Source organism: Phenylobacterium sp. (assembly GCF_044358365.1).
GTDB lineage: Bacteria > Pseudomonadota > Alphaproteobacteria > Caulobacterales > Caulobacteraceae > Phenylobacterium.
Genome location: NZ_JBIKNZ010000025.1, coordinates 1 through 43025 on the forward strand (window position 1 = coordinate 1; position 43025 = coordinate 43025).

The window sequence follows — 43025 nt, forward strand, 5'->3', positions numbered from 1 at the left end:
TCCGACACGTCCAACCCGACATAAACTTCCATTGGGTCCATCCTCCTGTTTGAAGCAGCGCGATCCACTCGCTCCGACTTCGTATCTTCAGGTCTGGATGGGCCTACCTCAATTACGCGATGTCACCCGCTGGGTGGTGGAAAGCCAGGCGCTGGCGCTGGCGGGCGAGGCGCTGCTGATCGTGAACCTGGACGCCGAGGGCGTGGTCGCGGGTTACTCCCGCATTACCGTCTGGCCGGACCGTTCGGCGGCGGAACTGGCCGGCGCAATCCGCGCCGACCGCCAGAACAGCGGCCAGGGCGGGCGCGGCATGGCCCACAGCTTCGGCTGGATATTCGAGACCCTGGGCGTGCGGATGATGTGCCTGACCGCAGCCCTCGACAACATCCGCGTCCAGAAGGGCATCGACGCCGCCGGCTTCACCCGGATGGGTGAGCGAGATACTGTACGCCCGGACGGCACGACCCGCCGTTCGATCTACTGGGAGATGATGCGCGAGGATTGGCGCATGCGACACAGGCTCTGAGGGGCTCCGGCATCAGACCCGGAGGTCGACAAAGTTTCCAGTGGCGCGGATCGGGGCCGGGGGAGTGCGGCGGGCGGTTTCGATCATGATCGAGATTTCGGACTCGATGCGAGCCTGCGGATTGAGTTTCAGCAAGGTGATGCGGTCAACACCCAGCTCGGCCAGGATCCTGTCGCGGATCTGGTCGCGGCTCTCGACGAACGGGTTGGCGGGCTGCACCGCGCTCCGGGACTGAGCTCTCATGCGATCCGACGCCGTGAACGCCAGTTCGCGGGTCGCTGCGCCAGGTTGGGACATTCCGAGGTACATGGCCTGACCCCTCGCAATGTCGGCGCCAACCCGAGTTTACCTCCCCCGCTCTCCGGCGGGCGGTCCCCCTCCCGCCATCGCGATGCGATGGGGGAGGTAAGTGCCTTACGCTGGCGCCTTCTGGGCCGTCGCACCCGGCAGGACCGCGCGGTTCAGGTCGAAGAACTTCGGCGCCATGGCCGGCACGGCTTCGGACAGGATGGTAGCGACGGTCCAGCCCTCTTCCTTGGTCACCGTCTCGATCGGGCGGGGCTGGGAGTAGAGGATGATGTTCTCGCCGGAGGAGCCGAAGATCTGGCCCGAAACATGGGCGGCGGCGGGGGTCACCATGGCGACGGAGAAGCGGGCCGGCTGGTCGGCGCGGATCTTCTCGGCCATCACGGCGCGGCGGGCGGCGGCGGCCTCATCCTTGATCGGCACCGACTGGGTCATTCGCGTCCAGGCGACGGGCGCCAGGCAGTTGGAGCGGACGTTGTTGCGCGCGCCTTCCATGGCGATGATCCGCGACATGCCGGCGATGCCCATCTTGGCCGCGCCATAGTTGGCCTGGCCGATGTTGCCGAACAGGCCGGACGTCGAGGTGAAGAACATGTAGGCGCCGTCGTTCTGTTCGCGGAACAGCTCGATGGTGGCGCGGGCCACGTTGAACGAGCCCCGCATGTGGACGGCGATGACGGCGTCCCACTCGGCCTCGGTCATCTTGTGGAACATCACGTCGCGCAGGATGCCGGCCGGATTGATCACGGCATGCAGGCCGCCGAATTCCTTCTTGGCCTGCTCGACCATGCCGTAGACGGCGTCGAGATCGGTGACGCTGTCGGAGTTGGAAACGGCCTCGCCGCCGGCGGCGCGGATTTCCTGGGCGACGGCCTCGGCCGGGCCCGCGGAACCTTCGTCCTCACCCTTCAGGCTCCCGCCGAGATCGTTGACGACGACCTTCGCGCCTTCCTGCGCGGCGATCAGGGCGCAGTCGCGGCCAATGCCGTTGCCGCCGCCGGTGACCAGTACAACCTTGCCTTCAAGTGCGCCCATCGCTTCAGACTCCCGTTTGATTTGGGAAACACTTATTCGAGGCGGTTGGCTCGACGCAAGTCAGGGAAGAGCCAGGCCCAGATTCCGGTGACCATCACGGCTCCCACGCCGCCGAACACCGCCGCGCCGACAGGCCCCAGAATCCGCGCGACAATGCCGCTTTCAAACTCGCCCAGTTCATTGGATGCGCCGATGAACACCGAGGAGACGGCGGCCACCCGGCCGCGCATCTGATCGGGTGTGACCAGCTGCACCAGGGTTTGGCGCACGAAGACGCTCAGCATGTCCGCGCCGCCCAGCACCGCCAGCGCGGCCACCGATAGCCACAGGGATTTCGACAGCCCGAAGACGATGGTCGCCAGGCCGAACACTGCCACCCCGCCGAACATGAACAGCCCCGCCCTGGCGCGGATCGGGTTTGCCGCCAGCCACAGGGCCACCACCGTGGCGCCCATGGCGGGTCCTGCACGCAGCAGGCCGAAACCCTGCGGCCCCACATGCAGCACGTCACGGGCGAACACCGGCAACAGGGCCGTGGCCCCGCCCAGCAGCACCGCAAACAGGTCAAGCGAGATGGCGCCGAAGACAATCTTCTGGCGCCAGACATAGGTCAGGCCTTCCTTGATCAGCGTCCAGCGCGAGCCAGGATTCACCGTCGGCCTGGCGTTCTTGCGGATCAGCAGGATCAGGATGAAGGCCAGGCCGTAGAGTGCGAAGGTCGTGAAATAAGCGGTCTGGGCGGAGTGAGCGACGAGGAAGCCGGCTGCGGCAGGCCCCGCGATGGACGCACTTTGCCAGGCCAGTGAATTCCAGGCGATGGCGCGGGGCAGCAGCTTGCGTGGCACCAGCATGGGCCCGAGCGCGGTGTTCGCGGGAGCGAAGAAAGCCCGACTGGCGCCGAACAGTGCGGCTATCCCCAGCAATAGCCCGGGCGAGGCCCAGCCGTTCAGCGTGGCGATGGCAAGCGCCAGCACGCTCAGCATCTCGCCGGTCAGGCAGACCATCAGCAGTTTCTTGCGGTCGTAGCGGTCAGCGGCCTCACCGGCAGGCAGCGTCAGCAGAAACAATGGGAGGAAGGCCGCCAGTCCGATCATCCCCACCAGGAAGGCGCTCTCGGCCACGGATCGGGTCTCGCGGGCCAGGGCGTACATCTGCCAGCCCATGGCGACGCTCTGGATCTGGGTGCCGAAACTGCCCATCCACCGCGTTCCCCAGAACAGCAGGTAGTCACGCTCCTTGAGCAAAGCCCGGGCGGAGGGAACGCTATCGTCGTCGGGGGTTTGGGTGTCGGTCATCAGCCCGGGCAAACTGCCTTGCGCCGTCGGGTCGGGCAATGGCGTTGACGCGCGGCCCTCCACCCCTTATCTGCGCCGCTCCAGATAGCGCCCGGGAGGGCTTTTCGATGCGACGACGTCCGCTGGCCTGAGCGCCAACCGAACCCAGGGTCTGACCGGCCAGGTCAGCCGCAAAGTCGCCTTTCGCATCCGAGAAATCCCCATGCCCCCGCAGCCCTGCCGGCCCGAGCCGGCGCTGAGCTTTGTCAACGAAGTCCCCGAACAGGGCCCCGCCATCGAGGCTCTGCTGAACCGTGCGTTTGGCCCCGGTCGTTTCGCAAAGGTGTCGGAGCGGGTGCGCGAGTTCGCCGCCTTTGCGCCGGAGCTGTCCTTCTGCGCTCTTGAGGGCGAGCGTCTGGTCGGTGTTGTGCGTATTTGGCGCGTGATGGCGGGCGATCAGCCGATCGTGTTCCTGGGTCCCCTGGCGGTGGACGAGGATGCGCGCAAGCACGGCCTCGGTGCGGAACTCGTCGAGCGCGCCTGCGCCGCCGCCGAGGCCGCGGGCGAGGCGGCGGTGCTGCTGGTGGGCGACCTGCCGTTCTTTCAGCGGGTGGGGTTTGAGGTGGCGTCGGACGTGATCCTGCCCAGTCCGGTGGACCCACGGCGGGTGTTAGTGCGGACGGTCGACCCCGCTCGGAAACTCAACGGGCGCGTGATCGCGCGTTAACGGGCTACCGTGGAAGGCCCAGATGGACCTGGATCGCCTCTTCCAGCCCGGCCATCTCGGCCCGGGACAGGGTCCCTACCTGGTTTTTCAGGCAGCGCTTGTCGGCGGCCATGATCTGATCGCTCATGGCCTTGCTGGGTTGACCTGAGACGGTGACCGACGCCTCACCGGGATAGAGCTGCGCGACGTTGGAGGATAGCGGGACCACGACCACCCGCGACAGGTTGCGATTGGCGGCGTCGTTGCTGATGATCACCGCCGGTCGCGTCTTGCGGATTTCGCTGCCGATGGAGGGGTCGAACTCGACCCACCAGATCTCACCGCGCTTCATCGACGCCGTCGCCGGAAAGGGAGTCGATCCAGTCCGATGCCTCCGCCTCGCGCACCTGGTCTTCCGCCATCGCCTGGTAGCCGGCGTCCAATGCGTCCCCGAATACATGCGGCCGAACCAGATCTTCAATGAACTGGCTCATGCGCCGCTTGCCCACGGTCCTGTACAGTCCATCGTAGACCGCCTCATCGAGCGTGATGGTCATTCGTTTGTGCATAACGCATAGTGCATTACGTATCCGGTTCTGGCAACCCCGCCGCCGCGCTTGAGCTGACACTCCGGGACGCATAGGTTCATCCCATGGTGAGCACCACAGACAAGCCCGGCCTGGACGGCGTCGTCGCGGCGGCAAAGCAGGCGCCCGGGCGCGGCCTTCCGCCGGTGCACCTGTGGAACCCCGCGTACAGCGGTGAGATCGATATCGTCATAAAGCGTGATGGCCGCTGGCTCCACGAGGGCGCGATGATCGGGCGCGAGGCCATGGTGCGCCTCTTCTCGACCATCCTGCGCAAGGACCCTGACGGGTACTGGCTGGTGACACCGGTCGAGAAGCTGCGGATCTCCGTCGAGGACGCGCCCTTCATTGCGGTCCGCGTGGATCGCGACGGCGACAAGCTGCGGTTCCTCACCAACGTCGGCGACGAGGTAGTCGCCGATGCCGATCACCCGATCCGTGTCGAGGTCAGCGCCGATGGCGAACCCAGACCCTACCTGTGCGTCAGAGGCGGGCTTGAGGCGCTGATCTCCAGGGCGGTGTTCTACGAACTGGTGGAGATGGCCGAGGACCGCGACACGCCGGAGGGTCGGCGTCTGGGAATAGAGTCAGGCGGCGTCTGGTTTGCGCTGGGTCCGTCTGAGGCGGCCGACGCGTGACGCAGGCGGGTCTGCACGACTGGATCAGCGACCGGCTGGAGCCGCTGGACCGTTCGCCGGGTGCGGATGGACCTCGCGCCTCCGATTTCGACCTCGACCCCGAAAACTGGTCATCGCCGGGAAAGCCCCTGACGCCTGCGGCGGTTCTGGTCGGTCTGATCGAGCGCGACCACGGCCTGAACGTGCTGCTGACCCGTCGCTCCGACAACATGCGCAGCCACACCGGGCAGGTGGCCTTTCCCGGCGGCCGCCAGGATCCGGGCGAAGGGCCCATCCAGACGGCGCTGCGCGAGGCCCATGAGGAAGTCGGCCTCGAGCCACATTTCGTGAGGCCCGTCGGCTTTTCCACACCCTATCAGACCGGCACGGGCTTCCTGGTGACCCCCGTTGTCGGGTTCATCCGTGCGGGCTTCACACTCACACCCAACCCGGGCGAGGTGGCCGATATATTCGAGACCCCGTTCAGCTACCTTATGGACCTCACCAACTATGAGGAACATGAGCGCGAACTGCCGTCCGGCGTGAAGCGCCGCTTCTACGCGACCACCCATGAGGCGCAGTATATCTGGGGGGCCACGGCGGGCATGCTCCGGGCGCTGCATGGACGCCTCTACGGGGTGAACGCGTCATGAGCGAGGCCCTGGGTCTGCGGCCCTGGATGACGGCGCCGGAAACGGTGGCGGTGTTCGACGCCCTGGAGGCCGAGGGCGGCGCCGGCTGCGCGCGGTTTGTCGGCGGCTGCGTGCGTAATGCCCTTGTGGGCCGACCCATAGACGACATCGACATCGCCACGACCCTGGCCCCCGAGCGCGTGGTCAAGGCCCTGAAGGCCGCCGGGCTGGGCGCCGTCCCGACTGGTATTGCGCATGGCACCGTCACCGCCGTGTCGAGCCGCAAGCCGCACGAGATCACCACCCTGCGCCGCGATGTCACCACCGATGGGCGCCGGGCCACGGTCGCCTTTACCGACGATTGGGCTGAGGACGCGCAGCGTCGCGACTTCACCCTGAACGCGCTCTACGCGGACCGCGACGGGACGATCTTTGATCCCACAGGACGCGGCGTGGCCGACGGCAGGGCCGGGCGTGTCGCCTTCGTCGGCGCGCCGGAGCAGAGGCTTGGCGAGGATCACCTCAGGAGCCTGCGATTCTTCCGGTTCCTGGCCTGGTTCGGCCAGGGCGCGCCCGACCCCGCAGCCTTGGCCGCCTGCGCGGCGTTCAAGGATCAGGTGGAGAGCCTCTCTGCCGAGCGCGTCTCGAAGGAACTACTGAAACTCCTGGCCGCCGACGATCCTCGCGACGCCGTGCGGCTGATGTCCGAAGCCGGCGTTCTGGGGGTGATCCTCAAGGCGCCCGCCAATCTGGCGCGGTTCGCCGCCCTGGTGGAGATCGAGGCGGACCTGCTGTTCGAGACGGACCCGCTGCTGCGTCTCGCCGCCTTGCTGCCGGACGATCAGCTGGCTGCATCGCGGCTGGCCGAACGCCTTCGGTTGTCCAACGTCGATCGCGACCGGCTACAGGCGGCTTTGGCCCAGAGTCCTGTTCTGAAAAGCTGGATGAGCCCGCGAGAGATCCGGCGCGGCATCTACCGCGCCGGCCTGCCGACATTCCGCGACCGCGCCAAGCTGGCCTGGGCCGCCTCGCCGCGCAGCGCTACCACCATGCAGTGGCGCGGCCTGATCGCGCTGGCCGAAGGCTGGGTCGCGCCCGTCTTCCCGCTCACCGGCGAGGACGTCATGAAGGCCGGCGCTCCGAAAGGTCCGATGGTCGGCCAGGTGTTGGCCGAGGTGGAAGATTGGTGGATCGATCACGACTTCCTTGATGATCCGATGTCGGCCATCGAAAAGCTGAAAGCGGTGGTGCAGGGGCTGGCCTATTGAAAGTCGGCATCCTCAAGACCGGCCATCCGCCGAAACCCGCGATCGACGCGTTCGGGACCTATCCGGACATGTTTATGCGGCTGCTGGGTCCCGACGCCTACGACTGGCTCACATATGACGTGGACGGCGGCGACCTGCCTGCCGCGCCCGAGGATTGCGCGGCCTATATTGTCACCGGCTCGGCGGCGGGGGTCTATGAAACCGACCCCTGGATCGGCGCGTTGCTGGACTTCCTGCGCGCCGCCAGGGGGCGGACAAAGCTGGTGGGGGTCTGTTTCGGCCATCAGGCCATGGCCCAGGCCTTCGGCGGCAAGGTGATCAAGTCCCCCAAGGGCTGGGGCATCGGCGCCCACGACTATCAGGTGGTGGGCCAAGCGCCCTGGATGGTTCAGCCAGCGTCGGCGATCCGGCTGCCTGCCTCCCATCAGGATCAGGTGGTGGAATTGCCGCCCGGCGCCGAGGTGATCGTATCCAGCGCCTTCACCCCGATGGCGGGCCTGGCATGGCAAGACCATTCGGCGATCTCGATCCAGCCACACCCAGAGTTCGACCCGGCCTATGCGACCGCCCTGATCGAGGCGCGGCGGGGCAAGGTCTATGCGGATGACCAGGCGGACCGGGCTGTGGCCAGCTTAGCAAGCCCCGATGACCGGGAGCGGGTGGGGCGCTGGATCGGGGCGTTTCTGCGGGGCTAGGGATCGAGGAACGGATTGCGGATCGTCAGGCCGCCGATGACCTGGCCGTGCTGGAGGTCCTCGGTGAAAACGACATCGCAGCCTGCCTGCTCCGCTGCCGCGAGGATCGTAGCATCGTAGATGTTGATCTGGCGCCGCCGCGCGATGGCCGTGGCGCGAGCCTGGGTTTCCGACGTCATGGGCACGACGGTCAGGTCCGAACGAAACAGGTCGAGCCATGCTTCTACGGCATCCCAGTCGAGCGATTGCTTGCGACGTGTGACACTCACAAACTCGTTCAGCACCTGAACACTGACACAGCCACCGGCGGCCATGATCGCCGCCGACCGCTGCGCACGCGCCGATTCAGATGCGATCAGGTAAACTAGGACGTTTGTGTCGAAGAAGGGCCTACTCGTAGCCACGCCGCACCGCATCCTCGCGACTGAAACGATAGCCCTCCGGCAGTCGGCCCTTGTAGGTTTCGCGCAGATGCCTGATCCACTCGGCCGTGTCACGGCGTCTGCGCAGTTTCACCTCGCCATCAGGTGTATGTTCGAAGGCGATGTCGTCGCCCTCCGCGAAACCCAACGCTTCGGCGGTTTCTTTGGGAAGCCGGACAGCCAGGCTGTTGCCCCACTTGGCGACTTTCATGAGCGGCTCCATGATATACGTGGGTCAAATGTATATCATATGTGATGGCGTCGCACCAGCCGCCATGCGGTTAACTGATAGAAAGGTGGGATCGTCCACCGGTCAGTTTGGGCCGGGGTAGAGGATCGACTGCTCGGACATCAGATAGGGTCCGAAGCAATGCCACACGCTGTAGAAAGCCAATCGGAAGAGAATCGGCGCGGGCCAGCCATGTCTTCGAAACTCGCGCGCTTCAAAGAGGTTCGCCGCAAACCTCAGGATGAACAGGCCGGTCAGGGCCGCCGCCATGCCGGGACGGGCGAGAGCCAGCTGGCTTGCAGGTTCAATGAGAGACGTGAGCAGGGCGGCCCCAAAGAGGATCCCAGCGCCCCCTGAGGTGAACAGGATCCGACGCCACGCCTCGGCGTTACGAACTTCCGGAGCTGACGGAAGACCGGCGCGACTGGCAAGTGCGACCCCGATGATCCCGAGCAACAGGATCACGGTCACCGGCAGGGGGTGTAGCAGCTGCGCCTGAGACGGGATGGGCACGGGCCAAGGCTGAACCTTGAACGCAGCTACGGCAGCCACAGTGGCGAGCGCGGGTCCCACAGCGAAGTACAGGGCGTCGCGCCGTGCCAGAGAAGCTGCAGACGCCATGCGATACGACCCCAAGGAGCGGGGTTGGTCCGATCAACCTTCGCGATTGTCAAATCAATGAACTGCGGGCGAGCCGCTGTTAGCCAAGCCCACCTACCCCCTCAGGTCCAAGCCACCATCGGCGGCATCGAGCTCAGGATCGTCTCGATGTTCCCCCCCGCCTTCAGGCCGAACATCGTGCCCCGGTCGTACAGCAGATTGAACTCGACATACCGGCCCCGTCGCACCAGCTGTTCCATACGCTCGGCCTCGGTCCAGGGTTCGCCCATGTGGCCCCGCACGATCTTTTGATAGACGTCCAGAAACGCCTCACCCACCGCCCGCGTGAACGCGAAGTCTTTCTCGAAATCACCCGAGTTGTGGCGGTCGTAGAAGATGCCGCCGATGCCGCGCATTTCCTGGCGGTGGGGCAGGTAGAAGTACTCGTCGCACCAGGCCTTGTACTTGGCGTACCACTCGGGATCGAAGGGGTCGCAGGCGGCCTTCATGGCGGCGTGGAACAGGACGGTGTCCGGCGCCTCCTGCGTGCGCTGGGCCGCCAGCATGGGCGTCAGGTCCGCGCCGCCGCCGAACCAGCTCTCCGCCGTCGACAGGAAGCGGGTGTTCATGTGCACCGTCGGCACGCGCGGGCTCACCGGATGGATGATCAGGCTGATGCTGGCAGAGACGTAGGACGGGTCCTTGTCGGCGCCCGGCATGGTGGCGGCCATTTCAGGCGAGAATTTCGCCAGCGCCGCCGACGTGTGGATGCCGGCCTTTTCGATCAGCCGTCCGCGCAGATGGCCGCCGATGCCGCCGCCGACGCCGGTCTCCCGCGTCCAGGGCCGCAGCTCGAAACGGCCGGGGGCGCCAGGATAGAGGTCGTCTGAGGCCTCATCTTCCAGCTGCTCAAGCGCAGCGATGATGCGCTTTTGCAGGGTTTCGAACCACACCTTGCTGCGGTCGCGGTGGGCAAGGATTTCGGGCGGAAGGCTGGACATGCCGGATCTAGAACCTGCTGATGGCGGGAAACGCCTTGATCTGCCGCAACGCCTCGCCCAGCGCCAGCGTCGCTGCGGTGACGACGTTCAATGAACGGGCGCCAGCTGCCATGGGGATGCAAAGCTGCGCATCAGCTGCGGCATGAACTTCATCGGGCGCCCCGGCGCTCTCGCGACCAAACAACAGGACGTCGTCGGGCCTGAAGGCGAAATCGAGGAAGGATTGCGTGCTGCGCGTGGTGAACAGCACAAGGCGACCCGATCCCCTTGGATTTGCTTGAAAAACAGACCAACTGGGAAAGCGTTGAACCTCGGCGATGCCGCCGTAATCCATCGCTGCACGACGCACCGCAGCGTCGCTCAGAGGGAACCCGCAGGGCTCAATCACGTCCAGAGACACCCCCAGACAGGCCGTAAGACGGATCGCGGCGCCAAGGTTTTGCGGAATGTCCGGTTGAAAAAGGGCCAAACGCATTCTAAGGCCATCCGCCATCGGCTGTCGCTGGGGCGCGGGGATACGAATCGGGGCAAGGCGGACACGACGTTCGCATGGGTCCTGATATACAGTGTTCCTCAATCCGGCTCTTCCGGAACCGGTTCTCGTCTCGTTAACGGTCGAGAATCGATAAGTCTCAGGCCCTCCGGTTTCGTCCGCAGGGCCCCTATCGAAGGGTAGCTTCAAGGTGGCCAGCACCGTCGTGGGCGAATCTCCCGACCCGCACGCTCCGGGGGAAGACCCGAACCGTCGCGACTTCATTCACATCGCCGTCGTGGCGGCGGCAGCGGGCGCTGCCGTCGGCATCGGCTGGCCTCTGGTCAACCAGATGAACCCGGCCGGCGATACGCTGGCGCTCGCGTCCATCGAGTTCGACCTGAGCAAGGTCACGCCTGGGCAGCAGGTCGTGCTGAAATGGCGCGGCAAACCGCTCTTCGTGCGCAACCGCACTCCGGCCGAGATCGCCAAGGCGGTGGCGACGCCTTTGGGTGACCTTCCCGACCCGCAGACGGACGACGCGCGACACAAGCCCGGCAAGCCTGAGTGGCTGGTTCTGATCGGCACCTGCACGCACCTCGGCTGCGTGCCGACCTTTGGCGGCGGCGACTATGGCGGCTGGTTCTGCCCTTGCCACGGGTCGCACTACGACACGTCTGGCCGGATCCGTAAGGGTCCTGCGCCGAAAAACCTGGAAGTGCCGACCTACGCCTTCCTGAGCGACACCAAAGTGAAGATCGGCTGACAGAGATGAGCGGACACTCCACTTACGAACCCAAGAGCGGCTTCGAGCGTTGGCTCGATGTGCGCCTGCCCATCGTGCGTCTGATGAACGACACGATCGTCACTTTCCCGACGCCGAAGAACCTGAACTACTGGTTCACCTTCGGCGGCATCCTGGCCCTTGTGCTGGGCTTGCAGATCGTCACCGGCATCGTGCTGGCAATGCACTACGTTCCGAACGCCGACATGGCCTTCGCCTCGGTCGAACGCATCATGCGTGACGTCAACTACGGTTGGCTGATCCGCTACATGCACTCCAACGGCGCCTCGATGTTCTTCCTGGCGGTGTATCTCCACATGTTCCGCGGCCTCTACTACGGCTCCTACAAGGCGCCGCGCGAGGTGCTATGGATCCTGGGCTGCACGATCTATCTGGTGATGATCATCACAGCCTTCATGGGCTACGTCCTGCCCTGGGGCCAGATGAGCTTCCACGGTGCGGTCGTGATCACCAATCTGGTCGGCTCGCTGCCCATCGTTGGTGGGCCGATCACGACCTGGCTCTGGGGCGGGTTTGCGGTGGATAACGCCACGCTGAACCGCTTCTTCTCGTTGCACTACCTTCTGCCGTTCGTGATTGCGGGTCTCGTGATCCTGCACATCTGGGCGCTGCACGTGACGGGGAACAACAATCCGACCGGCGTCAATGTGAAGTCCGAGAACGACACCGTGCCCTTCCACCCGTACTACACGGTGAAGGACGGGTTCGCGATCGGGGTGTTCCTGCTGCTCTACATGAGCTTCGTGTTCTACAATCCGAATGCGCTTGGCGACCCCGTGAACTATGTTCCCGCCAACCCGCTGGTGACCCCGGCGCACATCGTGCCGGAGTGGTATCTGCTGCCGTTCTACGCGATCCTGCGCGCGGTGCCGGACAAGCTGGGTGGTGTGATCCTGATGTTCGGCGCCATCGCGGTGCTGTTCCTGCTGCCCTGGCTGGATACATCCAAGGTGCGCTCCATGCGCTACCGGCCCACGGCGCGGCTCTACTTCTTCATCTTCGTGTTCGTGTCGCTGGTGCTGGGCTATTGCGGCGGGCAACTGCCGGATGGCCAGGTGATCCCCGGCCTGTCTGGCCTGGTTCTTCTGGACGCGGACATCAACAGCTTCGTCTGGCTTAGCCGCGTCGCGACGCTCTACTATTTTGCCTACTTCCTGATCATCTTGCCGATGCTCGGCTTGACCGAGACACCACTGCCGGTGCCGGAATCGATTTCCGACCCCGTCCTGTCGCATCCCGCCTCGACGCCCGTTGGCGCCATGGCGGCGCCTGAAAAGAGGGGCTGAGCCTAAGATGCTGCGCAAAAGTATCGCGCTCGCGGCGCTGGGGCTGGCCCTGATTTCAGGGCCGGCGCTGGCCGCCGGTGAGCCCAAGGAACCCCGGAGCGTCGCCTGGTCCTTCGCAGGCCCGTTCGGCACGTTTGACGCCGCTCAGGTCCAGCGGGGCTATAAGGTCTATCGGGAGGTCTGTGCGGCCTGCCACTCGATGAACCTGATGTCCTTCCGGAATCTCGGCCAGAAGCACGGGCCGTTCTATGATCCGAAGTACCCGAACCCAAACGACAACCCCTATGTGAAGTCGCTGGCCAAGGACATCCAGGTCAACGACGTCGATAGTGAAACCGGCGACACCATCCAGCGCGCCGCTTTGCCGGCGGACAAGTTCCCTTTGCCGTTCCCGAACGAGGCCGCTGCGCGCGCCTCGAACGGCGGCGCGGCGCCGCCTGACCTTTCGGTGATCACCAAGTCCCGCGAAGGTGGACCGGACTACATCTACTCGCTGCTGACCGGCTATGTGAATGCGCCCGCCGGACTCACGGTGGGGCCGGGCCAGTACTACAACCCCTATATGCCGGGAGACCTGAAATCCTACTGGACCGGCAAGGGTGAGGCGCCGAAGGGTGGCTTTATCGCCATGGCTCCGCCTTTGGCGGTCGACAAGGTGACCTTCGACGACGGCGCCAAGTCGACCGTGGACCAGCAGGCTCGCGACGTCGTGGCCTTCCTGGCCTGGGCCTCGGAGCCCAAGCAGACCGAGCGCAAGCAGTTCGGCCTGGGCGCGATGATCTACCTCTTCATCTTCACCCTCCTGCTGTGGTTCAGCTACAAGCGGGTATGGCGAAACATCGCCCACTAAGGGTGATGGACTTCTGCGATGGATTCGAGGGCTCCGGAGCGATCCGGAGTCCTTGTCCGTTCTACCGTGCGGGCGCGACCGTCAGTCGCCCCGCCGGAAAATCAAATCGCAGCCTGAAGCGCGCCAGCACCGGGCCTCCCAGCACACCCACGACATCGCCCTCGGGCTTCATGAGCCCGGCGGCCACGTCACGCCCGATCCGGCCGGCAAACGTCACCTGCGGCAGTCGGGCGAGCCATACGCCCTGCGGATAGAGTTCCGGCGAACCGCCGTCGCTCGCCGTGGCCAGGTCGTCCGCCAGACGCACCGGCGCACTCGATCCTGTCGCGATCACAAACGGTCCGATCACCGCATGCGCATCGTCGGAGACCGAGGCCCGCGCTGTAGGCCGACCCAGGTCCCATTCCAGCGTCATCGGCCTTCCCCGGAACAGTGGAGCCTTGCCGGGCCGCGACAGCCGCACGCGACAGGGCGAGAAGCTCACATCGACCACAAACCCCTTCAGCACGTCAGCCCCGATCAGTCCGATCACGGCGCTGGGCAGGTTCCAGGTACGCACATCGAGGTCCGCCACCTTCAGCGCTTGATCCTCGATCTCGGCCCCGGCCAGCCGGACACGGCCCGCCAGCTCGGTGGCTTCGATCCCCTCGGTCTGCGCCTTGGTCTCATGCAGGGTGGTTTGCGCCGACCCGGTGTCGAGAATGTAGTCGCCCGCGATCCCGGCCACCTCGGCGGGCACGACGATCACGCCTTCGTCGAACCGGCAGACCACCTCGCCCGCCCATGCCGGGGCGGCGAGCCCGGCTGCGATCATCAGGACAGGGATGGAGGGACCAGGGTGCGCCACGGCAAATGATAACGCGCGATTCCCGGTTTCGACCCTACCTCTAACGTCAGAGGCCAACTAGATTGGGCCATGGCCCACATTCCCGCCTGGAAAACCTTCAGACGCACCCAGGATCTGACCGTTCTGATCGCGGGCCTTATCTATGCCGGAGCGGCCGTCCACGCCTTTGGCCGTCTGCCGGGAGAGGCTGCCCGGCTCATGCAACACACACTGCTGTGGCCGGCAGGGTTCATGGCCATGTCCCTGCTGATCCCGCTGGTCGTGGCACAGCTTCGTCGCCCTCTGGCCAGCTATGTCTGGTCGACCTATCAGGCCGGCTTCGGCCAGACCGTGGGCTCGATCCTCGGCGGCGTGGCCCTGCTGGGTGGAGCCGCAGCGTTCATGTACTGGCAGATCGCCGGCGCGGCCACCGGCGGCCGTCCGCTGGTGGGCGTGTTCTGCGGCTATGCCGCCGGTATCGGCATCCTGGCGGCTCAGGCGGCGCTGGTGCGGGTGCTGGAGCGGCATCCGGACGTGAAAAAGCAGATCGAGGTCTAGACTTCGCCGCGCCCGCTGCCGGTGCGGGCGAACAGCTGCAGGGTGCGCAGGCGCGACAAGTTGGCGCTGTCGCCGTGAAAGCCGTTGGGCGCGACGAAGGCGTGGCCGGCCTCATACATATGAACCGGCATGTCCGGATGAGCGGCGCGGATGGCCTCCACCGAGGCCGGTGGGATGAGCGCGTCGGTCTTTCCCAGATGCAGGATCGTCGGAACCCGCGGCGTCTCGTCCAGATAGTCCGGGATCTGGCCGCCATAGAACGACGAGACCGCCGAGACGCCCATGCAGCGCGCCGAGGCCAGCCAGGCCACTGTACCGCCGTAGCAGAAGCCCATCACGAACACCGGCGGCGCCAGGGCGTCGATGGCGGCCTGCACTGCGTCCAGCACATCAGCGCCCCACCGGGTAGCCTCGCCAAATCCCATCTGGCGACTTTGCAGGGCAGGATCGGTATCCCGTTCTGCGAACCCGCGCTGTAACCGGTCGAACAGGCTTGGCAAGAGGGTCTCGTATCCGGCCTCGGCATAGCCCTCGGCCAGCTCGCGCAGATGCGGCGTCACCCCCCAGATGGCGTGGCAGACCACCAACCCGCCACGCCGCGCGTCGGCGGTAGGCGCCCGCCAGGCGTCAAAGGCGAACCCATCCTTCGCGCTGGTGAGCTGGACGGTCTCGCCCACCCCGCTCAGGCCTTATCGAACAATTCCAGCGTGCGATGGCGCGCCAGATCTGCCGCCTCGGCGCTGTAGCGTTCCGGGCTCTCGTTGTTGAAGCCGTGGTCTGCGCCTTCATAGATATAGACCGGCACGCTCTCGCCGTGATGTTCGGCAATGGCGGCGGCCACGTCGTCTGCCGGAATGCCCGGGTCGGTGCGGCCCAGATTGACGATGCTCGGGCAGAGCGGTTTCAGCGCGGCGTTCGCCTGCACCATGGAGCCATAGTAGCTGGAGGCCGCTGCGATGCCGGTCAGTTTGCACGCCGCCAGCCAGGTCAGCGAGCCGCCGTAGCAATACCCCACCACATGCACCCTGCCGCCGTGCTTGTTCAGGAAGTCGCGGCAGGCGGCGATGTCGCCCAGCGCCTGCTCCAGCGGCGTGGCGCGCGCTTGGGCGATCCCGGCCTTGATGCCCTCGTCGTCGTGCTCGGCGTGGAATTCGCGCTCAAGGCGGTCAAACATGGCCGGCGCAATCGCCTCATAGCCCATCTTGGCCCAGCGCTCGACGTCGGCGCGGACATGGCGATCGATCCCGAAGATCTCCTGGATCACGATGACGCCGCCCTTGTGGGGGGTGAAGGCCTGCTCGTGCCAGGCATTGAACTCAAAGCCGTCAGCGCCGGCCAGTTTGATCATTTCGGCCATCTTGGTCCCTTTCGGTCCAGATCAGACGTTGAAGCGGAAGTTCAGCACGTCGCCGTCCTGGACGACATACTCCTTGCCCTCCTGGCGGAACTTTCCGGCCTCGCGGGCGCCGGCCTCGCCCTTCAGGCGGACGTAGTCATCGTAGGCGATGGTTTCGGCCCGGATGAAGCCCTTCTCGAAGTCGGTGTGGATCACGCCGGCCGCCTGGGGCGCGGTGTCGCCCTTGTGGATGGTCCAGGCGCGGGCCTCCTTGGGCCCCACCGTGAAATAGGTCTGCAGGCCCAGCAGGTGATAGGCCTCGCGGATCAGCTTGTTCAGCCCCGGCTCGGCCAGCCCCAGCGTTTCCAGGAACTCGGTGCGTTCCTCAGGATCCAGCATGGCGATCTCGCTCTCGATCTGGGCCGAGATGGCCACATGGTCGGCGCCGTCGCGGGCGGCCCGTTCGGCGACGGAGCGCGACATTTCGTTGCCCTCTGCGGCAGAGGCTTCGTCCACGTTGGAGACATAGAGCGCCGGCTTTGACGTCAGCAGCTGCAGCATCCGCCAGGCTTTCTCATCCTCAGCGTCGACCTTGACCGTGCGCGCCGGGCGGCCGGCGTTCAGCTCCACGAGCGCCGCCTGCACCAGGCGCAGCGTCTGGGCGCTGTCCTTGTCGCCGGTCTTGGCGCGCTTCTCCAGGTTGGTGACCCGCTTCTCCAGGCTCTCCAGATCGGCCAGCATCAGCTCGGTCTCGATGGTCTCCAGGTCGGCGAGAGGATCCACCTTCCCCTCAACGTGGGTGATGTCGTCGTCGATGAAACAGCGGGTGACGAACGCCACGGCGTCGCAGTCGCGAATGTTGGCCAGGAACTGGTTCCCCAGTCCCTCGCCCTTGGAGGCGCCGCGCACCAGGCCGGCGATGTCCACGAAGTTGATCCGCGACGGGATGATTTCCTTCGATGGGATGATCGCCGCCAGCGCGTCCAGGCGCGGTTCGGGCACCGCCACATCGCCGGTATTGGGCTCGATGGTGCAGAAGGGATAGTTCGCGGCCTGGGCTGCGGCAGTCTGCGTAAGCGCATTGAAGAGGGTCGATTTGCCGACGTTCGGCAGGCCAACGATCGCGACTTTGAGGGCCATGGAGAAATCAGTTCCTGAATTGAGGCGCGCCACCTAGCACGGTGCGGCGGCGGCGCGAAGCGGGAGAGGTATGCTGCCTCGCGCCTCAGTCGCCGCGCGCCTGCTTGCGCGGATCGACCTTCTCGGCCGGGGCCAGGCGCATCACTTCGGTCTGATACTTCTCGTCCTCGCCGGCGGCCAGCAGGGGCAGGGCGTCGGCACAGGCCTGAAGCAGTGGCTCCACCCACTTCATCTCGGCCTTGTGGAAGTCGGAGAGCACATAGCCGTGGACCAGCGCCTTGTCGCCCGGGTGGCCTGTCCCCAGGCGCGCCCGGCGGAAGTCCGGTCCCACGGAGGCTGTGACCGAGCGCACCCCGTTGTTGCCCGCCGCGCCGCCGCCAGTTTTCATGCGAAAGCGCCCGGGCGCCAGGTCGATCTCGTCGTAGAACAGCACGAGGCTGGCAGGGTCGAGCTTGAAGAACTTCAGCGCCTGGCCAACCGAGCGGCCGCTCTCGTTGTAGTAGCCCTTGGGTTTGATCAGCAGGGTGCGGACCGGGCCGACCGGCGTCGGGATCTCGCCCTCGCTGACCTGGGCGTCAAAACGCGAACGCGCTGCCGGAAAGTTCCAGCGGCGCGCGATCTCGTCCACGGCCATGAAGCCGATGTTATGCCGGTTCTTCGCGTAGGTGGGGCCAGGATTTCCCTGACCGGCGATGATGAGCATCCTACTCGCTCATCCCGGCGAATGCCGGGACCCAGATCTTATGGCGCGAGCGCTGGCTGGATGTTTGCCGAACTGCCGGGTTCATGGCCTGAGCCATCCCATCTGGGTCCCGGCATTCGCCGGGATGATCGGAGCGCTTAGGCCTCGCCGCCTTCAGCGGCCGCATCGCCCACGCCAGCGCGCGACATGGTGATCGAGGCCACGACGACGTCTGCGTCCATCGCAGCGTCCACCTTGGCCGGCAGCTTCAGGTCGGAAATGCGGACCGTGCCGCCGATTTCCAGGCCGGTCAGGTCGACCACGAGTTCTTCCGGGATCGAATCGGCGTGGCAGGCCACCAGCACCGTGTGCAGCATCACGCCCAGCGTGCCGCCACGCTTCAGGCCGGGGGAGGCTTCCTGGTTGATGAAGTGCACCGGCACCTCGATCTTGATCTGCTGGTCGGCGTCGACCCGGTAGAGGTCGAAGTGCCAGGGCTCATCCGTCACCGGATGCATGTCGACGGCCTTGGCGATCACCGGCTGGCTTTCGTCGCCGTACTTCAGGGTCACCATGTGGCCCAGCAGTTTGCCCGTGTAGAGCGCCTTGCGGAACTCGTTTGACTTCACCGCGATGGCCACGGGATCCTTGGAGCCGCCGTACAGAACGCCGGGGACTTTGCCCGCGCGGCGGGTGTCGCGTGCGCCGCCGGTGCCGGTACGATCACGCACTTCAACGTTCAGAATGATGTCGGCCATGGCCATGCCTCAAAACAAATCCGCCGCGCGGCTCGCGCGCGGCGACGGAAATCTGGAACCCGGTTGGGTCGAAAGGTGGGCGTAGATACACAATTGACCCGCCGGACGCAACGGCGCCGACGCGCTCTTCTCAGGTGGCTTTACGCGCCGGTCTTTTTCGGACCGGTGGCTTCTTGCCCATGCCCTTGTTTATGGAGCTGGCGTCGGGAACGAAACGGGCCTCGTAGGGCTCGGTCAGGCCGCTCGCGCGGATCATGCAGCGCCCGGTGTCCATCAGGGCGTGCTGGCCCAGACAGAACGCGTCCTCATAGTGCGGCCGCGCCACTGCCAGGCATTGATAGAGGTTGAGCTTGGCCGAGCCCATGCAGCCGCCGATGTTGGGTTCGCTCATCAGCCCGTTGATGGTGGCCATGTCGCTGTCGCGCGCCTCGCCGAGAACCGCCAGAGCCGCAATCGCCAGGCCGCGCATGACGGTGGGCGTGTAGGGTGGGCTGGCCGGGGGCGCCGACAACGACGCCGCGGGCAGGGCCATGGAATTCTGCTGCAAACGGGCGGTTTCGGCCATGTCGCCCGCCATGGCGGTGACCGACACGGATTTTGCCGCCGCCAGCCGCGCCTCGCGCCCGCTGATGTCCGCCTTTGACCAGGGCTGTTTCTGGAGATCGTAGGCCGATTGCTTCACAGCCTTGCCCGTGTCGTAGAGTCGCTGGGAGTCACTCCCCAGATTGGCGATCACCAGGCCCGCCGCGCTGGGTGAATCGGGCATGCCCGCCACATAGGCCGGATTCTTCAGGAGCTCGTTGATCACTTCGCGGCGCTGGGCGGGGTCGCGGGCATAGATCCGCACGTTATCTACAAAGGCCTTGTCCTGCAGCGCCACGACGGCGGCATAGGCGATGGCGCCGCGCACCATCTGCGTTGGCTCATAGGCCGCGCCCATCTGGACAGCGCGGGCGATGCCGTCACCGTCGGCGAAGTCCGGCGTGATCGCCGCGCTGCGTGTCATGTAATAGCGATAGGCGCTGGCGGCCTGCACCACCTGCGGCGAAAGGCTCACGGTGGGGACCGGCGGCGGCGGCGGCGGCGGTGGCGGCGCCTTTGGCGGCGCTGCGCAACTCGCCATCAGGACTGCCAGCAGGATGGCGGGAACGCTGTGGCGAATGAAGGGTCTGGTCGGCATCGAACGGCTTCCCCTCTTGCGAGTGGTCAAAACTGGCGCACGCCCCCGAGCACGCAAGCCTTAGCCGCGTCCCCGCGATTTGGGCAAGCGTCGCCGTTGCAATGGATCAATCAAAGAGCTTCGAGACGCTCTCTTCGTTGGCGATACGGCGGATCGCCTCGCCGATCAGCCGGTCGCAACTGACATAGCGGATCTTGCCGCCATCGCTGGCCCGGTCCGGCGGCGAGATACTGTCGGTCATCACCAGCTCTTTCAGGATCGAGCTGTTCACCCGCTCCACCGCCGCGCCGGACAGCACCCCGTGGGTGACATAGGCCGACACCTCCAGCGCCCCGTTGTCGATAAGGGCCTGGGCGGCATTCGTCAGCGTGCCGCCGCCGTCGATCATGTCGTCAAACAGGATGCAGCGCCGCCCGGAAACGTCGCCGATGATGTTGGCCACCTCGCTCTTGCCCGGCGCCGAGCGACGCTTGTCGACAATGGAAAGCTCGGCGTTCAGCCGCGTGGCCACGGCCAGCGCCCGCACCACGCCGCCTACGTCCGGCGACACGATCATCAGTTCCGAGGTCTTGGCATGGTTTTCCTTGATATCGGCGGCCAGCAGCGGCGCGGACAGCAGGTTGTCTGTGGGGATATCGAAGAAGCCCTGAATCTGGCCGGAGTGCAGGTCCATGGTCAGGACGCGGTCAGCGCCGGAGCGGGTGATCAGATTGGCCACCAGCTTGGCCGAGATCGGTGTGCGGCCGCCGGTCTTCCGGTCCTGCCGGGCATAGCCGAAATAGGGCATCACCGCCGTGATCCGCCGGGCCGAGGCGCGCTTCAGCGCGTCGATGCAGATCAGCAACTCCATCAGATTGTCGTTGGCGGGATAGCTGGTGGATTGGATCACGAACACGTCCTCGCCGCGGACGTTTTCGTCGATCGTGACGAAGATCTCGTTGTCGGCGAACCGCTTCACCTGGGCGCGGGTCAGAGGAAGGTCGAGGTGCGACGCGACGGCCTGGGCCAGCGTGCGATTCGAGTTGCCGGCCAGCAGCTTCATCGGACCCCCCAAGACTCGGTGCAGCGATGCGCGCGCTTGTATCAGCGGGTTGGCCTGAGTCCATAGCCGAGGGCTAGATCAGCACGATCCCTGACAACAATCGACCGTAGTCCGGCTCGCCCGTTTTGAACGCCCGGCGGTTGGAAAAGAACAGCTCAGGCTCGGCGCAGGTGTCCCGGCCCAGCGCCTCGCAGGCCCCGATCCCCGCCGCCTCAAGCCGCGCCAGCACGAAGGCGGGCAGGTCGAACTGGCGCTTGTCCGGGGCGACGCCTGCCGAAAAGAACCGCCCATAGGCCGCATCGACCTCGATGAACCGCTGCATGTACTCCAGCCCCACCTCATAGGACGCTGCGCCGATGCAGGGCCCCACCGCAGCCACGATCCGATCCCGCCGCGCCCCCAGCGTCTCCATCTGTATGATCGCCGCTTCCGTCACGCCGTTGAGCGCGCCCTGCCAGCCGGCGTGGGCGGCGGCCACGACCCGCGCCCGGGGATCGACCATCAGGATCGGCGCGCAATCGGCGGCCAGCGCCCCGCAGATCACCCCCGGGGTCGCGCTGACCACGGCGTCGGCCTCGGGGATCGCGCCTGGCCAGGGCCCCTCGGCCACGACCGCGCGGGCCGAGTGGACCTGAAACGCCGTCACCAGGTCTCCGCCAAGGTGCGCGGCGACGCGGCGTCGGTTCTCGGCCACCGCCTCGGGTGCGTCGCGGGAGCCCACACCCACATTCAGCCCCTCATAGATCCCCGTCGAGACTCCGCCCTGTCGCGTGAAGAAGGCATGTCGCACGCCGGCGACATCTAGCAGCCTCGACGTCAACACAGGCAGGTTGCTCATGTCTCAGGCCTCCTCAAATGCGGGCGGAACCCATCCGGGCGAGGACAGGCAGCAGGCCTTGAACAGATCGCCCATCTGGTCGGCGCCCACCAACCGGTTGAGCTGGCGGCCGATGGCGGCGGACTTGTCGGGGCGCGAGCGCATCAACGCCTCGGCCCGCTCGCCAATGCCCAGACGGGCCAGGAAGGCGGCCTGAGTCAGAATGGCCGTGCGTGCCCCGGCCGCTTCCGCTGACGCCATCACGGCCGGAAAGTCCGCATGCACCGTCAGGTCGGCCTCGCCGGGGCAGGACAGGGCATCGACCTTCATATGCCGGCGCAGCGCCTGCAGGGTGTCGCCATATCCCGGCGTCGCGCGACCATAGTCGATCAGCAGCGCCGCCCCGCCATCCCGCACCAGCCGCTCGGCCAGCGCCATACCCAAAGCTTCCTGCGGCCCGGAGCGCTCCAGAACCGACCCGTCGCGCGCGTCCGGCAGGGCGATCCCGGCGGGCACGAGACCCCGCTGCAACTCCCCCGCCGCGTTCAGTCCCACCACCTGTTCGGCCCAGCCGGTCACGCTACGCACGAACTGGCGGGCAGGCAGGCAGTCCAGCAGTTCGTTGGCGATCAGCAGCATCGGAACCCCGCCCGGAACCCCGTCCAGCGATGACGTCCATCGGGGCTCCGCGCCCAGCCGTTCGCGCTGCCGCGCGGCCAGCGGCGCGGAGGTTTCCACCAGCCACACCTGCGCCGCCGCCAGGAACGCCGGGACCAGCCGACCGGCCTTGAGCACATCGCCCATCAGCGTCCCGTCGCCCGGGCCCATCTCGGCCAGCACGAAGCGAGGCGGCGCGCCCATCGCCTGCCAGGCCGAGATCGCCCAGACGCCGATCAACTCACCGAACATCTGGCTGATCAGGGGCGCGGTGATGAAATCACCGTCGGCGCCCAGCGCCGGGCGTGTGGCGTAGTAGCCGAACTCGGGGTCGTGCAGGCAGGCGGTCATGTACTGGGCCATGGTCAGCGGCCCTGTCTGGGTGATCTGGGCGGCCAGCCGCTGGCGCAGGCTCATGGCCCGGGCGTCACGCCTTTGCCGTCGCTGGCAGCAACGGCGGCAGCGGCTCGCGCATCCCGCGCCAGATCAGATAGAGCCCGCCCACCACCATCGGGATCGACAGGTACATCCCCATGGTCAGGCCCAGGGGCAGGCTCTCCAGCCCCGCATCCGGCTGGCGGACGGTCTCGATGGCGATGCGGAAGACGCTGTAGAACACCAGGAACAGGCCCGCGATCACGCCGCGCCGGTTGCCCAGCTTGGCCACATGGGTCGCCCACATCAGGATCAGGAACAGCACCAGTCCCTCGAACAGGGCCTCGTAGAGCTGGCTCGGGTGGCGCGGGACCATCCCGGCGGGACAGCTGCCGTAGGTGCGCTCCACTACCTTGTTGCAGAACACCACGCCCCAGGGCAGGTCGGTGGGGCGGCCCCAGAGCTCGGCGTTGATGAAATTGGCGCACCGTCCCAGGAAATGACCGATCGGATAGGCCGCCACGATGACGTCGGCGATCCGCAGCAGGTCCAGCTTGTTGCGCACGGCGAAGAGGATCATGGCGATAGAGACACCGATCACCCCGCCGTGGAAGCTCATCCCGCCTTCCCAGGTCTTGAAGATCCCGATGGGATCCAGCCAGATCATGGTCGGCGTGTAGAAGATCACATGGCCCAGCCGGCCGCCGACGATGATGCCGATGGTGATCCACAGGATCAGGTCGTCCATCTGCGCCGGGGTGAAGGGCGCGGGCCGGCGCGTCCACAGGCTGGCGTTGCGCAACAGGCTGGACGCATAGCGCCAGCCGATCAGGATGCCGGCGATATAGGCCAGGGAATACCAGCGGATCGCCAGCGGCCCGAACTGCAGCGGGAACGACCCGATATGGACGATGGGTTCGATTTCAGGGAAGGGCACGTTCGGGCGGACTCCAGCGTTCGCAACAGGATGTAACCGAGAAGGTCTTCGCTTTCATCCCCCGAGAGGCCATATAGAGGTCTGGACGGGCCCCAAGGCTCCGGATTGATGACATGCAGACCCAGAATCCTATCCTCGACGAGATCTCCAAACTGACGACGGCCGCCATGGGCATGGCCCAGGCCGCCAGCGAGGAGGCCAAGGCTGCCTTCCGCAGTCAGACCGACCGGCTGGTCGCCGAGATGGACCTCGTCCGCCGCGAGGACCACGACGCCCTCAAGGCCGAACTCGCGGCCCTGCGCGTCGAGGTCGAGGCCCTGAAAGCCGCCGCAAAGCCCAAAAAAGGCGGCAAGGCCGCGTGAGCACATTATACGTCACGCGAAAGCTGCTCGCCTCTGGGAAGAACCCGCTGACACCCGGCCCAAGAAACGGTTTAGGGTCGAACCTGCGGGCGATTCGGGAGCGGCGATCCGCGCCCCGTCCGTTGCGAAAGGCGTCGTGATGGAAACCTCCCAGATTGATGAGAGCGTCATTCTGACGAACGACCCGCTGGATGTGGTCGAACACGTCCTCACGGCCGAGAACCTGCCCTTCGACCGCACCGAGGACGGCGATCTCGCCTTCACCCTGGCCGGCGACTGGAAGGACTATGAGCTCTGGTTCGCCTGGCGACCCGAGGGCGACACCCTGCAACTGTGCCTTTCAATGGATCTGTCGGTGCCCGTCACTCGGCGCTCGACCGCCCAGGAACTGATCGCCACCATTAACCCGCGCGTCTGGCTCGGCCACTTCGAGCTCTGGGAAGACGGCGAGATCATCTTCCGCAACGGTATGGCGCTGATGACCAACGAGCAGCCCAGCCTGGCCCAGGCCGCCGCCATGATCGATGTGGCCGTAGAAGCCGCCGACCGCTTCTTCCCGGCCTTCGACTTCCTCCTGCGCGGCGCCAAGACCCCCCAGGAAGCCATCGCCGCCTGCATGTTCGAGACCGTCGGCGAGGCGTAGGCTCAGGCTCTGGCCTGCCCCCGACGGCGGACCAGCCTCAGGCCGGTCGCAATCAGCCAGACGCTGAGCCCCAGGAAGCCCGCGATGGTGGCGATGGAGAACGCCCCGCCATCGCGTTCCAGCGCAAGGGCGATACCTTCGCCAGTTCCCGCTGTGATGGCGATGGCGGACACGCCAGCCAGGCCAGCCGCCTTGCGCCCTCGCGATGCTGTAACGCGGCGACCACGTGGCGCCCGACGGCGCCGACTACGGCGCGATCAACGCCACCCTCATCGCCGCCGTCCAGCAACTGGCGCTGGCGGCGAAGGCGACCGGAGCCTTCGGTGGCGTTTCCCTGCAAACCGAAGCCGACTGGGGGCGCATCCGCGCCGTGCTCCGCAATCTGGTTCGGTCTGCCTTCGCGACAGGGTGAGGTTCCTCGACCCGTTGCGGATAACCGTTCGCCTGTGGCAACTCCTCACGGATCCAGGGAAAGGACGCGGTGAGTGAGGGTCTCAACACGATATGGGCTGGCTGGCATCGGTGCGCTTGGTCTCCTCACAACCGTCCACTGGATCCGCGATCTGGCGTGGTCCCTCCCGGGGATCGCCGACTATCTGATCGGTGTGCTTCCTAACTTTGCGGCCGCCATTGCGATAATCTTCGTGCTGCTGAGCATCTGGAGCGACCAGAACCGTGACGCAGACTCCGCATCCCTCAACCGCGCTTTACGCATCGCAGCATCGATCAGCAGCGCCGGTTTGCTCTGTTGGGAGCTGTTCCAGACGTTGAGCAACCGACTGGTCTTCGACCCCCACGATATCGGCGCGACGCTCGTCGGCGTAGGAACCGCCTGTATCCTGTTCCATCTGCTGACCCCGCGGTCCCATCCCGACCACAATCGCGAGTGACCGCTGCCCCCGTCCCAGCCGCTTGCTGATCGGGCAGGATAGCCGGGAACAACTGCCGACCGCCGTACTGGCGAGCAAGGTCGAAATGCTCTAGCAGCCCGCTTTGAGCGGCGGATCTGGAAAGCGCGCAAATGAGAATGGCATACCTTCTGGCTGCGCTGGCCTTTCTTGTGGCGACGCCCGTGAAGGCCCTGCCGGTGACGCCCGGCGTTTCGCTGGAACTTGCCCTGGAACGGAAAGCTCGGCTTTCAGACGTCTTCTACGCGCTGACATTCATCATCCCGGCCAACAAGGACGAAAACATCACGGCGCGCGAGACCGTGCGGTTCGCGCTTACATCGGCGAAAGGCGACCTGCAGCTCGACTTTCGTGAGCGCGCGGAGAAGATTCAGGCCGTAACGGTGAACGGGACCAGGACGCAGCCCGACCATCGCGCCGAGCATCTGGTCTTGCCTGCCGCCCTGCTTCGCGAGGGCGAGAATGTCGTCGAGATCGAGTTCGTCGCCGGGGATTCGTCGCTCAATCGCAATCCCGACTATCTGTACACACTGTTCGTGCCGGATCGGGCGCGCACCGCGTTTCCGGTGTTCGACCAGCCGGACCTGAAGGCGCGCTACGATCTGACGCTCGATATCCCGGCGACCTGGCAGGCGCTGGCCAATGCCAGGCTGAAATCGAGCGAGACGGTGAACGGACGAACCACCCTGCGGTTCGCCACCAGCGACCTCATCCCGTCCTACCTGTTCAGTTTCGTGGCGGGCAGGTTTGAGGTCGTGGAGCGGACGGTGCGGGGTCGGCCAATGCGCTTGCTGCACCGGGAAACCGACCCTGAGAAGATCGCGCGCAGTCTCGACACGATCTTCGAGCAACATGCCGCGGCGCTCCAATGGATGGAGGACTATTCGGGAATCCCGTACCCGTTCCATAAGTTCGACTTCGTGGCGATTCCCGCATTCCAGTATGGCGGGATGGAGCATGTCGGGGCGATCCAGTACGACGCCGAGGACCTGTTTCTCGAGAAGGATCCTTCCGAACCCCAGCAGCTCGCCCGCGCCAATCTGATCGCGCATGAGACCGCACACATGTGGTTTGGCGATCTCGTCACCATGAAATGGTTCGACGACGTGTGGACCAAGGAGGTTTTCGCAAACTTCATGGCCGCCAAAATGGTCAATCCCGGCTTTCCCGGGATCGACCATGACCTCAACTTCCTCCTGAGGAGCTTCCCCGCTGCCTATGCGGTTGATCGCACGGCGGGTGCGAACCCGATCCTCCAGAGCCTGCGCAATCTCAACGAGGCCGGCACGCTCTACGGCGGCATCATCTACAACAAGGCGCCGATCATGATGCGGCAGCTTGAAATGATCGTCGGCGAAGAGGGCTTTCGCGCCGGCATGCGCGAGTATCTTGCGACCTTCGCCAATGGCAACGCGACCTGGCCCGAACTGGTCGCGATCCTCGACAAGCGCACGCCGGCAGACCTCGCCAGATGGAGCGAGGTCTGGGTAAGCACCGCCGGCCGCCCCGACTTCGTTCTGAACCGGGACAACAGGCTCGAGCAGCGTGACCCGGAGAACCGGGGTCGCATCTGGGCCCAGCGGTTCGATGTGCTGGGTACGCAGTCCCGCGAGATCGAAATCGACGGTCGGCCGGTCGCAATGGGCGCGAACAAGCTGTTGTTCAATTCGGACGGCCGGGGATACGGCCTGTTCCCGGTCGATCCGTCATTGATTGCTGCGCGATGGGGCGGACTGACCCACCTCCAGAAGGGCGCCCAGCTCGTCAATCTCTACGAGCAGATGCTGGAAGGCGACCGTAAGGTCACCCCCCGGAGCCATTTCAAATTCCTGGTCGAAAGGTTGGCGGACGAGGACAACGAACTCCTGCTCGGCACGATGCTCCGGCAGGCCGGCACGACCTTCTGGAGGTACCTGCCCGAGCGCGAACGATCTGCCAACGTAAAGCCGCTTGAGGACGTGCTGTGGACCCGCCTGAACGACGCGACACTCCCCGCCAGCACCCGCAAGCTGTACCTTTCCACGTTGCGGGACGTATCGCTGTCGTCCGCCATGCTCGACCGGATCGAGGCGATATGGGCGGGCAAGCTTGAATTTCCCGGGATCAGCCTTTCGGAACGGGAGAAGACCGATTTTGCCGCCGCACTTGCGATCAAGCGCCCGGAGGGAGCCGAAGTCGTGCTCAAGGCGCAAATGGCGCGCCTTTCCAACCCTGATGACCGGCGCCGGCTGACGTATCTTCTGCCTTCGCTTTCGGCCGATCCGGCGGTGCGGGAAAGGTTCTTCGCGTCGCTGGCCGAGGAAGCCAACCGCGCCAACGAGAGCTGGGTGCTGACGGCGCTTTCGTACCTGCATCACCCCCTGCGCACGGCGCATTCTCAACGGTTCGTGAGGCCCAGCCTCGACATGCTTGAAGAGATCCAGGCGACCGGAGACATTTTCTTCCCGGAGGGATGGGCTGCCGGCAACCTGTCCAACCACAGCAGCCCCCGGGTGGCGGCGGACATTCGGGATTTTCTCGCGAAGCGCCCGACCTACAATCGCCAGCTACGGCTCAAGATCTTGCAGGCAGCGGATCCTGTGTTCCGCGCCGAGCGACTGAAGAACTAGCCACCGTAATTCCAACTGCACCGTAATTCCCACCCACCCCTAGGTGAAGTTCGGGAGGTCCGCTGTCGGTCCTGGCGTTCAGGGTCTGGTTTTCGGCCTGCTGCTAAAGTCGTGGTCCGACCCTGAGCGGTCGTTCGCTGACTACCGGCAATTCAGACCGGTCACCTTTCCTACGGCGCGCGACGATGTTATCCGGGGCGTGAGAGGAAGCATGAAGCGAGTACTTGGGATTCTGGCGGGGCTGGCATTGGCGTGCCCCGCGACCGCCGCGGACGAGCTCAGCGGGGTGTGGACCAATGCCTGGTACACTCAGCTCGTCCGGCCCCGCGAACTCAAGGACCTGATTGTATCCCCGGCAGATGCCGAGGCGTATGAGGCGCCACGCCGGGCATTGTCCGGCCGGCTCCCCTCCCCGCCGGACGATATCGGTCAGAACGAGAGCGAGTTCATGGACCAGGGCCCAGGGCTGGCCCGAATCCGGGGCGAGATCCGCTCGTCCTGGATCGTCGATCCGGTTGACGGCAAGATTCCCTGGAAACCGGGCGCGCTTGAGGCGCGCAGCGCCGCCCGGAAGGCGAGCCAAGCGACCAGCGATGTCCATGGCTGGGCCACGGACGATCGCTGCCTCACCATCGCCGGCGCCGCGGCCCCGATGATCAACTCCCCGGAAAACAACAACGTCGCTATCGTGCAGACGGCCGACGCCGTCGTGTTCGTCGGCGAGAAGAACCACGAGTACCGCATCGTCCGCCTCGGCAAGTCCGCCCAACTGCCGCCGGAACCTGGGTCGCGCCTCGGCTCCTCCACCGGGCGGTGGGAGGGCAAGACCCTGGTGATCACCACGACCGGCTGGCCCATGGGCGTCACGGACACCTTCTTCGGCGTCACCTTGACCGAGCGGGCCAAGGTCACCGAGCGCCTGACCCGCACCGGCCCGGCCGAGATCACCTATCTTTTCGAGGTCGAGGACCCGAACCTCTACGCTCGCCCTTGGCGCGGCGAGATGGTGTTCCGTCCAGGTGGCCCGCTTTATGAGTTCGCTTGCCACGAGGGCAACTACGCCCTGACCCACATGCTCGACGCGGTGCGCATCGAACAAGAGGCCGCCGCCGCCGCGCGACCCGCTGCCGCCTTGCGCGAGTAGATCGAGCACCGCAGCCGCGGGTGAAGTCCGCTCGCCCCCGAAGGCAGAAGTTCACAACGTCCGCTCCCAATCACAGCCAGTCGCCACGCGCCTTGATCGACGCCAAGCCTTGGCGCCTATCCGCCGCGCCCTCAGCGCCCATCCGCCAGCACAAACCCCGCCCCCTGCTCGGCGATCATGATCGTCGGCGTATTGGTGTTGCCGGAGGTGATGGTCGGCATCACCGAGGCGTCGATCACCCGCAGGCCCTGCAGGCCGATCACCCGCAGGCGCGCGTCCACCACCGCCGTCGGGTCAGAACCCAGGCCCATCCTCGCCGTGCCCACCGGGTGGAAGATGGTTGCGCCGATGTCGCCGGCGGCCTTGGCCAGGGCGGCCGCGTCGTCCCCGACCCCGGGGCCGGGCAGGTGCTCGGCCGGGCGATAGGCCGCCAGCGCCGGCTGTCCCATCAGCCGCCGCGTCACGCGGATGGCGTCGGCGGCGACCCGGCGGTCATCGTCCGTTGACAGATAGTTGGGGTCGATCACCGGAGCGTCGGCCGGGTCCACCGAACGCAGGCCGATCGTCCCGCGTGAGGTGGGGCGAAGGTTGCAGGCCGCCACCGTCACCGCCGGAAACCGGTGCAGCGGCTCGCCGAACCGGTCCAGCGACAGCGGCTGAACGTGGAACTGGATGTTGGGCCGCTCGTGCCCAGGTCCCGAGGTTGTGAAGATCCCCAGTTGCGAGGGCGCCATCGTCAGGGGCCCGCGCTGGAACAGGGCGTACTCCGCCCCCATCAGTCCCAGGCCGATCAGCGAGTGATAGGTCTCGTTCAACGTTTTCACGCCCGAGACCTTGTAGATCGCCCGCTGCTGCAGATGGTCCTGCAGGTTGGCGCCTACGCCGGGATGATCGCGCACCACGGCGATCCCGTGCCGCGCCAGCACTCCCGCCGGCCCCACGCCCGAGCGCTGCAGGATCATCGGCGAGCCCACCGACCCTGCGCACAGGATCACCTCGCCCCGCGTCCGCGCGTCCATCACCCGGCCGTTCTGGCGATAGCGCACGCCGGTGGCCCTCGATCCCTCGAACAGCACCCTGTCCGCCAGCACCCCGGTTTCCAGACGCAGGTTGGCGCGATGCAGCACCGGCTTCAGGAACCCCCGCGCCGCCGACCAGCGGAAACCCCGCTTCTGGTTCACATGGAACAGGCCGACGCCCGAATTGTCGCCGGTGTTGAAGTCGTCGGTGGCGGGCACGCCCATCTCCACGGCCGCCCGCGCGATGGCGTCCAGCACGGCCCATCGCACCCGTGGCGCCTCCACCCGCCATTCGCCGCCCACGCCGTGGTGGTCGGTCTCGCCCAGAAAGTGGTCGTCCAGCCGCCGAAACACCGGGGCCACGTCGCTCCAGCCCCAGCCGGTCAGGCCCAGGCTGCGCCAGTGGTCATAGTCCGCCGCCTGGCCGCGCATGGAGATCATGGCGTTGATCGCGGACGAGCCGCCCACCACCTTGCCGCGCGGATAGCTTATCGGTCTTCCGTTCAGCCCGGCCTGCGGCTCGGTGGCGTACATCCAGTCCGAGCGTGGATTGCCGATGGCGAACAGGTAGCCCACCGGAATGTGGAACCACATCCAGTTGTCCCGCCCGCCGGCTTCCAGCAACAGCACCCGCGTCTTTGGGTCCGCCGACAGCCGGTTGGCCACCACGCACCCGGCCGAGCCTGCGCCCACCACGATGTAATCGTAGTCGCCGTCGAGGGGTTCTGCGGGCCGCGTCATCTGTCCTGTTTGCGCGGAATCGACCGCCTTCGCCAGAGGCCGCACAGTCCCTGCCGCTTTCGGTTCCCCGCGGCGAATTGACAAATCGACGAACTGCACCGCCACTGCCCGGGGGGAGAAGCTTGACGTTGGGAGGCCCGTGCGTGGCGATCTTGGACGACAGTCTTGAACCGCCGAAGGCCAGTTTCCGCATCAAGCTGTTCTATGGCCTGGGCTCGGCCGCCCCGGGCGCGTTCAACGCGCTGGGCGCGCTGGCGATGTTTTTCTACAATCAGGTGATCGGCGTGCCGGCGGCGGTGGTGGCGCTGGCGCTCTCGGCCACGCTGTTCTCCGACGCCATCATGGATGTCGTGATCGGCAACGCCTCGGACCAGACGCGGACCCGCTGGGGCCGTCGCCATCCGTTCCTGATCGCAGGCCTCCTGCTGATCCCGATCGCCCTCTATTTTCGCTGGAGCCCGCCTCAGGACTGGGCGGCCGACTCGATGTTCTGGTACGTGCTGGCGACGGGCCTCTTCGTGAATGTGTCCTTCAGCATCTTCGAGATCGCCAGCAATGCTCTGGGCCCCGAACTGGCCAAGGCCTACCACGACCGCACGGTGCTGATCGGCTATCGCTGGATGATCGGCGCGGGCACGTCGGCGCTGGCCACCGTGCTGATCTACGGCGTCTTCCTGCGCGCCACGCCGGAGCATCCGGTCGGCCAGTTGAATGTGGACGGCTACGGGCCGTTGTCGCTGACCATCTCGGTGATCATCGTTGCCTCCATCCTGGCGATGGCCTGGGGCACCCGCCACGCGATCCCGTATCTGTTCCAGCCGGTCGCTTTCGCCGAGCGGGCCAGCCTCAAGGTCCAGATCCAGCGCATGGGCAAGGCGCTCGGCAATCGCAACTTCCTGGTGGCGGTGGGCGCCGGTGTCTTTCTGGGCGTCGCGCTGGGCATGGAAGGCGGACTTCGCCTCTATTTCTACACCTTCCTCTGGGGCCTGAAGGCCAGCGACATCATGGTCCTGTCGCTCCTGGCCATCCCCACGCCTATCCTTGCTGCGATCATTGCGCCCCGTCTGGCCCAGCGGTTCGGCAAGAAGCCGGCCTGCCTTTCGCTGTTCACGGCCAGCATACTGATCACCCACCTGCCGATGTTGCTCAAGCTGACAGGCGTCCTGACCTGGGCTGCATCGCCGCAGCTTCTGATGCTGCTGGGCGGCTTCGCGTTTCTGGCGGGGGTTTGCATCATCGGCGGCTACATCATCGTCTCCTCGATGGTGGCCGACATCGTCGAGGATGTTCAGGCCCAGACCGGGGATCGCGCCGAGGGCCTGTTGATGACCGCCGACAGCCTGCCAAGCCGGATCGTCAACTCGATCTCGGTGGCGTTTCCCGGCCTGTTGCTGGCCTGGGCCGGATTCCCCGAGAAAGCCAAACCGGGGCCAGATACGCTGGCCATGATGATGCAGGTCGGCTGGGTCTATATTCCGCTGATGGTCCTGGTCAGCGGGCTCAGCGTGGCCACCTGGACGCTCTACCGGATCGATAAGGCGACCCACGACGCCAACCTTCGGGCTGTTGTCAGGGCAGAGTGAGCCCACGCCTGTACGCAAAACGACCGCACGGTGATCAGGTAGAGTTCGATGACGGGTGCGTCATTTATTTGACAACACTTTATGGGCTATAGGATACCGCATATTCGGTGCGCCCCTCGCGCCGTGTCCGTCTGTCCTCTCGGGAATCCGTCGATGCGCCGCGTTATGATCGCCTCTGCCCTGGGCCTTGCGCTCACCTTCGGCCTGGGCGCCGTTACTGCAGGCGCCAAGGCCCCGGCCGCCGCCGTGGCCACCCCGGCCCAGGTAGACAACTTCCGGCTGGTCACCGCCTCCGGCCACTCGCAGGATCTCTACCGCTATCAGGACGCCAAGGCCGTCGTGCTGGTGATGCACGCGGTGGGCAGCCCCGAGATCCGCAAGAACGCCGCCGCCCTTGCCGCCCTGCAGGCTGCCTACGGGCCAAAGGGCGTGCAGGTGATGCTGCTGAACTCCACCGCCAGGGATACCCGCGCCGCTGTGCTGGCCGAGGGCAAGGCGCTGGGTCTCAACCTGCCGGTGCTGATGGACGACAACCAGCTGGTCGGCGACCAGCTCGGCGCGTCCAATGTCTCCGAAGTGTTCGTGATCAACCCGCGCACATGGGCCGTGGCCTATCGTGGCCCGCTGAACGACGGCGGCAAGGCGGCCTGGGCAGCCAGGGCGATCGACGCCCTGATCGCCGGCCAGCCGGTGGCCATGGCGCAGCGTCCCGTCAAGGGCGCCGTCATCACATTCCCCGACCGCAGCCCCGCCGCACAGGCCGCGTTCCAGAAGATCTCCTACGCCAACGACATCGTCCCGATCATCGAGCAGAAGTGCATCGCCTGCCACCAGGAGGGCGGCATCGCCCCCTTCGCCATGGACGGCTACGCCAAGGTCAAGGGCTTCGCCCCCATGATCCGCGAGGCCGTGCGCACGGATCGCATGCCGCCCTGGGACGTCGACCCCAAGGTCGGCCATTTCAAGGACGACAAGGGCCTGTCGCCCGCCCAGATCAAGACCCTGGTCCGCTGGATCGAAGCCGGCGCCCAGCGCGGCGACGGCCCGGACAAGCTGGCCGAGGTGCGCCACGTGGCCCCCGAGTGGCCGCTGGGCAAGCCCGATCTCGTGATCGACATTCCGTCCTACACCATCCCGGCCAGCGGCATCGTCGACTACCAGTACCCGGTGATGGACAACCCCCTGACCGAGGGCCGCTGGCTCAAGGCCTCCACCGCCCGTGTTCAGCAGCGTCAGGCCGTGCACCACATCCTGTCGGGCTACATCCCGCCGGGCGCCAACAAGCAGGGCGGCATGGGCAACTGGGGCGGCAGCGTCGGCGGCTACACGGTCGGCATGGAAAGCATCGTCCAGCCCACCGACATCGGCACCTACATCCCGGCTGGCGGCTCCATCGGCTACCAGATGCACTACACCCCCTTCGGAAAGGAAGTGCTCTCTACCCAGCAGATCGGCCTCTACTTCTACGACAAGGGTGAGATGCCGAAGCTGATGATGCGCGAGAACACCATCGCTAACCTCTTCATCAAGATCCCGCCGAACGCGGAGGCCCACCGCGAGGTGGCCTACCTCGACTTCCCGCATGAGGCGCTGCTCTATTCGGCGGTGGTCCACGCCCACTACCGCGGTACCTATTCGGATCTGTCGATCCGCTATCCGGACGGCACGGAAAAGCAGCTCCTGAACGTGCCGCGCTACGACTTCAACTGGCAGCGGATGTATGAGTTCGCCGAGCCCATCAAGGTGCCCGCCGGCTCCAAGCTGATCGCCACCTACGTCTACGACAACTCGAAGCGCAACCCGGCCAACCCGGATTCCAGCAAGGAAATCACCTGGGGCGACCAGTCCTTCGAGGAGATGTTCTTCACCCAGCTGCGCTACCGCTGGGTCGACGAAACGGCCGCGAACCAGACCACCTATGACGACGACATGATGAAGACCCGTCTCATCGGCATGATGGACTCAAACATCGACAGCAAGCTGCAGATCGACGAGCTCAAGGGCGACCTGGGCAATGCGATCCGCCCCCGCTTCGCCCTGGCCGACGCCAACAAGGACGGCGGCATCGACATGAAAGAATTTGAGCCCATCATGAAAATGATGCGCGGCGGCGGCCGTCGTAGCCAGCCGGCGCCGGACAAGGTGGCCTCGGCTCCGGTATCAGCCAAAGCTCCAGCCGGGGTCGCGTCGAACTGATCGACCCCGCCTGACCCAGGCGTCGCGCTCTGTCCCCGCCATCGCAAGATGGCGGGGTTTATCGTTTGAGGTCCCGGGCCTGGATTCTCATTGTGACCCCAAAGCGCGCGCAGACGGGTGACATCGCCGCTCCGCCGCCTATATCGACAGGCATGATCCTGTCGCCCACCTCCCGACGTTGCTCCCCGTCCAGGCCCGGCCTTTGAGGCCCAGCCCTGAGACCCCTGCGCCTGGCCAGGAAAGTGTCTGGGCCTACCCGCGTCCGGCCCGGGCGGAACTGAGCCCGGCGCATGTGGTCATCGTCCATGCCGGCTTGGTTCTGGCCGAGACGCGCGCGGCGGTCCGCACCCTGGAGACCAGTCATCCGCCCAGCTACTACTTTCCACCCTCCGATATCGCCCCGGGGTGTCTGCGGCGCGCGGTCGGCGGCTCATTCTGCGAGTGGAAGGGCCAGGCCGTCTATTGGGATGTGGTGATCGGTGATCGGGTCCTGCCCCGCGTCGGCTGGAGCTATCCGGACCCGACCGCGCCGTTCGCGATCCTGCGTGATCACGTCGCCTTCTATGCCGCGCCGTTCGACCGCTGCAGCGTCGATGGCGAGACGGTCGTCCCCCAGGCTGGCGGGTTCTATGGCGGCTGGATCACCTCCCGGCTCGCGGGGCCGTTCAAGGGCGTTCCCGGCAGCCAGGGGTGGTGAGCCATTGAGCAAGGACATCAACGATCCGCCCGGTCGCCAGGTCCCGCGGGGCCGGCTTTCGCGGCTGGGTCAGTTCGGACGTCTGGCCGGATCGGTCGCGGGCGGCATGATCGCCGAGGGCGGCCGTCGGTTGGCCGCCGGCGAGCGGCCTCAGTTGCGCGACATGCTGCTCACCCCGGGCAATGTCGGCAAGGTCGCCGACCGCCTGTCGCATCTGCGCGGCGCGGCGATGAAGCTGGGTCAGATGATCTCCATGGACGCCGGCGATCTGCTCCCCGCCGAACTCTCGGCGATCATGGCGCGGCTACGCGACAACGCCCAGCACATGCCGGCGGCGCAGCTGCAACAGGTTCTGGCCCGGGAATGGGGAGCAGACTGGCGCACGCGGTTCTCGCATTTCGACCATCGCCCCATCGCCGCCGCCTCCATCGGCCAGGTGCATCGGGCGATCACCCGGGACGGACGGGAACTGGCGATCAAGGTCCAGTACCCCGGCGTCCGCGAGAGCATCGAGGCCGATGTCGACAACGTCGCGACCCTGTTGCGGATGTCGGGCGTTCTGCCGCGGGGGTTCGAGATCGGGCCGTTGCTTGGCGAGGCGAAGCGCCAGCTGTCCGAAGAAGCCGACTATCAGCGAGAGGGCCGGCAGATGGTGCTGCTCGGCCGGTTGCTCGCCGATATGCCCGAGGTGATCGTTCCGACCCTCGATCCGGATCTCACAACGTCCGGCGTGTTGGCCATGACGTTCCTGGAAGGCCGCCCCATCGAATCTCTCGAAACCGCGCCGCAGGATGCGCGTAACGCGGCGATGCAGACCCTGATCAGGGTGGTCCTGCGCGAGCTGTTTGAGTTCGGCGTGATGCAGACCGATCCCAACTTCGGCAACTACCGTATTCAGCCCCGCACCGGGCGGCTCGTCCTGCTCGATTTCGGCGCCACGCGGGCTGTCGCGCCGGAAACGGTGGCGGGCTACCGCGATCTACTGCGCGCCAGTCTTTCGGGGGACCGGGTCGCGGCAAGGGACGCGGCCCTGGCGGCTGGTTTCCTGGGCCCTGCCGTCGTCGCGCGTCACGGCGCGGCCGTGGACCAGATCATCGACGTGATCCAGGGTGAGCTCAGTCGGCCCGGGCTGTTCGACTTCGGGGATCGGCGCTTCGTGGAGGCCCTGCGCGTTCGGGGTGTGGAGATCGCAGCTGATTCCGGCGCCTGGCATCTGCCGCCGACGGACATCCTGTTCGTCCAGCGCAAGATCAGCGGCACCGCCCTGCTGGCCGCGCGCCTCAAGGCCCGTGTCGACATCCACAAGACCGTCGAGCCGTGGATTGGCTCGCCCCCAAAGCGACGCGGCCGCGCCGCAAAGCCGCCGGCTAAGGACGCAAGCCGCCCGGCCTGATCCCCCCGGCCTGCCCGCCCTTGGGCCCCGCTTACCGCATGGCCCCCTCGAGCCTGTGCAGGGGCTCCATGAACGGCTTGCCGGCCCTGGCCGGGTTCGGCGGCCCCCAGGGCGGGCATTCGTCCGGCCGGGTCAGCAGGTTGGTCACGGGATCGCGTCGATACTCGAACATTCGCTGCGCCCCGTCCTCGCGGGTGTCCACCCCGAACCGCCGCACCTCGATCCGCACCTCCCGGGGTTTCGTCGGCGCCTCGGTCTGCCACACCGCCTCCGTTTCCGAAGCCACCGCCTTGAAGCGTCCGAACCGTGAGGGCGCCATCGCGCCGGCCATCCAGCGCAGCTGCGTCAACTTCACCCGCGTGGCCTGGGCGTCCGCGGGCGTCACCGCCCGGGCGATCTCCCAGCCGAGGTCGAACAAGCGCTCGGCCACCACCTGCCGCGCCCGCTCCAACGCCTTGGCGAAATCCGGCTGTTCGTCGCGCCAGCGATAGACCGTGCTGTGCCCGGGCATTGTCGGGTCCTCGCAGATCGCTGTCATCGGCTCGCCCTGGCTCAGCCGCGCACAGATCGCCGCCGCCGTCACCGGGCAGTAGCCGGCGGGCGGCCGTCCGCTCGCGCTCCAGCCGCCCAGCGCCTTGGCCTGTTCCAGCAATCGCCGGAACCGGCCCGACCGCTCCGCCCATCGCCGCACCGTTTTCTGGCTGGGCATGCCCGGATCCCGCACGATCCGGCTGATCGGCTCACCTTCGGCCACCCGCGCCAGCAGCACCCGGCTCACCTCGGCCGAAAACCGCACATAGTCCGTCTTCACGCGCCACCCCTCGGGCCGCACGCGCACGCTATCCCCCTCCGCCATGAGGACCTCCATCTCTGCTCTGATCAAGGAAAACGACCCCGCCGCCACACCTGAGGCGCAACCCGAGACGCTGACGAAATTCTGGCGAATTTGCGCGCGAAAGTCAAGACAAAACGTGAACAAATGTCTCGCCCATGACCTGCCCCAGGTCATCCCCTCCGCTGGAGGAGGCGGCCCGATCCTCGGCGCGCTTGATCCATCGCAATGCCCCGCCGCCGAAGGCGCCGTAGGCCTCCCCGCCTGACCGGGCGGAGCGCCCGCCGGGAGGCCCCATGACAACCGTCTGCTTCCGAGCGCCGACTCGGCCGTCCCGCATGCCCGCGCCCGGGATCGCCCCGTGGCCGTAAAGCCCGCCCTGCTGACGCGTGAGGTCCTGCCGTTTGCCCTGCGGCTGCTGGCCCTGCTGCTCGCAACCCTGATCGTGGACGCCGGGCTTCACCTGATCGATGCGGTCTGGGTCGGCCGCTATCTCGGTATTCCGGGTGTTCTGCTCATCGCCGCCTCATTCGGCCATTCCCTGCGCAAGCGCGGCGTGATCCACGGCGGCGATCCGGTGTTCCTGTTGCGCCTCCACGAATGGCTGGCCTGGGCGGGATCCCTGCTCGTGCTGGTGCATGCCGGCATCCACTTCAACGCCGTGCTGGCCTGGCTGGCCGTGGGCGCGATGCTGGTCAATATCGCCAGCGGTCTTACCGGAAAGTACCTGCTCAGACGCGCCATGACCCGGCTGAAGCAGGCGCGCGCCGAGCTCAAGGGCGAGGGCCTCTCCGAGGCCGAAATCAAGGCGCGGCTGCACCGCGACAGCCTGACCGTCGATGTCGTCAAACAGTGGCGCAAGGTGCACCTGCCGATCAGCCTCGTGTTCGGGGTCCTGGCCCTGGCGCACATCATCGCCATCCTGGTTCTGTGGGGCTGGAAATGACGCCACGATGGATCTGGATCACCATCGGCCTGCTGCTCGCGGTGATCGTGGCGGCGATCTTTGTCTATCCCCACCAGATGGTCAGCCCGGGCAATCTCCAGCCGGCCCACGCCGAGCTGCAGCAGAACTGTTTCGCCTGCCATGCGCCGTTCAGAGGCGCCTCGCCGGACCGCTGCATCGCCTGTCACACGGTGGCCGATATCGGCCGGCTCACAACCCTGGGCGTACCCGTCACGTCCGCATCGGGACGGCCCGCATTCCATGCGAGCCTCGCCTCACAGGATTGCATGGCCTGCCACACCGACCACCCCAGACCCCGGCTGACCCGCAATCTGGTCCGTTCGTTCGACCACGCCCTGCTGACGCCCGCAGTGCAGCCCCGCTGCGCCGCCTGCCACACCCCGCCGAAGGACAACTTCCACCGCGGCGTCGTCCCCACCTGCAGCCAGTGCCACAGCACCACCGCCTGGACGCCGGCCACCTTCGACCACGACCGCTATTTCAGCCTCAGGCCGCCCCACGACGCCACCTGCTCGACCTGCCATGTCGGCAGCAATGTTCAGACCTACACCTGCTTCGGCTGCCATGAGCACCAGAAGGCCAGGATCGAGGCCCGGCACGCCCGCGAGGGCATCCGCAACATCGACAACTGCGTCCGCTGCCACCGCAGCGCCGAAGGCGAGGGCGGCGAAGGTGAGGGTCGCGAGGGTCGCGAGTAGGCAGGGCCGTAGCGCCGCCCCGATCCAGATCCTCCCCCGATGGGGGACCATTGCGTAATTCAGGCTGGCACCAGAATTGGCCTACGCGCCCCTTCGCCCCTTGTGGGAGAAGGTGGCAGGCGAAGCCTGACGGATGAGGGGTCGCGCCGCCCTATCGAAATGATTTCAATGCCTTATCGGAGAGGACTATCGACCCCTCATCCGACCTCGCTTCGCGAGGCCACCTTCTCCCACAAGGGGCGAAGGGGCGTGGCGTCGAGCTCTCTCGCTATCTGGAATTATGCAACGGTCCCGATGGGGGAGGTGGCCCGAAGGGCCGGAAGGGGCGCTGGCGCCCGTCGACGGCGCCTAAAGTCCAGCCGGCAGGGCGGCGATCCGGCGCAGCTGGATCACCTTGCCGTTGTAGTTGAACACCAGAACATCACCCTGCAGCACCCGCGTGACCCGGGTCGGCCCGCCGAAGGGCTTGAGCGACAGTCCGTTGTTCTCGAACACCGCCGCCACCTTGATCGGCCGGCCCGAGCCGGCCGCGATATCGTCGACGCCATTGGCGAGGATCCCGTCAGCCCGCATATCGTGGGTAACGCCGCCACCTTCGATCACCACCCGGTCGCCGCACTGCTGGATACGCTCGACATGGGTCTTGCCCTCATTGTCGCCCGTCCAGACCCCCCGCAGATCCGGCGCCCCCGGCGCCAGCGGCTCGGTGCACCGCGCCAGAACCGGCGCCGGAAAGGTCTTCCAGAAACCCGGCGGCGTGCGGGCGACCGGAATGTCACTGGCCAGCACGACGGTCTTGGCGGGCGCCTGCGCCAGGGCGGCGCCCGGCAGGGCGACCGTCAGCGACGCAACAAGGGCGATCATCACATGGTTCATGGCGTTCTCCTGAACTGTCACCGCCGGGCGTACACCGCCGGGTCGCCCTTGGCGATATGGATCATGAGGCAAAGGCGGGGTGCGCACGCAGTCCGACGGTTACAGGTCCTCCCCCGCTGGGGGAGGTGGCCCGAAGGGCCGGAGGGGGGCATGCTTTGCCCTATCAATGGCTGTCGCGATCCGCCCGCACCAGGTCGGCAGATGTTATAACCGGGACGACCGGTGGCACCGCCGCAAGTCGCGCGCGCACCGCCTCCATCCCGGCAGCTTGCGCCCCGGTCGGATCAAGATCGGGCGCCCCGGCGACCAGCCGCGCAACCGGCCGTCCGCCCCGCGTGATCACGATCTCCCCGCCGCTCTCTACCTCGCGCAATAGAGCCGACAGGTCGCGGCGCGCCTCCGTGAAACTGACCGTCCGCATCAAACTTCTCCTAGACGCCAGATCCTCCCCCGGTGGGGGAGGTGGCCCGAAGGGCCGGAGAGGGCAGGCCTCGCAGGTTGCGATCAAACCCGCCCTGCCTCCCACCGGGACGCAGACCGCCCCTTAAACCCCATGGTAGATCTCGAGCCCGCCGGTCCAGGCGTGTCAAGGACGCGTCCTGCGGACGCGCCGCGCCGCGGCGAGGGCTGCGCCCTCGTCCTTGAGACGCCTGGACCGGCAGGCAAACTGGCCGCCATGGAGTTAAGGCGAGGAGGGGCGGTGGCGTGTTGGCTAGCCCGGTAAGGCGCGAATGTTCCTACCTTCCGCGAAATCCAAATGATTCATACGTCCGCTTCTGACGCACCGCTTGGTTAGTGCGGCGTTAAGCGAACACAATCACGCTCCAGGTTGGAGGGACTATGGCCGATACATCAATCGAGTGGACGGACGCGACTTGGAACCCCGTTGCGGGGTGCACTGTCCTGACAGCAGGCTGCACGAACTGCTATGCGATGCGGATGGCGGCGCGCCTGCAGGCGATGGGTGTACCCAAATATCAGGGGCTAACTCGAAAGAGCGGAGAGCGCCACGTCTGGACCGGTGCCGTCAGTCTAGACGAAACTGCTCTCGCCGCCCCGAAAGCTTGGCGTAAGCCGCGCTTGATCTTCGTGAATTCGATGTCCGATCTATTCCAATCGGCGGTGCCGGCTACGTTTATTCGCCGCGTGTGGGACACCATGGAAGCCACGCCGCAGCACACATACCAAATCCTTACAAAGCGGCCCGACCGCATGGCGGAAATTGCGCCAGACTTGCCGCTCCTGCCCAACGTGTGGCTTGGCACGAGTGTCGAGAATTCGGCTGTGCTGGAGAGGTTGGACCACCTTCGTGCGACGCCGGCGGCTATCCGTTTCGTGTCATATGAGCCGCTGATTGGCTCTGTGGCTGGTGGGGATCTGACCGGCATCCATTGGGCGATAGTGGGTGGCGAAAGCGGCCCCAAGGCGCGGCCGATTCTTGAGGACTGGGTCGATGAGATCTACGACCAGTGTGAAGATGCCGGTGCAGCCTTCTTCTTCAAGCAATGGGGCGGTCGGAATAAGAAGGCAGCGGGACGCGCCTATCGAGGGCGCCATTGGGACAACTTGCCAGCGGCTACTGCCTAACCCCGCCGCCCGCCCTCCCTGCGTTTCCGGTCTAGGATGGAACTGGCGATCCGCTCTGCCAATCCCCAGGCTTCAGGTTTCGGATTCGAAATTGCCAGGAACAGCGAGGCGGAATTCACGCCACCCTTGTTTTTGAGCCGAAGCGGCCGCAGCACCTTGGGAAAGAGCAGTTCAAGCCGCTTTTTGACGTATGCCTCGATGGCGTCTACGTCGGCGACCCGACTGGCGTCTTCGTCGACCTCCCCAAACAGATCGTACATCTGTCGACGCTCCTTGTACCAGTCGCGCTCCCAGTCGGGTGTGCCGAGCATCCGAGTCACAGCTTCTCGCTTTTTATCTGTGATTTTCGAGGGGTCACGCGCTGCTTGCCGAAACAGGCCCTCAAGTGACACGAAGTACCAAACGTCAATGGCCTGCGTTTCTGCAATCAAACGTAGAGTTTCCCAAGATACGCTGAGGCCATAGGGGTCTAGGAACATTACTACCCGCGTCCCAGCGAATGATCGATGTTGAGCGATCAGTTCCTTGATCGCATCGTTGGCATCCTTTCTTTCAACATCGATCTTCAAATTCGGCGACTGGTGGCGATCTCGCAACTCGCACAATGCGCGATAATGCGACCTCTTTCGGTCTATGAATATGAGTCGGTCGAATGGCGGCGACGTGTCGATCGCGAGCTGCGCAGAGCCGCGTCGATGCACAAGTTGCTCCTCTGTGGCTTCGTCCAGCAGGTCGGCCTCGCGCGCAAGGAGCCGCACCGTGCGTCTGCCAGTTCCGGCGTATGCATCAACGTACCAAAGCGACTTGAATTGGCGCCGCAACACGGTTGTGAAAGTTCGGAGGTATTCCTCCATTACTTCCAGCTTCAAGTCGGTTGATACGCTACCGAACTCGTGGTTCCCAATTGCTGGATCAACCAAGCTCTCGCCCCATTTTGTAGTGCGTCATGCGAGCAGAAAATAGCGATTCAACCTCGGCGACAAACGTGTGATGGCTGATATCCTCCCACCCATAAGCCTCACAGCACTAGGCTCAGGACTCATTGATCATAGCCAGAAGATGACGGTGGCAGCGAGAGCGATGGCGGACATGAAGGTGTGTGCGCATCGGTCGTATCGGGTGTGGATGCGCCGCCAGTCCTTGAGGCGTCC

50 protein-coding genes and 1 pseudogene are annotated in these 43025 nt (G+C 66.0%); 23 read left to right on the top strand and 28 right to left on the bottom strand.

The features are described 5' to 3' along the window. The coding region (locus tag ACIQ3B_RS08865) for a GNAT family N-acetyltransferase (RefSeq protein WP_397401686.1) at positions 1–526 on the top strand (526 nt) is incomplete at its 5' end. A 12-nt stretch (positions 527–538) separates the two neighbouring features. On the opposite strand, the gene ACIQ3B_RS08870 is transcribed toward ACIQ3B_RS08865, so the two are convergent. The 3 genes from ACIQ3B_RS08870 to ACIQ3B_RS08880 all read right to left on the bottom strand — a co-directional run bounded on the left by ACIQ3B_RS08870 (position 539) and on the right by ACIQ3B_RS08880 (position 3162). Beyond that, positions 539–835: a hypothetical protein gene (locus ACIQ3B_RS08870; RefSeq protein ID WP_397401688.1), complete on the bottom strand. Its 297-nt coding sequence runs from the start codon at positions 833–835 to the stop codon at positions 539–541. Positions 836–940: 105 nt separating this feature from the next. Beyond that, entirely contained in the window at positions 941–1867 is a 927-nt protein-coding gene (locus tag ACIQ3B_RS08875) for an SDR family NAD(P)-dependent oxidoreductase (RefSeq protein ID WP_397401690.1), read from the bottom strand. A gap of 32 nt (positions 1868–1899) precedes the next feature. Then, the gene (locus tag ACIQ3B_RS08880) at positions 1900–3162 is read right to left on the bottom strand and encodes an MFS transporter (RefSeq protein ID WP_397401692.1); all 1263 of its coding nucleotides are present in this window, start codon (positions 3160–3162) and stop codon (positions 1900–1902) included. Between the two features lie 202 nt (positions 3163–3364). On the opposite strand from ACIQ3B_RS08880, the gene ACIQ3B_RS08885 reads away from it, so the two are divergent. Next, complete coding sequence (locus ACIQ3B_RS08885; protein ID WP_397401694.1) at positions 3365–3868, top strand: GNAT family N-acetyltransferase; 504 nt, start codon at positions 3365–3367, stop codon at positions 3866–3868. 4 nt (positions 3869–3872) lie between these two features. Here ACIQ3B_RS08885 and ACIQ3B_RS08890 read toward each other — a convergent pair whose 3' ends face one another. Both ACIQ3B_RS08890 and ACIQ3B_RS08895 read right to left on the bottom strand, forming a co-directional pair. Next, positions 3873–4199: a type II toxin-antitoxin system PemK/MazF family toxin gene (locus ACIQ3B_RS08890; RefSeq protein WP_397401696.1), complete on the bottom strand. Its 327-nt coding sequence runs from the start codon at positions 4197–4199 to the stop codon at positions 3873–3875. Then, the gene (locus ACIQ3B_RS08895) at positions 4186–4404 is read right to left on the bottom strand and encodes a hypothetical protein (RefSeq protein WP_397401698.1); all 219 of its coding nucleotides are present in this window, start codon (positions 4402–4404) and stop codon (positions 4186–4188) included. The genes ACIQ3B_RS08890 and ACIQ3B_RS08895 overlap by 14 nt, the downstream gene beginning before the upstream one ends. Before the next feature lie 95 nt (positions 4405–4499). On the opposite strand from ACIQ3B_RS08895, the gene ACIQ3B_RS08900 reads away from it, so the two are divergent. Genes ACIQ3B_RS08900 through ACIQ3B_RS08915 form a run of 4 tightly spaced genes read left to right on the top strand, consistent with a single transcriptional unit; the run spans position 4500 to position 7646 of the window. Next, entirely contained in the window at positions 4500–5072 is a 573-nt protein-coding gene (locus tag ACIQ3B_RS08900; RefSeq protein WP_397401699.1) for a DUF1285 domain-containing protein, read from the top strand. Further along, positions 5069–5704, top strand: coding sequence for a CoA pyrophosphatase (locus tag ACIQ3B_RS08905; RefSeq protein ID WP_397401701.1), 636 nt, complete (start codon positions 5069–5071; stop codon positions 5702–5704). The genes ACIQ3B_RS08900 and ACIQ3B_RS08905 overlap by 4 nt, the downstream gene beginning before the upstream one ends. After that, positions 5701–6951 carry a CCA tRNA nucleotidyltransferase gene (locus ACIQ3B_RS08910; RefSeq protein ID WP_397401703.1) on the top strand — a complete coding sequence of 417 codons (1251 nt, stop codon included), beginning with the start codon at positions 5701–5703 and terminating at the stop codon, positions 6949–6951. Before ACIQ3B_RS08905 ends, ACIQ3B_RS08910 begins: the two co-directional genes overlap by 4 nt. Next, complete coding sequence (locus ACIQ3B_RS08915; RefSeq protein ID WP_397401705.1) at positions 6948–7646, top strand: type 1 glutamine amidotransferase; 699 nt, start codon at positions 6948–6950, stop codon at positions 7644–7646. Before ACIQ3B_RS08910 ends, ACIQ3B_RS08915 begins: the two co-directional genes overlap by 4 nt. On the opposite strand, the gene ACIQ3B_RS08920 is transcribed toward ACIQ3B_RS08915, so the two are convergent. The 5 genes from ACIQ3B_RS08920 to ACIQ3B_RS08940 form a co-directional block, all read right to left on the bottom strand. After that, the gene (locus ACIQ3B_RS08920; RefSeq protein WP_397401707.1) at positions 7643–8062 is read right to left on the bottom strand and encodes a PIN domain-containing protein; all 420 of its coding nucleotides are present in this window, start codon (positions 8060–8062) and stop codon (positions 7643–7645) included. The genes ACIQ3B_RS08915 and ACIQ3B_RS08920 overlap by 4 nt on opposite strands. Then, complete coding sequence (locus tag ACIQ3B_RS08925) at positions 8037–8279, bottom strand: AbrB/MazE/SpoVT family DNA-binding domain-containing protein (protein WP_397401709.1); 243 nt, start codon at positions 8277–8279, stop codon at positions 8037–8039. The genes ACIQ3B_RS08920 and ACIQ3B_RS08925 overlap by 26 nt, the downstream gene beginning before the upstream one ends. Before the next feature lie 102 nt (positions 8280–8381). Beyond that, a complete protein-coding gene (locus ACIQ3B_RS08930; protein ID WP_397401711.1) occupies positions 8382–8918 on the bottom strand; it encodes a hypothetical protein in 537 nt (178 codons plus the stop codon). 101 nt (positions 8919–9019) lie between these two features. After that, complete coding sequence (hemF, locus tag ACIQ3B_RS08935; RefSeq protein WP_397401713.1) at positions 9020–9898, bottom strand: oxygen-dependent coproporphyrinogen oxidase; 879 nt, start codon at positions 9896–9898, stop codon at positions 9020–9022. Between the two features lie 7 nt (positions 9899–9905). Continuing rightward, positions 9906–10373 carry a tRNA (cytidine(34)-2'-O)-methyltransferase gene (locus ACIQ3B_RS08940; RefSeq protein ID WP_397401784.1) on the bottom strand — a complete coding sequence of 156 codons (468 nt, stop codon included), beginning with the start codon at positions 10371–10373 and terminating at the stop codon, positions 9906–9908. 208 nt (positions 10374–10581) lie between these two features. Here ACIQ3B_RS08940 and petA point away from each other — a divergent pair, with 208 nt between their 5' ends. From petA to ACIQ3B_RS08955, 3 genes are read left to right on the top strand one after another with little or no spacing between them, the layout of a single operon-like run. After that, complete coding sequence (gene petA, locus ACIQ3B_RS08945) at positions 10582–11136, top strand: ubiquinol-cytochrome c reductase iron-sulfur subunit (protein ID WP_397401715.1); 555 nt, start codon at positions 10582–10584, stop codon at positions 11134–11136. A 5-nt stretch (positions 11137–11141) separates the two neighbouring features. After that, positions 11142–12461, top strand: a complete 1320-nt coding sequence (locus tag ACIQ3B_RS08950) for a cytochrome bc complex cytochrome b subunit (protein WP_397401717.1) — start codon at positions 11142–11144, stop codon at positions 12459–12461. Positions 12462–12468: 7 nt separating this feature from the next. Next, complete coding sequence (locus ACIQ3B_RS08955; RefSeq protein WP_397401719.1) at positions 12469–13311, top strand: cytochrome c1; 843 nt, start codon at positions 12469–12471, stop codon at positions 13309–13311. 61 nt (positions 13312–13372) lie between these two features. On the opposite strand, the gene ACIQ3B_RS08960 is transcribed toward ACIQ3B_RS08955, so the two are convergent. After that, on the bottom strand, positions 13373–14158 hold the full coding sequence (locus tag ACIQ3B_RS08960) for an aspartyl protease family protein (protein ID WP_397401721.1): 786 nt from the start codon (positions 14156–14158) through the stop codon (positions 13373–13375). Between the two features lie 69 nt (positions 14159–14227). Here ACIQ3B_RS08960 and ACIQ3B_RS08965 point away from each other — a divergent pair, with 69 nt between their 5' ends. Continuing rightward, on the top strand, positions 14228–14695 hold the full coding sequence (locus tag ACIQ3B_RS08965; RefSeq protein ID WP_397401723.1) for a hypothetical protein: 468 nt from the start codon (positions 14228–14230) through the stop codon (positions 14693–14695). Here the strand turns inward: ACIQ3B_RS08965 and ACIQ3B_RS08970 are convergent. The 10 genes from ACIQ3B_RS08970 to lgt all read right to left on the bottom strand — a co-directional run bounded on the left by ACIQ3B_RS08970 (position 14692) and on the right by lgt (position 23619). Beyond that, a complete protein-coding gene (locus ACIQ3B_RS08970; protein WP_397401725.1) occupies positions 14692–15372 on the bottom strand; it encodes a dienelactone hydrolase family protein in 681 nt (226 codons plus the stop codon). The genes ACIQ3B_RS08965 and ACIQ3B_RS08970 overlap by 4 nt on opposite strands. A 5-nt stretch (positions 15373–15377) precedes the next feature. Then, positions 15378–16052: a dienelactone hydrolase family protein gene (locus tag ACIQ3B_RS08975; RefSeq protein ID WP_397401727.1), complete on the bottom strand. Its 675-nt coding sequence runs from the start codon at positions 16050–16052 to the stop codon at positions 15378–15380. 21 nt (positions 16053–16073) lie between these two features. After that, a complete protein-coding gene (gene ychF, locus ACIQ3B_RS08980) occupies positions 16074–17171 on the bottom strand; it encodes a redox-regulated ATPase YchF (protein WP_397401729.1) in 1098 nt (365 codons plus the stop codon). 85 nt (positions 17172–17256) lie between these two features. Next, a complete protein-coding gene (gene pth, locus ACIQ3B_RS08985; RefSeq protein WP_397401731.1) occupies positions 17257–17874 on the bottom strand; it encodes an aminoacyl-tRNA hydrolase in 618 nt (205 codons plus the stop codon). 137 nt (positions 17875–18011) lie between these two features. Next, positions 18012–18611 carry a 50S ribosomal protein L25/general stress protein Ctc gene (locus ACIQ3B_RS08990; protein WP_397401733.1) on the bottom strand — a complete coding sequence of 200 codons (600 nt, stop codon included), beginning with the start codon at positions 18609–18611 and terminating at the stop codon, positions 18012–18014. A 130-nt stretch (positions 18612–18741) separates the two neighbouring features. Next, the gene (locus ACIQ3B_RS08995) at positions 18742–19791 is read right to left on the bottom strand and encodes a hypothetical protein (protein ID WP_397401735.1); all 1050 of its coding nucleotides are present in this window, start codon (positions 19789–19791) and stop codon (positions 18742–18744) included. A gap of 106 nt (positions 19792–19897) precedes the next feature. Further along, on the bottom strand, positions 19898–20833 hold the full coding sequence (locus ACIQ3B_RS09000) for a ribose-phosphate pyrophosphokinase (RefSeq protein ID WP_397401737.1): 936 nt from the start codon (positions 20831–20833) through the stop codon (positions 19898–19900). A 73-nt stretch (positions 20834–20906) separates the two neighbouring features. Beyond that, positions 20907–21671, bottom strand: coding sequence for a peptidoglycan editing factor PgeF (pgeF, locus tag ACIQ3B_RS09005; RefSeq protein ID WP_397401739.1), 765 nt, complete (start codon positions 21669–21671; stop codon positions 20907–20909). Between the two features lie 3 nt (positions 21672–21674). Next, complete coding sequence (locus ACIQ3B_RS09010) at positions 21675–22724, bottom strand: class I SAM-dependent methyltransferase (RefSeq protein ID WP_397401741.1); 1050 nt, start codon at positions 22722–22724, stop codon at positions 21675–21677. A gap of 10 nt (positions 22725–22734) precedes the next feature. Continuing rightward, positions 22735–23619: a prolipoprotein diacylglyceryl transferase gene (lgt, locus tag ACIQ3B_RS09015; protein WP_397401743.1), complete on the bottom strand. Its 885-nt coding sequence runs from the start codon at positions 23617–23619 to the stop codon at positions 22735–22737. A gap of 113 nt (positions 23620–23732) precedes the next feature. Between lgt and ACIQ3B_RS09020 the strand changes: the two genes are divergently transcribed. Both ACIQ3B_RS09020 and ACIQ3B_RS09025 read left to right on the top strand, forming a co-directional pair. Beyond that, complete coding sequence (locus ACIQ3B_RS09020; RefSeq protein ID WP_397401745.1) at positions 23733–23981, top strand: accessory factor UbiK family protein; 249 nt, start codon at positions 23733–23735, stop codon at positions 23979–23981. Between the two features lie 139 nt (positions 23982–24120). Beyond that, the gene (locus ACIQ3B_RS09025) at positions 24121–24624 is read left to right on the top strand and encodes a YbjN domain-containing protein (RefSeq protein ID WP_397401747.1); all 504 of its coding nucleotides are present in this window, start codon (positions 24121–24123) and stop codon (positions 24622–24624) included. 2 nt (positions 24625–24626) lie between these two features. Here ACIQ3B_RS09025 and ACIQ3B_RS09030 read toward each other — a convergent pair whose 3' ends face one another. Further along, positions 24627–24797, bottom strand: coding sequence for a hypothetical protein (locus ACIQ3B_RS09030; protein ID WP_397401749.1), 171 nt, complete (start codon positions 24795–24797; stop codon positions 24627–24629). 53 nt (positions 24798–24850) lie between these two features. On the opposite strand from ACIQ3B_RS09030, the gene ACIQ3B_RS09035 reads away from it, so the two are divergent. The 4 genes from ACIQ3B_RS09035 (at position 24851) to ACIQ3B_RS09050 (ending at position 29285) form a co-directional block, all read left to right on the top strand. Further along, on the top strand, positions 24851–25036 hold the full coding sequence (locus tag ACIQ3B_RS09035) for a hypothetical protein (protein ID WP_397401751.1): 186 nt from the start codon (positions 24851–24853) through the stop codon (positions 25034–25036). A gap of 73 nt (positions 25037–25109) precedes the next feature. Then, positions 25110–25514: a hypothetical protein gene (locus tag ACIQ3B_RS09040; protein ID WP_397401754.1), complete on the top strand. Its 405-nt coding sequence runs from the start codon at positions 25110–25112 to the stop codon at positions 25512–25514. Between the two features lie 131 nt (positions 25515–25645). Beyond that, positions 25646–28141 (top strand): M1 family metallopeptidase, encoded by a 2496-nt coding sequence (locus ACIQ3B_RS09045; RefSeq protein ID WP_397401756.1) that lies wholly within the window; start codon positions 25646–25648, stop codon positions 28139–28141. A gap of 211 nt (positions 28142–28352) precedes the next feature. Next, positions 28353–29285, top strand: a complete 933-nt coding sequence (locus ACIQ3B_RS09050; protein WP_397401758.1) for a hypothetical protein — start codon at positions 28353–28355, stop codon at positions 29283–29285. A 131-nt stretch (positions 29286–29416) separates the two neighbouring features. On the opposite strand, the gene ACIQ3B_RS09055 is transcribed toward ACIQ3B_RS09050, so the two are convergent. After that, positions 29417–31045, bottom strand: coding sequence for a GMC family oxidoreductase (locus ACIQ3B_RS09055; RefSeq protein ID WP_397401760.1), 1629 nt, complete (start codon positions 31043–31045; stop codon positions 29417–29419). Between the two features lie 143 nt (positions 31046–31188). Here ACIQ3B_RS09055 and ACIQ3B_RS09060 point away from each other — a divergent pair, with 143 nt between their 5' ends. From ACIQ3B_RS09060 to ACIQ3B_RS09075, 4 genes are all read left to right on the top strand, one after another. Next, positions 31189–32628 (top strand): MFS transporter, encoded by a 1440-nt coding sequence (locus ACIQ3B_RS09060; protein ID WP_397401762.1) that lies wholly within the window; start codon positions 31189–31191, stop codon positions 32626–32628. 153 nt (positions 32629–32781) lie between these two features. After that, positions 32782–34824, top strand: coding sequence for a redoxin domain-containing protein (locus tag ACIQ3B_RS09065; RefSeq protein ID WP_397401764.1), 2043 nt, complete (start codon positions 32782–32784; stop codon positions 34822–34824). Positions 34825–35026: 202 nt separating this feature from the next. Continuing rightward, entirely contained in the window at positions 35027–35521 is a 495-nt protein-coding gene (locus ACIQ3B_RS09070; protein WP_397401766.1) for a DUF427 domain-containing protein, read from the top strand. 4 nt (positions 35522–35525) lie between these two features. Then, positions 35526–36914, top strand: coding sequence for an ABC1 kinase family protein (locus tag ACIQ3B_RS09075; RefSeq protein ID WP_397401768.1), 1389 nt, complete (start codon positions 35526–35528; stop codon positions 36912–36914). 31 nt (positions 36915–36945) lie between these two features. Here the strand turns inward: ACIQ3B_RS09075 and ACIQ3B_RS09080 are convergent, their stop codons facing one another. Next, complete coding sequence (locus ACIQ3B_RS09080; protein WP_397401770.1) at positions 36946–37770, bottom strand: hypothetical protein; 825 nt, start codon at positions 37768–37770, stop codon at positions 36946–36948. Positions 37771–38107: 337 nt separating this feature from the next. On the opposite strand from ACIQ3B_RS09080, the gene ACIQ3B_RS09085 reads away from it, so the two are divergent. Together ACIQ3B_RS09085 and ACIQ3B_RS09090 are read left to right on the top strand one after the other, a co-directional pair. After that, entirely contained in the window at positions 38108–38692 is a 585-nt protein-coding gene (locus ACIQ3B_RS09085; protein WP_397401772.1) for a hypothetical protein, read from the top strand. Next, positions 38689–39411, top strand: a complete 723-nt coding sequence (locus ACIQ3B_RS09090) for a cytochrome c3 family protein (protein WP_397401774.1) — start codon at positions 38689–38691, stop codon at positions 39409–39411. Before ACIQ3B_RS09085 ends, ACIQ3B_RS09090 begins: the two co-directional genes overlap by 4 nt. A 348-nt stretch (positions 39412–39759) precedes the next feature. Here the strand turns inward: ACIQ3B_RS09090 and ACIQ3B_RS09095 are convergent, their stop codons facing one another. Further along, positions 39760–40287: a hypothetical protein gene (locus tag ACIQ3B_RS09095; protein WP_397401776.1), complete on the bottom strand. Its 528-nt coding sequence runs from the start codon at positions 40285–40287 to the stop codon at positions 39760–39762. Between the two features lie 163 nt (positions 40288–40450). Further along, positions 40451–40708 (bottom strand): type II toxin-antitoxin system Phd/YefM family antitoxin, encoded by a 258-nt coding sequence (locus ACIQ3B_RS09100; RefSeq protein ID WP_397401778.1) that lies wholly within the window; start codon positions 40706–40708, stop codon positions 40451–40453. 419 nt (positions 40709–41127) lie between these two features. Here ACIQ3B_RS09100 and ACIQ3B_RS09105 point away from each other — a divergent pair, with 419 nt between their 5' ends. Continuing rightward, positions 41128–41874 (top strand): DUF5131 family protein, encoded by a 747-nt coding sequence (locus tag ACIQ3B_RS09105; protein ID WP_397401780.1) that lies wholly within the window; start codon positions 41128–41130, stop codon positions 41872–41874. On the opposite strand, the gene tcmP is transcribed toward ACIQ3B_RS09105, so the two are convergent. Then, the gene (tcmP, locus tag ACIQ3B_RS09110; protein WP_397401782.1) at positions 41871–42794 is read right to left on the bottom strand and encodes a three-Cys-motif partner protein TcmP; all 924 of its coding nucleotides are present in this window, start codon (positions 42792–42794) and stop codon (positions 41871–41873) included. The genes ACIQ3B_RS09105 and tcmP overlap by 4 nt on opposite strands. A gap of 126 nt (positions 42795–42920) precedes the next feature. Then, a pseudogene (locus tag ACIQ3B_RS09115) lies at positions 42921–43025 on the bottom strand (IS5/IS1182 family transposase); the annotation flags it as partial.

Excerpts from the sequence above, each read along its gene's own strand:
- ACIQ3B_RS09055 (WP_397401760.1), bottom strand. The coding sequence starts at position 31,045 with ATGACGCGGCCCGCAGAACCCCTCGACGGCGACTACGATTACATCGTG.
- ACIQ3B_RS08880 (WP_397401692.1), bottom strand. The coding sequence starts at position 3,162 with ATGACCGACACCCAAACCCCCGACGACGATAGCGTTCCCTCCGCCCGG.
- ACIQ3B_RS08920 (WP_397401707.1), bottom strand. The coding sequence starts at position 8,062 with ATGCGGTGCGGCGTGGCTACGAGTAGGCCCTTCTTCGACACAAACGTC.
- ACIQ3B_RS08950 (WP_397401717.1), top strand. The coding sequence starts at position 11,142 with ATGAGCGGACACTCCACTTACGAACCCAAGAGCGGCTTCGAGCGTTGG.
- ACIQ3B_RS09010 (WP_397401741.1), bottom strand. The coding sequence starts at position 22,724 with ATGAGCCTGCGCCAGCGGCTGGCCGCCCAGATCACCCAGACAGGGCCG.
- hemF (WP_397401713.1), bottom strand. The coding sequence starts at position 9,898 with ATGTCCAGCCTTCCGCCCGAAATCCTTGCCCACCGCGACCGCAGCAAG.
- ACIQ3B_RS08875 (WP_397401690.1), bottom strand. The coding sequence starts at position 1,867 with ATGGGCGCACTTGAAGGCAAGGTTGTACTGGTCACCGGCGGCGGCAAC.
- ACIQ3B_RS09065 (WP_397401764.1), top strand. The coding sequence starts at position 32,782 with ATGCGCCGCGTTATGATCGCCTCTGCCCTGGGCCTTGCGCTCACCTTC.
- ACIQ3B_RS09050 (WP_397401758.1), top strand. The coding sequence starts at position 28,353 with ATGAAGCGAGTACTTGGGATTCTGGCGGGGCTGGCATTGGCGTGCCCC.
- pth (WP_397401731.1), bottom strand. The coding sequence starts at position 17,874 with ATGCTCATCATCGCCGGTCAGGGAAATCCTGGCCCCACCTACGCGAAG.
- ACIQ3B_RS09020 (WP_397401745.1), top strand. The coding sequence starts at position 23,733 with ATGCAGACCCAGAATCCTATCCTCGACGAGATCTCCAAACTGACGACG.
- ACIQ3B_RS08930 (WP_397401711.1), bottom strand. The coding sequence starts at position 8,918 with ATGGCGTCTGCAGCTTCTCTGGCACGGCGCGACGCCCTGTACTTCGCT.
- ACIQ3B_RS09090 (WP_397401774.1), top strand. The coding sequence starts at position 38,689 with ATGACGCCACGATGGATCTGGATCACCATCGGCCTGCTGCTCGCGGTG.
- ACIQ3B_RS08910 (WP_397401703.1), top strand. The coding sequence starts at position 5,701 with ATGAGCGAGGCCCTGGGTCTGCGGCCCTGGATGACGGCGCCGGAAACG.
- ACIQ3B_RS09080 (WP_397401770.1), bottom strand. The coding sequence starts at position 37,770 with ATGGCGGAGGGGGATAGCGTGCGCGTGCGGCCCGAGGGGTGGCGCGTG.
- ACIQ3B_RS08895 (WP_397401698.1), bottom strand. The coding sequence starts at position 4,404 with ATGACCATCACGCTCGATGAGGCGGTCTACGATGGACTGTACAGGACC.
- ACIQ3B_RS09000 (WP_397401737.1), bottom strand. The coding sequence starts at position 20,833 with ATGAAGCTGCTGGCCGGCAACTCGAATCGCACGCTGGCCCAGGCCGTC.
- ACIQ3B_RS08925 (WP_397401709.1), bottom strand. The coding sequence starts at position 8,279 with ATGAAAGTCGCCAAGTGGGGCAACAGCCTGGCTGTCCGGCTTCCCAAA.
- ACIQ3B_RS08990 (WP_397401733.1), bottom strand. The coding sequence starts at position 18,611 with ATGGCCGACATCATTCTGAACGTTGAAGTGCGTGATCGTACCGGCACC.
- ACIQ3B_RS08995 (WP_397401735.1), bottom strand. The coding sequence starts at position 19,791 with ATGCCGACCAGACCCTTCATTCGCCACAGCGTTCCCGCCATCCTGCTG.
- ACIQ3B_RS09095 (WP_397401776.1), bottom strand. The coding sequence starts at position 40,287 with ATGAACCATGTGATGATCGCCCTTGTTGCGTCGCTGACGGTCGCCCTG.
- ACIQ3B_RS09045 (WP_397401756.1), top strand. The coding sequence starts at position 25,646 with ATGAGAATGGCATACCTTCTGGCTGCGCTGGCCTTTCTTGTGGCGACG.
- pgeF (WP_397401739.1), bottom strand. The coding sequence starts at position 21,671 with ATGAGCAACCTGCCTGTGTTGACGTCGAGGCTGCTAGATGTCGCCGGC.
- ACIQ3B_RS08965 (WP_397401723.1), top strand. The coding sequence starts at position 14,228 with ATGGCCCACATTCCCGCCTGGAAAACCTTCAGACGCACCCAGGATCTG.
- ACIQ3B_RS08870 (WP_397401688.1), bottom strand. The coding sequence starts at position 835 with ATGTACCTCGGAATGTCCCAACCTGGCGCAGCGACCCGCGAACTGGCG.
- ACIQ3B_RS08955 (WP_397401719.1), top strand. The coding sequence starts at position 12,469 with ATGCTGCGCAAAAGTATCGCGCTCGCGGCGCTGGGGCTGGCCCTGATT.
- ACIQ3B_RS09025 (WP_397401747.1), top strand. The coding sequence starts at position 24,121 with ATGGAAACCTCCCAGATTGATGAGAGCGTCATTCTGACGAACGACCCG.
- ACIQ3B_RS08885 (WP_397401694.1), top strand. The coding sequence starts at position 3,365 with ATGCCCCCGCAGCCCTGCCGGCCCGAGCCGGCGCTGAGCTTTGTCAAC.
- ACIQ3B_RS08890 (WP_397401696.1), bottom strand. The coding sequence starts at position 4,199 with ATGAAGCGCGGTGAGATCTGGTGGGTCGAGTTCGACCCCTCCATCGGC.
- ACIQ3B_RS08975 (WP_397401727.1), bottom strand. The coding sequence starts at position 16,052 with ATGGCCGAAATGATCAAACTGGCCGGCGCTGACGGCTTTGAGTTCAAT.
- ACIQ3B_RS08900 (WP_397401699.1), top strand. The coding sequence starts at position 4,500 with ATGGTGAGCACCACAGACAAGCCCGGCCTGGACGGCGTCGTCGCGGCG.
- ACIQ3B_RS09100 (WP_397401778.1), bottom strand. The coding sequence starts at position 40,708 with ATGCGGACGGTCAGTTTCACGGAGGCGCGCCGCGACCTGTCGGCTCTA.
- ychF (WP_397401729.1), bottom strand. The coding sequence starts at position 17,171 with ATGGCCCTCAAAGTCGCGATCGTTGGCCTGCCGAACGTCGGCAAATCG.
- ACIQ3B_RS09105 (WP_397401780.1), top strand. The coding sequence starts at position 41,128 with ATGGCCGATACATCAATCGAGTGGACGGACGCGACTTGGAACCCCGTT.
- ACIQ3B_RS08940 (WP_397401784.1), bottom strand. The coding sequence starts at position 10,373 with ATGCGTTTGGCCCTTTTTCAACCGGACATTCCGCAAAACCTTGGCGCC.